A 57,671-nucleotide genomic window follows, 5' to 3' on the forward strand; every position below is an offset into this window, starting at 1 on the left:
CAGCTGCAGGACAAAGGCAAAGGCCAGGCCCCGGCACAGAAGAAGAGTAACTAATTCGTTATGGCAACATTAACTGCAAAAAATCTCGCGAAGGCCTACAAGGGCCGCCGTGTCGTAGAAGATGTCAGTCTGACCGTCAACTCCGGCGAAATTGTAGGGCTGCTTGGCCCTAACGGTGCGGGTAAAACCACCACCTTCTACATGGTCGTTGGCATTGTGCCGCGCGATGCCGGCAATATTATCATTGACGATGAAGACATCAGCCTTCTGCCGCTACACGCGCGCGCGCGTCGCGGGATCGGCTACCTGCCGCAGGAAGCCTCCATTTTCCGTCGTCTTAGCGTTTACGATAACCTGATGGCGGTCCTGGAAATTCGTAACGATCTGACCAGCGAACAGCGTCAGGATCGTGCCAACGAGTTGATGGAAGAGTTCCACATTGAGCATCTGCGCGACAGCCTCGGTCAGGCACTCTCCGGGGGTGAACGCCGTCGTGTTGAGATTGCACGTGCGCTGGCCGCAAACCCGAAATTTATCCTTCTGGATGAACCGTTTGCCGGCGTTGACCCGATCTCGGTTATCGACATTAAACGCATCATTGAACACCTGCGTGACAGCGGGCTTGGCGTACTGATCACCGACCACAACGTCCGTGAAACGCTGGCCGTGTGTGAACGCGCGTATATTGTCAGCCAGGGCAATCTGATCGCCCACGGTACGCCGCAGCAGATCCTCGAAGACGATCATGTTAAGCGCGTCTATCTTGGGGAAGACTTCAGACTCTGATAGGGTAGAGGTAACGTAACGCCGAACCGGAGAAAAATGCTCTGAACATGAAGCAAGGTTTGCAATTAAGGCTCAGCCAACAACTGGCAATGACGCCGCAGCTACAGCAGGCAATTCGCCTGTTGCAACTGTCCACGTTAGAACTTCAGCAGGAGCTCCAGCAGGCGCTGGACAGCAACCCCCTGCTGGAACAAACCGATCTTCATGACGAGGTAGATACTCAGCAGTCACAGGATACAGAAGCGCTCGACACCGCGGATGCACTCGAACAAAAAGAGATGCCCGACGAGCTACCGCTGGATGCCAGCTGGGATGAAATCTACACCGCCGGAACCCCTTCCGGTACGCGTGCAGACTACCAGGATGATGAGCTACCAGTCTATCAGGGAGAAACCACCCAGTCGCTGCAGGATTACCTGATGTGGCAGGTGGAACTTACCCCCTTCTCCGATACCGACCGCGCGATTGCCACCTCAATTGTCGATGCCGTTGACGACACCGGCTATTTGACCGTCACGCTGGACGATATCCTGGAAAGCATGGGCGACGAAGAGATTGAACTTGAGGAGATCGAAGCCGTTCTGAAGCGCATCCAGCGTTTCGATCCGGTAGGCGTGGCCGCAAAAGATCTGCGCGACTGCCTGCTGATCCAGCTTTCTCAGTTCAGCAAAGAGACGCCATGGCTCGACGAGGCGCGTTTAATCATCAGCGATCATCTGGATCTGTTGGCCAACCACGATTTCCGCAGCCTGATGCGCGTCACGCGCCTGAAGGAAGAGGTGCTGAAAGAAGCGGTAAATCTGATCCAGTCGCTCGATCCGCGCCCGGGACAGTCGATCCAGACCAGCGAGCCCGAGTACGTCATCCCGGACGTGCTGGTGAGAAAACACAATGACCGCTGGGTCGTTGAACTGAATTCAGACAGCATCCCTCGCCTGCAAATCAACCAGCAGTATGCCTCCATGTGCACCAGCGCGCGTAACGACTCCGACAATCAATATATTCGTAGCAATCTTCAGGAAGCGCGATGGTTGATCAAAAGTCTGGAGAGCCGAAATGATACGCTGCTGCGCGTCAGCCGCTGTATTGTCGAACAGCAGCAGGCGTTCTTTGAGCAGGGCGAAGAGTATATGAAACCGATGGTACTGGCGGATATCGCCCAGGCCGTCGAAATGCATGAATCAACCATTTCCCGTGTCACCACGCAGAAGTATCTGCACAGTCCACGCGGTATATTTGAGCTTAAGTATTTCTTCTCCAGCCATGTGAATACCGAGGGCGGCGGCGAAGCGTCGTCAACGGCCATTCGTGCCCTGGTGAAGAAGTTGATCGCCGCGGAGAACCCCGCGAAGCCACTAAGCGACAGTAAGTTAACCACCATGCTGTCCGATCAGGGTATTATGGTGGCACGTCGTACTGTTGCGAAGTATCGAGAGTCTTTATCCATTCCGCCGTCCAACCAGCGTAAACAGCTGGTCTGACACAACCGATAAGGAAGACACTATGCAGCTCAACATCACTGGACAAAACGTCGAAATTACTGAGGCTTTACGCGACTTTGTGAACGCGAAGTTTGCAAAACTCGAGCAGTATTTCGAAAGGATCAATCAGGTCTATATTGTGTTGAAAGTGGAGAAAGTGACTCATATCTCGGATGCCACCCTGCATGTTAACGGGGGTGAACTGCATGCCAGTGCGGAAGGGCAAGACATGTACGCTGCTATCGACGGCTTGATTGATAAGCTTGCACGACAGCTCAATAAACATAAAGATAAACTGAAACAACACTAATTGTCCGGGCAGTTAACGGGTGCAGGACGGCCTGTTGTGAAACACAACAGGCCATTTGTACAGTTAGCGCTTAGGTGAAATTATGATGAACAACGATTCCGCTCTTCAACTGAGCAATGTCCTTAACCAGGAATGTACCCGCAGTGCGGTTCACTGCCAGAGCAAAAAACGTGCGCTGGAGATCATCAGTGAACTGGCTGCCAAACAGCTGGGCCTGCCGCCGCAGGTGGTGTTCGAAGCGATTCTGACCCGTGAAAAAATGGGCAGTACCGGTATCGGCAACGGCATCGCGATCCCGCACGGCAAACTGGAAGAGGATACCCTGCGTGCCGTTGGTGTGTTTGTGCAGCTTGAAACACCCATCGCCTTCGATGCCATTGATAACCAGCCCGTCGATCTCCTCTTCGCGCTGCTGGTACCTGCCGACCAGACGAAAACCCATCTGCATACGCTGTCGCTGGTCGCAAAACGTCTGGCCGATAAAACCATTTGCCGTCGACTGCGCTCGGCCCAAAGTGATGAAGAGCTCTATCAAATTATCACTGAAGCAGAAGGCAATCAGGATGATGCATAACCAGGAGATGGCCTTCACATCTGTTGTCCTGAGGAGAAACGGAACATGGTGCTGATGATTGTCAGTGGCCGTTCAGGGTCGGGGAAATCCGTTGCTCTGCGCGCCCTGGAAGACATGGGTTTTTACTGCGTCGATAACCTGCCGGTCGTGTTGTTACCCGATCTGGCCCGCACGCTGGCGGAGAGACAAACCTCTGCCGCCGTCAGTATCGACGTTCGTAACATGCCTGAATCGCCAGAGATCTTCGAACAGGCCATGAGCAACCTGCCTGACGCGTTCTCGCCTCAGCTGCTGTTCCTCGATGCAGACCGCAATACGCTGATCCGCCGCTACAGCGATACCCGTCGTTTGCACCCGCTATCCAGCAAGAACCTCTCTCTGGAGAGCGCTATCGATGAAGAGAGCGACCTGCTGGAGCCGCTGCGTTCTCGTGCCGACCTGATTGTCGACACCTCTGAGATGTCCGTTCACGAGCTGGCGGAAATGCTGCGTACCCGGCTGTTGGGTAAACGCGAGCGCGAACTGACGATGGTGTTCGAATCCTTCGGCTTTAAGCACGGTATTCCGATTGATGCGGATTATGTTTTCGACGTGCGCTTCCTGCCGAACCCGCACTGGGATCCAAAACTGCGTCCAATGACCGGTCTGGATAAGCCGGTGGCGGCGTTCCTCGACCGGCACACAGAAGTACACAATTTTATCTACCAGACGCGAAGCTACCTTGAGCTATGGTTACCTATGCTGGAGACAAACAATCGTAGCTACCTGACGGTGGCGATTGGCTGTACCGGCGGTAAACATCGTTCGGTTTACATCGCCGAACAGCTGGCCGACTATTTCCGCTCGCGCGGGAAGAACGTTCAGTCCCGTCATCGCACGCTGGAAAAACGTAAAACATGACCGTAAAACAAACCGTTGAGATCACCAACAAGCTGGGTATGCATGCACGCCCGGCGATGAAGTTGTTTGAGCTGATGCAGGGTTTCGATGCAGAGGTTCTGCTGCGGAATGACGAAGGCACCGAAGCGGAGGCGAACAGCGTGATTGCGCTGCTGATGCTGGATTCCGCCAAAGGGCGCCAGATTGAAGTAGAAGCCACCGGCCCTCAGGAAGAGGAAGCGCTGGCGGCGGTGATTGCCCTGTTTAACGCAGGATTCGACGAAGATTAAGGTCTGCTATTCAGGCGGGTAGCGCTGCGCTTACCCGCCCTACATAAGATTATTACGCTGCATAAACCCCTCTCCACCCAGCTGATTCATCTGGCGCATAATCCACGCCTGACGGCTTCGCACATAACCTGATGGGGCACTGGCCTTAAAGCGGATAGGGTTCGGTAACACAGCGGCCAATAGCGCTGCTTCTGACATGCTCAGACGGCTGGCTGGCTTATTGAAATACCGCTGTGCGGCAGCTTCCACGCCAAAAATACCATCGCCAAACTCAGCGACGTTGAGATAGACGGTCAGAATTCGTTTTTTGCTCCAGACCGTTTCCATCCCCAGGGTCAACCCCGCTTCCAGCCCTTTTCGCACCCAGCTTCGACCATCCCACAGAAACAGGTTTTTGGCCGTCTGCTGCGACAAGGTTGATGCCCCGCGCACGCGGTTTTCATGGCGTTCGTTATGGGCTAGCGCCTTCTCAATGGCCGCCACGTCGAACCCCCAGTGCTCCGGGAATTTCTGGTCCTCCGCCGCGATGACCGCCAGCCCCATGAACGGGGAGATCTCGTCCATGCTCACCCAGTCAGAGTGGGCAACATAGCTGAAATCGCCGCTGAACCACGCGCCGAGCTGGCGCTCAACCATAACGGCAGAGAACGGAACCGGCATAATGCTGAATAAAGCCAGCCCGCCTCCCCAGAATACCGCCAGCACAAGTACGATGCGCAAGAGAAAACGTTTCACCCCTGCGCCTGCGGCAAATTTACGCCTCATTCAGTCAGCACCAGCACGCGAGCCACCAGCTTTTCAATACCTGAGGCCGCCTCAGCGATATTATTCGCCAGCATATAAGCCGGCGTGGTGACAATTTTGTTATCTTCATCAACCACAATGTCATCAACCGGGCACGGAACGTGTTCGCCCCCCATTTCCTCGACGATCTCTGCGGTATCAATATCCGTCCCGATAGTCAGGCGCAGCGGGAAATCAAAAATCCTGGGCAGCATTGCCGGCGCGATGCAGATAAAGCCCTGCGGTTTTCCTGCCGCGTGCATGGCCTGCGACAGCGCCTTTAAATGAGGATCGACCTGACACTCCGCTCCCTGCGCAGCAAAGGTACTGAGATTTTTGGCCGCGCCAAACCCACCCGGCACAATAAGCGCATCAAGCTCTGTAGGGTCTGCCTGAATAAGAGGATGGATATCACCTCGCACAATACGCGCGGCTTCAATCAGTACATTACGGGTTTCCGCCATCGGCTCGCCGGTCAGATGATTAATCACATCCGCCTGATTTTTGTCCGGCGCAAAACAAATAACCTCTGCTCCCTGCTTAGCCAGGGCCAGCAGCGTGATTACGGCTTCATGTATTTCAGAACCATCGTAAACACCGCATCCGCTCAGCACGACACCAATCTTTTTCATCATGACAATCCTTTTCTGCAACTTGCTGAAGCACATTAATAATTTTGATTAAAACGCTATGCTTCACACATTTCACTGATTCATGTAACAAACCATTTAAGATTTGCTATCTTATCTGCGTGCGGCCTAAATTTTTCAGGCAGCGCCCTTTCGAAAATAACTTTATAAAACAGGCGCAGCCACGATTTCCCTGGTGTTGGCGCAGTATTCGCGCACCCCGGTTAATCCGGGGTCATTTTTTTCTGGCGTCGACCCAGGCTTTAAGCACCGCCACATCGTTTTGCCACTCTTGTTTCATCTCTTCAACCCAATCACCCACGTTATCTTCCCATGCAGGTAAATCAGGCGACTGAATCTGTTGACCCAGCTGCTGCAGATGGCGTAAACCGACCGAACCGGCGGCGCCTTTGATTTTATGTCCTTCTTCGACGATGCCCTTCTGGTCCCGGGCGGTCAGGTTTGATTCCAGCACGCTCAGATAGCCCGGCATCATTTTTTCGAACACCGCCAGACCATCGGTAATCAGTTTCGGACCCACCAGTTCGATGTACTGCTCCAGCATCGCGGTATCGAGTATCGTTTGGGCTTTTGCGCTATCAACAGACGTCATGGTGCTCTCCTCTTCATCACGGGTATCCCAGAACTTTTTAATCATGGCGGTCAGAGCAGGCACCGCTAGCGGCTTGCTGAGTACATCGTCCATACCGGCATCGAGATACTCTTTTTTGTCTTTCAGCACGTTCGCCGTCAGCGCCACCAGCGGCGGCAGCTCGTCGTCCGCGTACTGACGCGTCAGCTCACGAGAGATATCCAGCCCGGTCATATCCGGCAGCTGAATATCGAGCAGAACAAGATCGTATTCGCCCGGTTTAAACATATCCAGCGCGGCCTTACCGGTCATCGCGACATCCACGCTATTGCCCAGTTTTTCCAGCACCGAGCGCGCCACAATCACGTTCAACTCAATGTCTTCTACCAGCAGGACGTGCAGCGCGGGCAGCGGCATGTCGTCGTTTTCAAAGGTATCCTCAACTTCCTCCGCCACCGCCGGCGCATGGACCGTCAGCGTGAAGGTTGATCCTTTGCCCGGCTGGCTGACAACGGTGATATCGCCCCCCATGCTCTTCGCCAGCCGCTTAGAGACCGCCAGGCCAATGCCCGTTCCTGTCGCCGGTTTCCCGCCGTTGCTGTCCTTCACCTGGTAGTACATCGCGAAAATTTTGTCCTGCTCCTCCTGCGGAATACCCATCCCGGAGTCTTCCACCTCGAAGTGCAGCATATCGCCTTCGTCAAAGCGGATGCGCACCGCCACCTGCCCCTTCTGGGTAAATTTCACCGCGTTGCTGATGAGATTCCACAGGATCTGACGCAGACGCGTGCCGTCGGTCACCACTTTATGCGGCAGCGGCAGGGTGGGATCCATGACAAAGCTCAGTCCCTTCTGCTGCGCCTGCAGGCCGGAGAGATTTTCGAGGTCGGCAAGGAAGCTGGTGAAATCAACCGGCTGATTATCAAGCTGAACTTTACGGCGCTCCATCTTATCCATATCAATAATATCGTTGAAGATATTACCCAGCGTGACCGCGGATACATGGATAGTCTTGAGGTATTTTTCCTGCTCTGCGGTCAGGTCGGTATCCAGCAGAATACGGCTCAGCCCGACAATGCCATTAAGCGGCGTACGCAGCTCGTGGCTGATGGTGGAGATAAAGGTAGTCTTATCGCGGCTGGCGCGCTCCAGGGCATCCTGGTAGCGCTTACGCTCGGTGATATCGCGGCCAAAGCCCATCAGGCCGTGGCGTTTCCCCACGCGGTCATAGTAGGGCACCTTACGGATCTCAAAGCAGGCCTTGCGTCCGTCCGGGTAATCCAGCCACTGTTCATAGGTCAGCGAGACGTTATGGCGGAATACTTTTTCGTCCGTCTCCATAACCTTGGCCGCCGCCTCTTCAGAGTAAACGTCCTGCGGCTTCAGGTTAATCAGCTGCTTCTCGCTTTTCCCGGTGAGCAGCTCCATCGCCCGGTTACAGCCGGAAAATTCTTTATCTTCATTACGGTAAAACACCAGATCCGGCGAAGCATCGAGGAACGACCGCAGGAAAGAGGATTGCTGCTCAAGCTGGATCTGCGTGACCTCGCGCTCTTTCATTTCGATTTTCAGCTGCTCCAGCGTGGCCTGACGCTCGGCTTCCGCCTTCTCACGATCGGAGATCTCCTGATTCAGCTGCGCAATGTTGTCTTTAAGCTGGACGTTGAGCTTCAGGTCGCGCTCGCGCATCTCTTCCAGTTTATCGACCAGTTTTGACAGACGCTGACGGGACTCTTCCAGCTGTTCAACCACCACGGAAAGGAAATAGACCGCCCAGGGCGTAATGAGCAAGCCAAAGAAGATGGAGCGGATGACGTCGATACTCTCGACCTGACCATGCAGAACCATGGTGACGGCCATTTGTACGACAATGGCCAGAACGACCAGCGCCAGCGCAAGCAGCATGGAGAAACGCACCAGCCCAAGCTTCATCATCAGGTCGACGTAATACTGGGCAAGCATTCGAATTTGCTTCATAGAGGATCCCTTCACGACTTTATCGCTCAATAATACTCAAATTCAGGGCGAGGCGTTGAAGGTTGTGAGAAAAAGTGCGGGGTGAAACAGGAGATTAGCCTCGCTCCCGGTTAACCGGAAGCGAGGAGAGGTCAATCAGGAGCGTTTCAACAGCAGCCAGAGGCTGATCAGGAGGAAACTGGCGCTTGGCAGCAGCGCACCAATTATCGGCGGAATGCCATAAACCAGCGTTAGCGGACCGAAGATCTGATCGAGCACGTAGAACACAAAGCCGAAACTGATACCGGTCACGACGCGCACGCCCATCGGCACGCTGCGTAACGGGCCGAAGATAAACGACAGCGCCATCAGCATCATCACCGCCACGGACATCGGCTGGAAGATCTTGCTCCACATGTTGAGCTGGTAACGTCCGGCGTCCTGCCCGCTCGACTTCAGGTATTTCACATAGTTGTGCAAACCGCTGATGGAGAGCGCGTCAGGATCCAGCGCCACAACACCGAGCTTATCGGGCGTCAGGTTGGTTTTCCACGTACCGGTTACCGTCTGAGAACCCGTAATCTGTTTCGGATCGGTCAGGTTAGACTCATCAACCTGGGACAAACGCCACTGTTTATGTTCGGCGTCAAATTTCGCCGAAGAGGCGTGGCGGACTGACTCCAGACGGCGCTGGTCATCGAAAGCATAGATGCTCACCCCACCCAGCTCATCATTCCCCTTCACCCGTTCGATGTAGACGAAGTTTTTACCGTCTTTCGCCCATAAACCTTGTTGGGTCGAGAGCAGCGAGCCGCCGTACATGGCCTGCGCACGGTAGTTACGCGCCATCTGTTCACCCTGCGGCGCGACCCACTCGCCAATCGCCATGGTCAACAGCACCAGTGGGATCGCGGTTTTCATTACCGACAGCGCAACCTGCATGCGGGTAAAGCCCGAGGCCTGCATAACGACCAGCTCACTGCGCTGCGCCAGCATCCCCAGCCCCAGCAGCGCGCCCAGCAGGGCCGCCATCGGGAAGAAGATCTGTACATCTTTCGGCACGCTGAGCAGGGTATACATCCCCGCGCCCATCGCGTCATAGCTCCCCTGGCCGGCTTTTTTCAGCTGATCGACAAATTTGATAATGCCGGAGAGCGACACCAGCATGAACAACGTCATCATGATGGTGGTAAAAATGGTTTTACCGATATAGCGATCAAGAACGCCAAACGCCTGCATTAGATGGCTCCTTTACGCGAGAATCGGGCACGTATGCGGCGCACAGGCACCGTATCCCACAGGTTTAATCCCAGCGCCAGTAAGATGTACAGGCTGTTGACGAACCATGTCCAGACCATAGGGTCCAGCTTACCCTTCGCGCCGTTAGAACGAATCGAGGTTTGCAGCAGGAAATAGATCAGGTAAAGCAGCATCGCCGGCAGCATAGAGAGCACGCGGCCCTGGCGCGGGTTCACCACGCTCAGCGGAACGACAATCAGCGCCATCATAAACACGGTGAATACAAGCGTAATACGCCAGTGGAACTCAGCACGCGCTCTGTCGGTATTGGTATTCCACAGGGTACGCATGTCCATTTGCTCGGTATCCGTTGGATCGAGCGCCACCGCCTGATGGCCGATAATGGCCTGATAGTTCTGGAAATCCGTAATACGGAAGTCGCGCAGCATGGCTGTGCCTTCGAAACGGGTGCCTTTGTTCAGCGTCACGATCTGAGAACCATCTTTGCGCTGAGCAAGCTGACCGGAGTCTGCAACCACCACGGAAGGACGCGCGTTACCTTTGGGACGTAACTGCGCCAGGAATACGTCGTTGAATTTACTGCCGTCAACGCTCTCAATGAACAGCACGGAGTTGCCGTCGGTCGCCTGCTGGAATTGACCCTGGGCTAAGGCTGCCATGCCGGGGTTGGCTTTCGCTTCGGCCAGCACTTCGTCCTGATGACGGGAAGACATGGGACCCGCCCACATCACATTCACCGCCGCGACAATACCCGTGAACAGCGCCAGTATCATGGCCGCTTTCACCAGTACTGCTTTGCTCAGGCCACAGGCATGCATCACCGTGATTTCACTCTCGGTGTAGAGTTTCCCAAGCGTCATGAGCAGGCCAAGGAAAAGACTTAGCGGCAGGATGAGCTGCGCCATTTCCGGGATCCCTAAGCCAAGCAGGGAAAGCACCAGATTTGTTGGAATTTCGCCGTCAACGGCCGCACCGAGGATCTTAACCAGCTTCTGACAGAAAAAAATCAGCAGCAGGATGAAGAGGATCGCCAGTTGGCTTTTGAGCGTCTCCCGCACCAGATATCTTATGATTATCACTTTAAATACGCCCGTAAAAACCCGTCTCTTTGCTGGAAAATCGCTTGTTTCATGGCTTAAACGTCATTTATTCTCTTGAGTCGTCGAAATCATCGCTAAGATTAAAACATCCGGCGGATTCACGCTTCAGGACTTTTTCTGACGTGTCGAAACCGTAGTAACGTAAGATTAACACGAAGTCACCACAACAGCGGACATGAGTTACGAAAGGTTTCAATTCTATCCGTAGCTGCCGCCGTTGTCTTTAAGATTCAGGAGCGTAGTGCATGGAGTTCAGTGTAAAAAGCGGTAGCCCGGAGAAACAGCGGAGTGCCTGCATCGTTGTGGGCGTCTTTGAACCACGCCGGCTCTCCCCGATCGCCGAGCAACTCGATAAAATCAGTGACGGCTATATTAGCGCCCTGCTGCGCCGTGGCGAACTGGAAGGCAAACCTGGGCAGACGCTGTTACTGCACCATGTTCCGAACGTACTGTCAGAACGTATTCTGCTGATTGGCTGCGGCAAAGAACGCGAGCTGGATGAACGTCAGTATAAGCAGGTAATTCAGAAAACAATCAATACGCTGAATGATACTGGCTCAATGGAAGCCGTCTGCTTCCTGACGGAGCTGCACGTTAAAGGGCGTAACACCTACTGGAAAGTGCGTCAGGCGGTTGAAACGGCAAAAGAGAGCCTGTACAGCTTCGATCAGCTGAAGACCAATAAAAGCGAGCCGCGTCGTCCGCTGCGTAAAATGGTCTTTAACGTGCCAACCCGTCGCGAGCTGACCAGCGGCGAACGCGCGATCCAGCACGGTCTGGCGATCGCGGCCGGCATTAAAGCGGCCAAAGATCTCGGCAACATGCCGCCTAATATCTGTAACGCGGCGTACCTGGCCTCTCAGGCACGTCAGCTGGCCGACGCCTACAGCAAAAACGTCATTACCCGCGTCATCGGCGAACAGCAGATGAAAGAGCTGGGGATGCACTCTTACCTTGCGGTCGGTAACGGCTCGCAGAACGAATCCCTGATGTCCGTCATCGAGTACAAAGGCAATCCGTCCGAAGACGCGCGCCCGATTGTGCTCGTCGGTAAAGGCCTGACCTTCGATTCCGGCGGTATCTCCATCAAGCCTGCCGAAGGCATGGATGAGATGAAATACGACATGTGCGGTGCGGCGGCGGTTTACGGCGTGATGCGCATGGTCGCGGAACTGCAGTTGCCTATCAACGTGATCGGCGTACTGGCGGGCTGCGAAAACATGCCTGGCGGGCGCGCCTATCGTCCGGGTGACGTTCTGACCACCATGTCCGGCCAGACCGTTGAAGTGCTGAACACCGACGCCGAAGGCCGTCTGGTGCTGTGTGACGTGCTGACCTATGTTGAGCGCTTCGAGCCGGAAGCGGTGATTGACGTCGCTACCCTCACCGGAGCCTGTGTGATTGCGCTGGGTCACCATATCACCGGCCTGATGTCGAACCACAATCCTCTGGCGCACGAGCTTATTGGTGCCTCAGAGCAGGCCGGGGACCGCGCATGGCGTCTGCCGCTGGGTGACGAGTATCAGGATCAGCTTGAGTCTAACTTTGCGGATATGGCGAACATTGGCGGACGTCCTGGCGGGGCGATCACCGCGGGCTGCTTCCTGGCACGCTTCACCCGCAAGTACAACTGGGCACACCTGGATATCGCGGGCACCGCATGGCGCTCCGGTAAAGCCAAAGGCGCAACCGGCCGTCCAGTGGCGCTGCTGTCGCAGTTCCTGCTGAACCGCGCAGGTTTTAACGGCGACGAGTAAGTCAAAACGGCAGTAAACCGTAGGCCGGGTAAGGCGAAGCCGCCACCCGGCTTAAGCATTTAAAGTGAGCACAAGAAGCCCCATATATGAAGAATGCAACGTTCTACCTTCTGGACAACGACACCCATCAGGATGGCCTCAGCGCCGTAGAACAGCTGGTGTGTGAAATTGCCGCAGAACGTTGGCGCGCAGGTAAACGCGTTCTGATTGCCTGTGAAGATGAACAGCAGGCGATTCGCCTGGATGAAGCGCTGTGGGCGCGCCCCCCGGAGAGTTTTGTGCCGCATAACCTGTCGGGCGAAGGCCCGCGCGGCGGTGCACCGGTTGAAATTGCCTGGCCGCAAAAGCGCAACAGCAGCGCGCGCGATATTCTGATTAGCCTGCGGATAGATTTTGCAGATTTTGCCACCGCTTTCACAGAAGTGGTAGACTTTGTCCCTTACGAAGAATCTTTGAAACAACTGGCGCGCGAACGCTATAAAGCGTACCGCCTGGCTGGTTTTAACCTGAATACGGCAACCTGGAAATAATGGAAAAGACATATAACCCACGCGATATCGAACAGCCGCTTTACGAGCACTGGGAACAGCAGGGCTATTTCAAGCCTAACGGCGACGAAAGCAAAGAGTCCTTCTGCATCATGATCCCGCCGCCGAACGTCACCGGCAGTTTGCATATGGGTCATGCTTTCCAGCAGACCATCATGGACACCATGATCCGCTATCAGCGTATGCAGGGTAAAAACACCCTGTGGCAGGCGGGGACTGACCACGCGGGTATCGCGACCCAGATGGTGGTTGAGCGTAAAATTGCCGCTGAAGAAGGAAAAACCCGCCACGACTACGGTCGCGACGCGTTCATCGACAAAATCTGGCAGTGGAAGGCGGAATCCGGCGGCACCATTACCCGTCAGATGCGCCGTCTCGGCAACTCCGTGGACTGGGAGCGCGAGCGCTTCACCATGGACGAAGGCCTGTCCAACGCCGTTAAAGAAGTCTTCGTCCGCCTGTACAAAGAAGACCTGATTTACCGCGGCAAACGCCTGGTAAACTGGGATCCAAAACTGCGCACCGCCATCTCTGACCTGGAAGTGGAAAACCGCGAGTCTAAAGGCTCCATGTGGCACATCCGCTATCCGCTGGCCGATGGCGCAAAAACCGCCGACGGCAAAGATTACCTGGTGGTCGCAACGACCCGTCCGGAAACCCTGCTGGGCGATACCGGCGTGGCCGTTAACCCGGAAGATCCGCGTTATAAAGATCTGATCGGCAAATTCGTGGTGCTGCCGCTGGTAAACCGCCGTATTCCGATTGTGGGCGACGAACACGCCGACATGGAAAAAGGCACCGGCTGCGTAAAAATCACCCCGGCGCACGACTTCAACGACTATGAAGTCGGCCGTCGTCACGCCCTGCCGATGATCAACATTCTGACCTTCGACGGTGATATCCGCGAAAGCGCAGAAGTGTACGACACCAAAGGCAACGAATCCGACGTTTACTCCAGCGACATCCCGGCTGAGTTCCAGAAGCTGGAGCGTTTTGCCGCGCGTAAAGCCATCGTGGCAGCCGTTGACGCGCTCGGCCTGCTGGAAGAGATCAAACCTCACGATCTGACCGTGCCGTACGGCGACCGTGGCGGCGTGGTTATCGAGCCAATGCTGACCGACCAGTGGTACGTGCGTGCCGACGTGCTGGCGAAACCGGCTGTGGAAGCGGTTGAAAACGGCAGCATTCAGTTCGTGCCGAAGCAGTACGAAAACATGTACTTCTCCTGGATGCGCGACATTCAGGACTGGTGTATCTCTCGTCAGCTGTGGTGGGGTCACCGTATTCCGGCGTGGTACGACAACGAAGGCAACGTTTACGTTGGCCGTAGCGAAGACGAAGTGCGTCAGGAAAACAACCTGAGCGCGGACGTTGCGCTGCGTCAGGACGAAGACGTGCTGGACACCTGGTTCTCCTCCGCGCTGTGGACCTTCTCCACCCTCGGCTGGCCAGAAAACACCGACGCGCTGCGTCAGTTCCACCCAACCAGCGTGATGGTGTCCGGCTTCGACATTATCTTCTTCTGGATTGCCCGCATGATCATGATGACCATGCACTTCATCAAAGACGAAGACGGCAAGCCGCAGGTTCCGTTCCATACCGTCTACATGACCGGTCTGATCCGCGACGATGAAGGCCAGAAGATGTCCAAGTCCAAGGGTAACGTTATTGACCCGCTGGACATGGTTGACGGTATCTCTCTGGAAGATCTGCTGGAAAAACGTACCGGCAACATGATGCAGCCGCAGCTGGCTGAGAAAATCCGCAAGCGTACCGAGAAGCAGTTCCCGAACGGGATCGAGTCTCACGGTACCGACGCCCTGCGCTTCACCCTGGCGGCACTGGCCTCAACCGGTCGTGACATCAACTGGGACATGAAGCGTCTGGAAGGTTACCGTAACTTCTGTAACAAACTGTGGAACGCCAGCCGCTTCGTGCTGATGAATACCGAAGATCAGGATTGCGGCTTCAACGGCGGCGAGAAGACGCTGTCTCTGGCAGACCGCTGGATCCTGGCGGAATTCAACCAGACGGTGAAAGCGTTCCGCGAGGCGCTGGACAGCTACCGCTTCGATATCGCGGCGGGCATCCTGTATGAATTCACCTGGAACCAGTTCTGCGACTGGTATCTGGAGCTGGCGAAGCCGGTGATGAACGGCGGCACTGAGGCGGAACTGCGCGGCACGCGCAACACGCTGATTACCGTTCTGGAAGGTCTGCTGCGCCTGGCGCATCCGGTCATTCCATTCATCACCGAAACCATCTGGCAGCGCGTGAAGGTGATTGCAGGCATCAACGCCGATACCATCATGCTGCAGCCGTTCCCGGAATTCGATGCGGCCAAGGTTGATGAAGCGGCGTCCGCGGATACCGAGTGGCTGAAACAGGCGATCGTTGCGGTACGTAACATCCGTGCTGAAATGAACATCGCCCCAGGCAAACCGCTGGAGCTGCTGCTGCGTGGCTGCAGCGAGGCTGCCGTTCGTCGCGTCACCGAGAATAACACCTTCCTGAAAACCATGGCGCGTCTGGAAAGCATCACCGTGCTGCCTGCGGATGACAAAGGTCCGGTTTCCGTGACCAAAATCATCGACGGCGCCGAGCTGCTGATCCCGATGGCGGGCCTGATCGACAAAGACGCCGAGCTGGCTCGTCTGGCGAAAGAAGTGGCGAAAGTCGACGTGGAAATTGGCAAAATCGAAAGCAAGCTGGCGAACGAAGGCTTTGTCGCCCGCGCGCCGGAAGCGGTCATCGCGAAAGAGCGCGAGCGTCTGGTTGCCTTCGCCGATGCGAAGACCAAGCTGATCGAGCAGCAGGCGGTTATCGCAGGCCTGTAATGCTTTTACCCCTTACGCTTCAGGGCGTAAGGGGTATCCTTCCTGAAAACTCCTCGCTTGCACTCCCCTTTCTGCGGTGCTATTAACAGCAGTTATGTGTCAATTTTTGTAATGAGTAATGCTATGAGCGTGATTACCCCCGTCGCGACGACGATGCGCCGGATCGCTGAGCAGGATAACCCGGCAATCGCCGCCGTTATCCGCACCGTTTCTGCCGAATATGGCCTGACGGCTGACAAAGGCTACACGGTTGCCGACCCGAACCTGGACGAGCTTTACCAGCTCTACAGCCAGCCAGGGCATGCCTACTGGGTAATCGAGCTGAACGGTCAGGTTGTGGGCGGCGGCGGCGTGGCGCCCCTCAGCTGCAGCGAGCCGGATATCTGTGAGCTGCAGAAAATGTATTTTCTGCCAACGGCGCGCGGGCAAGGGCTGGCGAAAAAGCTGGCGCTGATGGCGCTGGACCACGCGCGCAAGCAGGGTTTTACCCGCTGCTACCTGGAAACCACCGCTTTCCTCAAAGAGGCCATCGGCCTGTATGAACATCTGGGCTTTGAGCATATCGATGCGCCGCTGGGCTGTACCGGCCACGTTGATTGCGAAGTCAGAATGCTGAAAAGTCTGTAAGTTTCGTTCCTGCCCTGTTCTGTTAAGCGGCTGTAAACTGAATGCTCTACACTCTCAGTTCACACCACAACGGGGGAAACACGATGTCGAAGATAAAAAGCTACGCCGCACCGCAGGCGGGTGCAGAACTTGAGCTGTACGAGTACGATGCGGGCGAACTAAAAGCAGAAGACGTCGAAGTACAGGTTGATTACTGCGGGATCTGCCACTCGGATCTCTCGATGATCGATAACGAATGGGGCTTCTCGAGCTATCCGCTGGTTGCCGGGCACGAAGTCATTGGCCGCGTCGTGGCGCTCGGTAGCGCCGCACAGGACAAAGGGCTGAAGGTAGGCCAACGCGTGGGTATTGGCTGGACGGCACGCAGCTGTGGTCACTGTGACGCCTGTATCAGCGGGAATCAGATCAACTGCCTCGAAGGCGCCGTTCCCACCATTCTGAACAAAGGCGGTTTTGCCGACAAACTGCGCGCCGACTGGCAATGGGTGATCCCGCTGCCGGACAGCATTGATATCGAATCCGCAGGTCCGCTGCTGTGCGGCGGTATCACCGTCTTCAAACCCCTGCTGATGCACCATATCACCGCCACCAGCCGCGTGGGCGTCATCGGTATTGGCGGTCTGGGCCATATCGCCATCAAGCTGCTGCACGCGATGGGCTGTGAAGTCACGGCGTTTAGCTCGAACCCGGCGAAAGAGAAAGAAGTGCTGGCGATGGGTGCGGATAAAGTCGTTAACAGCCGCGATCCTGACGCGCTGAACGCGCTGGCTGGGCAGTTTGACCTGATCATCAACACCGTTAACGTCGATCTCAACTGGCAGCCGTACTTTGAGGCGCTGGCCTACGGCGGTAACTTCCACACCGTAGGTGCCGTGATGAAGCCGCTGCCGGTTCCGGCGTTTACCCTGATCGGCGGGGATCGCAGCGTGTCAGGCTCCGCGACCGGTACGCCGTTTGAGTTGCGCAAGCTGATGAAGTTTGCCGGACGCACCAAAGTGGCGCCGACCACCGAACTGTATCCGATGTCGAAAATCAACGAAGCGATCCAGCACGTGCGTGACGGCAAAGCCCGCTACCGCGTGGTGTTGAAAGCGGATTTTTGATGTGACATATGCGGGGAATGTGCGGCCTGATGCCCTCACCCCAACCCTCTCCCACAGGGAGAGGGCGCACACACTAAAAGCGGTAACGGCCGTTACCGTTTTGCATCTTCCATGGCCTTAAACACCTCCGCCACCGCGACCGCACCGGGATCCATTACCCCATCCAGATTCTCTTTATTCACATACGATGAGCGCCCCGCACCGGCTTTCGCCATTTTCGCCGTTGCTTCGGCACCGTGCTGTGCTGCCTTCGCCGCCGCCTCGATATCGCCTTTCAGCAACGCCTCCAGCGCCGGCTGCAGCGCGTCGATCAGGGTACGATCGCCGAGATCTGCCCCACCGTACTGCTTCATCTGCGCCAGCCCGCTGAGCAATGCCTCGGGCAGCGGCTGACCATCGTGAAGCTTTTGCCCGGCCGCGGTGAAGAAGATCGACATCAGCACCCCGCTCGATCCGCCCATCACCGTCGCCAGCCGCTCGCCCACCAGCAACAGCAGCGTCGATACGTTATCAAGCGGGAGCTTGCGATCCTCCAGACGCTGCGCAATATCCCGCGCCCCTTGCGCAAAAGTGGAGCCGGTATCGCCGTCGCCCACTTTGGCATCCAGCGCGTTCAGTCGGTTTTCCAGCTGGAGCAGCGTTTTCGTCACCGAGGAGACATACTCGCCCACCCGCAGATTGTCCGACGGAGTGTATTCCACGCGATCGTGAATGGCGGTATGCGCCACGGTGCGCAGTGGCGCAAACGCCACGGGCTTCTGCCAGCCCAGCGTTTCGACCTCGGCGTGAATCGCCTTTTCAAAGAAGTCATTGAGCTTCAGCAGCGTGAGCGAAAAGCCCTTCATGTCCAGCGCGCTCACCAGCGGCGCGGGGCCTATCAGGTACGCGATCTCCTCTTTCAGCGCCGAATGCGCCAGCTCTTTGGTCAGCAGCGCCATCTCCAGCGCCGATACGCCGCCGAGATTGTTAATCAATACCGCAAACCGCCCTTCTCCCGCCTGCGCGCGTAACGGCGTCACCAGCGTGTCGATAATGGCTTTACTGTTCTGCGTATCCACGACGGAAGCACCGGGCTCGCCGTGAATGCCCAGCCCCAGCTCGACATGGCCCTGCTTAATGCGCCCCTCTTCCTCGTCGCTGCCCGGCAGGTTGCACGTTTGCATCGCAACGCCCAGGCTCCAGAGGTTATCGCAGGCCTGTTGCGCAATATCCCGCACCTCGCTTAGCGATTTACCGTGCTCCGCCGCATAGCCCGCAATCTTGTGCACCAGTGCCGTACCGGCAATACCGCGCGGCTGTTTGTTATCCGGCAGCGCGATATCGTCCGCCACGATCGCCATCTCCACCTTCAGGCCGTAGCGTTTGGCCTTTTCTGCCGCCAGACCAAAGTTCAGGCGATCGCCGGTGTAGTTTTTGACGATCAGCAGACAGCCGCGATCGCCCGTGACCGCCACAATGGCGTTCAGCACCGCATCCACGCTCGGCGAGGCAAACAGATCGCCACACACTGCCGCCGTCAGCATCCCTTTGCCAACAAACCCGGCGTGCGCGGGTTCGTGGCCTGAGCCGCCGCCGGAGATCACCGCCACGCGGCTTTTGTCCCAGTCGCCGCGGGCGACGATCCTGATGGCCGGATCGATATCAAGTTTGACGAGATTTGCGTGTGGCGCAGAAAGCAGTATGCCTTCAATGGCATCGTTGACCAGCTGTTTGCGATCGTTAAAGAAGAATCTGGACATCGTTTCCCACTATTTTTGTGAACCGTATGCAAAAGCATAGTCCGCGCTGGATAATGCGCCGCAAAGTCAGGAATTTACTCAACCAAATTGCGGCCAGATTGCCTATACTCCCCCCAGGACAAAGAGAGGAAGCGCATCATGAGTACACCATTGTTAATTGCCAGGACGCTGGAAAAAGAGCTGTATTTACTGCCCTCGATGGCGAACCGCCACGGTCTCATCACCGGAGCGACCGGGACGGGGAAAACCGTCACCCTGCAAAAGCTGGCGGAGTCGCTTTCGGAGATTGGCGTACCGGTCTTTATGGCTGACGTGAAAGGCGATTTAACCGGTGTGGCTCAGGAAGGTACGGCCTCTGAGAAACTGCTCGAACGGCTGAAGAATATTGGCATCACGGACTGGACGCCGCATAACAATCCGGTGGTAGTGTGGGATATCTTTGGTGAGAAAGGCCACCCGGTGCGCGCTACCGTCTCCGATCTCGGCCCGCTGCTGCTGGCCCGTCTGCTTAACCTCAACGACGTGCAGTCCGGCGTGCTGAATATTATCTTCCGCATTGCCGACGATCAGGGGCTGCTGCTGCTTGATTTCAAAGATCTGCGCGCCATTACCCAGTACATCGGCGATAACGCCAAATCCTTCCAGAACCAGTACGGCAATATCAGCAGCGCCTCGGTGGGTGCCATTCAGCGCGGGTTACTGACGCTGGAGCAACAGGGCGCCGAGCACTTCTTCGGCGAGCCGATGCTGGATATCAAAGACTGGATGCGCACCGACAGCAGCGGCAAAGGCATCATCAACATTCTGAGCTCCGAGAAGCTCTACCAGATGCCAAAGCTCTACGCCGCCAGCCTGCTGTGGATGCTCTCCGAACTGTACGAACAGTTACCCGAAGCGGGCGATCTGGAAAAACCGAAGCTGGTCTTCTTCTTCGACGAAGCGCACCTTCTGTTTAACGACGCGCCGCAGGTCTTGCTGGATAAGATTGAACAGGTCATTCGCCTGATCCGCTCCAAAGGCGTTGGCGTCTGGTTTGTCTCGCAAAACCCGTCGGACATTCCGGATAACGTTCTCGGCCAGCTCGGTAACCGCGTGCAGCACGCCCTGCGCGCCTTTACGCCGAAGGATCAGAAAGCGGTGAAAGCCGCCGCGCAAACCATGCGCGCCAATCCTGCCTTTGATACCGAAGCGGCGATTCAAGCGTTAGGCACCGGTGAAGCGCTGATCTCCTTCCTTGATGCGAAGGGCAGCCCGTCCGTGGTGGAACGCGCCATGGTGATCGCGCCCTGCTCGCGCATGGGGCCCGTTACCGACGATGAACGTAACGGCCTGATTAACCACTCTCCGGTTTACGGGAAATACGAAGACGAGGTGGATCGCGAGTCCGCGTTCGAGATGCTGCAAAAAGGGGTGCAGGCGACAACGGAGTCGCAGGATGCACCTGCCGCTAAAGGACAGTCCGTCGCCGTGGATGACGGTATTCTCGGGGGGCTCAAAGACATCCTGTTCGGCAGCACCGGGCCGCGCGGCGGCAAGCGCGACGGCGTGGTACAGACCATGGCGAAAAGCGCGGCGCGGCAGGTCACCAATCAGATAGTGCGCGGCATGCTGGGAAGTCTGTTAGGCGGCCGTCGCCGGTAGACGGGGAACCCACGGACGACCAAGCGCTGAGCCCTGAACACCGTTCTCCTGCAGATAGCGGTCGATTTCCACCATCCCCGTCCAGCGGTTCTCACACCATAGCGGTGCCAGAAGCGTTGGACGGCGGGCGCTGGCCGAAATACGGTGGTAGACGATTTCCGGCGGCGTGTGGCGAATCATCTCCCCTGCCGTTACCGTATAGTCCTCAAGCTCAATTCCGCTTAACCGCCCGGCTTCCCAGGCTTTCGCCATAATGCTGCCCGTAACGATATGCAGCGGGTGCAGCTTAATGCCGTCCACGCCGGTCTCAACCACCTTTTCCAGCGTCGCCAGGCCGTGCTGCTGCCCTTCACCCGGCAAGCCGACAATCAGATGCGAGCAGACCTTCAGCCCGCGCTCGCGGGCCAGGCGCGTGGTGCGCTGGTAGCAGGCGAAATCATGGCCACGGTTAATACGGTGCAGGGTTTTGTCATGCGCGGTCTGCAAGCCCAGCTCCAGCCAGATCTCGTAGCCTTGTTCTTTGTACTCGCTGAGCAGGTCCAGCACCGCGTCCGGTACGCAGTCCGGGCGCGTGCCCACGCACAGCCCAACGATGTTAGCCTGGCTGACGGCCTGCTGATACATAGAGCGCAGCACCTGCACCTCCGCCCACGTGCTGGTGTAGGCCTGAAAATAGGCCAGATACTGCTTCGCGCGGTTCACCAGGCTCGCCTGATGGGCAAGCTGTTCAGCGATAGATTTATGCTGCTGGGCTTCGTCAGCAAAGGACGCAACGTTACAGAAGGTGCAGCCGCCGCGCCCGATGGTGCCATCGCGATTCGGGCAGCTAAACCCGCCGTGCAGCGTCAGCTTATGAACCTTTTGCCCGTACCGCTGCAAAAGATCCCCACCAAACATATTGACTAATTTCTGTAACTGCATAATCTGATAGACCGTCCCGGAGAAAGGGGACAAGCCTGCCACTTTTAGCCTCTGTCGGCGATGACCTGGATCAATCGTCCCGGACGGCCTTTATCTATATGAATAAATACTCAGGATTACTGCAATTTCATTCACGCCATTCGTGATTACTTTTCCTTATGTTCTGATTGTTTTTTTCATTTATAGCGCCACCACTGAAAAACAGTGGGTTTATGCGGGTTTGCAGCCGATACCAGATTATTATTCTGCTATAAAACTGCTATTCAGCACGCTACATTGATAATACCGCTTTCATATAGTGAGTCAGATCACACTCCGCTGCGTCCTGCCAGGGCATACATTCAATGTAAAAATAGTTAAATAATATTTACTTTCAAAGACATAAACGCTCTTTAGCACATTTTTGTATAAATAAGATTGCCATTTGACCTGTGTACCAATTCCCGATAAGTTGGAAATCCGCTGGAAGCTTTCTGGATGAGCGGCCTGCTCATCATATTTATGCAGTAATTGAGATTCCCTCTGAAGCAAGTCCTCAAACTTGTTTACCTGCGCGAAAGGATGAAAAAGAGGGCGAATGCGAGGTCCGCGTATGAAACGCAAACCCCGTCGCCATGCTCTTTCTGTGCCTGTGCGCCACGGTAAAGTTCAATGGGAAGCCCGACGAGCCTGGGGAGGTTCACTGATATGTTGTACGATAAATCCCTTGAGAAGGATAACTGTGGTTTCGGCCTGATCGCCCACATAGAAGGCGAACCTAGCCACAAGGTAGTGCGTACTGCTATTCACGCACTGGCCCGAATGCAGCACCGTGGCGCTATTCTTGCCGATGGTAAAACCGGCGACGGTTGCGGCCTGCTGCTGCAAAAACCGGATCGTTTCTTCCGCATCGTGGCGGAAGAGTGCGGCTGGCGTTTAGCCAAAAACTACGCTGTCGGCATGCTGTTCCTGAATCAGGATCCTGAAAAGGCTGCCGCCTCACGCCGCATCGTCGAAGAAGAACTTCAGCGTGAAACCCTGTCGATTGTCGGCTGGCGCAATGTGCCAACCAACGAAGGGGTGCTCGGTGAAATCGCCCTCTCCTCGCTGCCTCGTATTGAACAAATTTTCGTCAACGCGCCTGCGGGCTGGCGTCCGCGTGATATGGAACGCCGTCTGTTTATCGCCCGCCGCCGCATTGAAAAACGTCTCCAGGACGATAAAGAGTTCTACGTTTGTAGCCTCTCTAACCTGGTGAACATCTATAAGGGTCTGTGTATGCCGGCTGACCTGCCGCGCTTCTACCTGGACCTGGCGGACCTGCGTCTGGAATCGGCCATTTGCCTGTTCCACCAGCGCTTCTCCACCAACACCGTTCCACGCTGGCCGCTGGCTCAGCCGTTCCGCTACCTGGCGCACAACGGCGAGATCAACACTATCACCGGTAACCGCCAGTGGGCCCGCGCCCGTACCTATAAGTTCCAGACGCCGCTGATCCCCGATCTGCACGATGCCGCGCCGTTCGTGAACGAAACCGGCTCTGACTCCAGCTCCATGGATAACATGCTGGAACTGTTGCTGGCGGGCGGGATGGACATCGTGCGCGCCATGCGTCTGCTCGTGCCACCGGCCTGGCAGAACAACCCGGATATGGACCCTGAGCTGCGCGCGTTCTTCGACTTTAACTCCATGCACATGGAGCCGTGGGACGGCCCGGCGGGCATCGTCATGTCCGACGGCCGCTTCGCCGCCTGTAACCTGGACCGTAACGGTCTGCGTCCGGCGCGCTACGTTATCACCAAAGACAAGCTCATCACCTGCGCCTCTGAAGTCGGTATCTGGGATTACCAGCCTGACGAAGTGGTCGAGAAAGGCCGCGTCGGCCCGGGCGAGCTGATGGTGATCGACACCCGCGGCGGGCGCATTCTGCACTCTGCCGAAACCGATCACGACCTGAAAAGCCGCCATCCGTACAAAGAGTGGATGGAGAAAAACGTCCGTCGCCTCGTGCCGTTCGAAGATTTATCGGATGAAGAAGTGGGTCGCCGCGAACTGGACGACGATACGCTTGCAAGCTTCCAGAAACAGTTTAACTACAGCGCGGAAGAGCTGGACTCTGTTATTCGTGTACTGGGTGAAAACGGCCAGGAAGCGGTCGGCTCTATGGGGGACGATACCCCGTTTGCCGTGCTCTCCAGCCAGCCGCGCATCATTTACGATTACTTCCGTCAGCAGTTCGCGCAGGTGACCAACCCGCCGATCGACCCGCTGCGCGAAGCGCATGTGATGTCGCTGGCCACCAGCATCGGTCGCGAGATGAATGTCTTCTGCGAGGCCGAAGGCCAGGCGCACCGTCTGACCTTTAAATCACCGATCCTGCTGTACTCCGATTTCAAACAGCTCACCACCATGAAAGAGGAGCACTACCGCGCCGACACGCTCGATATTACCTTCGACGTGACCGAAGCGAGCCTCGAAGAGACGGTGAATGCGCTGTGTGACAAAGCCGAACAGATGGTGCGTAACGGTACCGTTCTGCTGGTGCTGTCCGACCGCAATATTGCGAAAAACCGTCTGCCGGTGCCTGCCCCGATGGCGGTTGGCGCTATCCAGACGCGTCTGGTCGACAAGAGCCTGCGCTGCGACGCCAACATCATTGTTGAAACCGCCAGCGCCCGCGACCCGCACCACTTTGCCGTGCTGTTAGGCTTCGGCGCGACGGCGATCTACCCGTATCTGGCCTACGAAACGCTGGCACGCCTGGTGGATACCCGCGCGATCGACAAAGATTACCGCGCGGTGATGCTGAACTACCGTAACGGCATCAACAAAGGCCTGTACAAGATCATGTCCAAAATGGGCATCTCGACCATTGCCTCCTACCGCTGTTCGAAGCTGTTTGAAGCGGTCGGCCTGCATGACGAGGTCGCCAACCTCTGCTTCCAGGGCGTGGTCAGCCGCATCGGCGGTGCCGGTTTTGCTGACTTCCAGCAGGATCTGGTGAACCTGTCCAAACGCGCCTGGCTGGCACGTAAGCCGCTGGATCAGGGCGGTCTGCTGAAATACGTTCATGGCGGCGAGTATCATGCCTATAACCCGGACGTGGTGCGCACGCTGCAGCAGGCGGTTCAGAGCGGTGAATACAGCGATTACCAGCAGTACGCTGAGCTGGTAAACAACCGTCCGGCGGCAACGCTGCGCGACCTCATTGCCCTCAATCCGGGCGATGAAGCGGTCAGCATTGACGACGTTGAGCCTGCATCGGAACTGTTCAAACGCTTCGATACCGCAGCGATGTCCATCGGCGCGCTGAGCCCGGAAGCCCACGAAGCGCTGGCGGAAGCCATGAACAGCATCGGCGGTAACTCCAACTCCGGCGAAGGCGGTGAAGATCCGGCGCGTTACGGCACCAACAAAGTGTCCCGTATCAAGCAGGTGGCATCCGGTCGCTTTGGCGTGACGCCTGCGTACCTGGTCAACGCCGACGTGATCCAGATTAAAGTCGCTCAGGGTGCTAAACCGGGCGAAGGCGGCCAGCTGCCGGGTGATAAAGTTACTCCGTACATCGCCAAACTGCGCTATTCCGTGCCGGGCGTGACGCTGATCTCCCCGCCGCCGCACCACGATATCTACTCTATCGAGGACCTGGCGCAGCTGATTTTCGACCTGAAGCAGGTCAACCCGAAGGCGATGATCTCCGTGAAGCTGGTTTCCGAACCGGGCGTCGGCACCATCGCTACCGGCGTGGCGAAAGCCTATGCGGATCTCATCACCATCGCCGGCTACGACGGCGGCACCGGCGCAAGCCCGCTCTCCTCCGTGAAATATGCGGGCTGCCCGTGGGAGCTTGGCCTGGTGGAAACCCAGCAGGCGCTGGTGGCTAACGGTCTGCGTCACAAGATCCGTCTGCAGGTGGACGGTGGCCTGAAAACCGGCCTCGACATCATCAAAGCGGCGATCCTCGGCGCGGAAAGCTTCGGCTTCGGTACCGGCCCAATGGTTGCGCTCGGCTGTAAATACCTGCGTATTTGCCACCTGAACAACTGCGCAACCGGCGTGGCTACCCAGGACGAGAAGCTGCGTAAGAACCACTATCACGGTCTGCCGTTCAAAGTGACCAACTACTTTGAGTTCATCGCCCGCGAAACCCGCGAACTGATGGCGCAGCTGGGCGTGAAGCGCCTGGTGGACCTGATTGGCCGCACTGACCTGCTGAAAGAGCTGGAAGGATTCACGGCGAAGCAGCAGAAGCTTGAGCTGTCTAAGCTGCTGGAAACCGCGCAGCCTCACCCTGGCAAAGCGGTCTACTGCACCGAGAACAACCCGCCGTTCGATAACGGCGTGCTGAACGCGCAGCTGCTGCAGCAGGCGAAACCGTACGTGGACGACAAGCAGAGCAAAACGTTCTGGTTTGATATCCGCAACACCGACCGCTCCGTGGGCGCCTCCCTTTCCGGCTACATCGCGCAAACGCACGGTGACCAGGGGCTTGCAGCGGATCCGATTACCGCACACTTCAGCGGTACCGCGGGTCAGAGCTTCGGCGTATGGAACGCAGGCGGCGTTGAGCTGTACCTGACCGGCGATGCCAACGACTACGTCGGTAAAGGCATGGCGGGCGGTCTGCTGGCGGTGCGTCCTCCGGTTGGCTCAGCCTTCCGTAGCCATGAAGCCAGCATCATCGGTAACACCTGCCTGTACGGCGCGACCGGCGGTCGTCTGTTTGCAGCAGGCCGTGCGGGCGAGCGTTTTGCGGTGCGTAACTCCGGTGCTATCACCGTGGTGGAAGGTATTGGCGATAACGGTTGTGAATACATGACGGGCGGGATTGTTTGCGTTCTGGGTAAAACCGGCGTGAACTTCGGCGCGGGCATGACGGGCGGTTTTGCGTATGTCCTGGATGAAGACGGTGAGTTCCGCAAACGCGTGAACCCGGAGCTGGTGGAAGTGCTGGACGTTGATACGCTGGCTATCCATGAAGAACACCTGCGCGGTTTGATTACCGAACACGTGCAGCATACCGGTTCTTCGCGCGGCGAAGAGATCCTGGCGAACTGGCCGGCGTTCTCTGCGAAATTCGCGCTGGTTAAGCCGAAGTCCAGCGATGTTAAAGCCCTGTTGGGTCACCGTAGTCGTAGCGCAGCAGAGCTGCGCGTGCAGGCGCAGTAAGGAATTCAGATGAGCCAGAACGTATACCAGTTTATCGACCTGCAGCGTGTTGATCCGCCAAAGAAACCGCTGAAGATCCGCAAAATTGAATTTGTTGAAATCTACGAGCCGTTTTCAGAAGGCCAGGCCAAAGCACAGGCAGACCGCTGCCTGTCCTGCGGTAATCCTTACTGCGAATGGAAATGCCCGGTACATAACTACATCCCGAACTGGCTGAAGCTGGCCAACGAAGGGCGTATATTTGAAGCCGCCGAGCTGTCTCACCAGACCAACACCCTGCCGGAAGTGTGCGGCCGCGTGTGCCCTCAGGACCGTCTGTGCGAAGGTTCCTGTACGCTGAACGACGAGTTCGGCGCGGTGACCATCGGCAACATCGAGCGCTATATCAACGATAAAGCGTTCGAGATGGGCTGGCGTCCGGATATGACCGGCGTGAAGCAAACCGACAAGCGCGTGGCAATCATCGGCGCGGGCCCGGCGGGCCTGGCCTGTGCGGACGTGCTGACCCGCAACGGCGTGAAGGCGGTGGTCTTTGACCGCCATCCGGAAATCGGCGGTCTGCTGACCTTCGGTATCCCTGCCTTCAAGCTGGAAAAAGAGGTCATGACCCGTCGCCGTGAAATCTTCACCGGCATGGGCATTGAGTTCAAACTGAACGTGGAAGTGGGCCGCGACGTGCAGCTCGACGACCTGCTGAAGGATTACGACGCCGTGTTCCTTGGCGTGGGCACCTATCAGTCCATGCGCGGCGGTCTGGAGAACGAAGACGCGCCGGGCGTGTACGACGCGCTGCCGTTCCTGATTGCCAACACCAAGCAGATCATGGGCTACGGTGAAACCGCCGATGAGCCGTTCGTCAGCATGGAAGGCAAACGCGTGGTTGTGCTGGGCGGCGGTGATACCGCGATGGACTGCGTGCGTACCTCCATTCGTCAGAATGCGGCACACGTGATCTGCGCCTACCGTCGTGACGAAGAGAACATGCCGGGCTCTAAACGCGAAGTGAAAAACGCGCGTGAAGAGGGCGTGGAGTTCCAGTTCAACATCCAGCCTCTGGGTATTGAAGTGAATGCCAACGGTAAAGTGAGCGGTGTGAAGATGGCGCGCACTGAGATGGGCGCACCGGATGCGAAAGGCCGTCGTCGCGCCGAGATCGTCGCCGGTTCTGAGCACGTGATCCCGGCCGATGCCGTGGTGATGGCGTTCGGCTTCCGTCCTCACAGCATGGAATGGCTGGCGAAGCACAGTGTTGAGCTGGATTCGCAGGGCCGCGTGATTGCGCCAGAAGGCAGCGACAACGCATTCCAGACCAGCAACCCGAAAATCTTCGCCGGTGGCGATATCGTTCGCGGTTCTGACCTGGTGGTAACGGCGATTGCCGAAGGCCGTAAAGCGGCTGACGGGATCCTGAACTACCTGGAAGTGTAAAAAAAACAGGCCCGATTGGGCCTGTTTTTATTTCACGACGCGAAGAGCCGGACGACCACCGCGCGGAGGCGGATCGTCATCAGGATCATTGTCGTCATGATGATCGGGTTTATCGCCATCGATAAGTGACATCACCGTGTCGCTTTCGCGCTCGTCGGATGCGTTGTCATCATTCAGGCTGGCAACATCTTCATCATACGCCGCTTCCGGCTCGAACATGGTACCCGCACCGTTTTCACGCGCGTAGATAGCCAGCACGGCTGCCAGCGGCACAGAAACCTGACGCGGCACGCCGCCGAAACGCGCGTTGAAGCGCACTTCATCGTTTGCCAACTCCAGGTTACCCACCGCACGCGGCGCAATGTTCAGTACGATTTGTCCGTCACGCGCGTATTCCATTGGAACCAGCACGCCCGGCAACGTCACATCCACAACCAGGTGCGGCGTGAGCTGGTTATCCAGCAGCCATTCATAGAAGGCGCGCAGCAGATACGGACGGCGTGGGGTAAGTTGTGACATTTCCACAGTCATTAGCCTCGGCCGAGACGCATTTCACGTTCCGGTTCAGTTAAAGATGCCAGGAAAGAGTCGCGTTCAAATACGCGAGTCATATAGCCCTTCAGCTCTTTCGCGCCAGGACCGCTGAACTCTACGCCCAGGGTTGGCAGACGCCACAGCAGCGGTGCCAGGTAGCAATCCACCAGGCTGAACTCATCGCTCAGGAAGAACGGTTTCTGACCAAACACCGGCGCGATTGCCAGCAGCTCTTCACGCAGCTGCTTACGCGCAGCGTCAGCTTCAGAAGCGGAACCGCTGGTAATCACGTTCATCAGCGAGTACCAGTCTTTTTCGATACGCTGCATGTACAGGCGGCTTTCACCACGCGCGACAGGGTAAACAGGCATCAGCGGCGGATGCGGGAAACGCTCATCCAGATATTCCATAATGATACGGGATTCCCACAGGGTCAGCTCGCGATCCACCAGCGTCGGTACGCTTTGGCTCGGGTTGAGATCGATCAGATCCTGAGGCGGGTTATCCTTTTCCACATGCTCGATCTCAAAACTGACACCCTTCTCGGCCAGCACGATACGAACCTGATGGCTATAAATGTCAGTAGGACCAGAAAACAGCGTCATTACCGAACGTTTGTTGGCAGCGACAGCCATGAAAACCTCCAGGTATATTCAGAATTTTTACTGCTACCAGCCCAACAGGGGCCAGCCAGATGTTGTATCGCCCATCCCAGAGAAAACACATTGTTCAAGAAACGAACAAAAATCGAGTATTCACCGATATTTGGGCAGAAAATTGGATGATAGTTTACCAGATTTTGATGGCTTTGTGGTGAGGGGATTCTGGAAATGTGGAAAAAGAGAAGATATATGCATGGAGATTGTGGATAACCTGCGCATTATCCATAAAAAAACCCGCCGAAGCGGGTTTTTCGCCAATCGTTCTGCGTAAGCAGAATGGATTAACGTTTGGAGAACTGTGGACGACGACGTGCTTTACGCAGACCCACTTTCTTACGTTCAACCTGACGCGCGTCACGAGTAACGAAGCCAGCTTTACGCAGTTCAGAACGCAGGGATTCGTCGTACTCCATCAGAGCGCGGGTGATACCGTGACGGATCGCACCTGCCTGACCGGAGATACCACCACCTTTAACGGTGATGTACAGATCCAGTTTTTCTACCATATCAACCAGTTCCAGCGGCTGGCGAACTACCATGCGGGCAGTTTCGCGACCGAAGTATTGTTCCAGAGAACGCTGGTTGATTACGATTTTACCACTGCCCGGTTTGATGAAAACGCGAGCTGCGGAACTTTTGCGGCGACCAGTGCCGTAGTATTGATTTTCAGCCATTGCCTATAATCCCGATTAGATGTCAAGAACTTGCGGTTGCTGTGCCGCGTGGTTGTGCTCGTTGCCTGCGTAAACTTTCAGTTTACGGAACATAGCACGACCCAGCGGGCCTTTTGGCAGCATGCCTTTAACCGCGATTTCAATCACACGCTCAGGACGGCGGGCAATCATCTCTTCAAAGGTCGCTTCTTTGATACCACCGATGTGGCCGGTGTGGTGATAGTACACTTTGTCAGTACGCTTGTTGCCGGTTACAGCAACTTTATCAGCGTTCAGAACGATGATGTAATCACCGGTATCAACGTGCGGAGTGTATTCCGCTTTATGCTTACCGCGCAGGCGACGAGCCAGTTCAGTAGCCAGACGGCCCAGAGTTTTACCGGTCGCGTCAACAACATACCAGTCGCGCTGTACGGTTTCTGGTTTAGCTGTAAAAGTTTTCATTAAAAGCTTACCCAAATAAATAAGTTACACGTTGGTGAACACCCAAACGTTTAGTCAGTTGAGGCTCACACGACAAAGTCCGGCAAACCTACCCCTTCGAATAGCACATGCCGACACATAGAAAGTTTTGGGAAAAAAACCTTCTCGTAACGTGGGGTCGCAAGATTATAGAGAAGTTGAGGTCAAAGATCGACCCTTAAATGCGTTTTGGAATGGGTTTTTCGGGGGTGGGTATTGTGCGGTCTGGTGCCCTCACCCCCAGCCCCTCTCCCACGGGAGAGGGGGGCATTTGTTACGGCATATGCTCCAGCTTCAGGTATTCCTCGCTCTGCATCTCCTGCAGGCGCGACAGGCAGCGCTGGAACTCGAACTTCAGCCGCTCGCCCTGGTAAATCTCATATAAAGGTACCTCGGCGCTGACCACCAGCTTGACGTGGCGCTCATAAAACTCGTCCACCAGCGCAATGAAGCGCCGTGCTTCGCTCTCCATCAGCCGCGTCATCACCGGCACGCCCAGCACCATCACGGTGTGGAACAGACGCGAAAGCGCAATGTAGTCGTGCTGGCTGCGGGCATCCACGCAGAGCGTCGTAAAGGAGACCGCCAGCGTTTGGTTTTCGACGCCGAGTGTGGGCAGCGGGCGATGGTTAATCTCGAGTTCTGGGGCGTGCTCGCGTTTTGCTCCCGCCAGCGCCAGCCAGAGTGTATCCATCTCGCGGGTGGTATCGGCATTTAACGGCGAAAGCCACAGATGCGCCTGGGTCAGCGTGCGCAGACGATAATCGACACCGGCATCGACGTTCATGATATCGCAGTGCTGCTTGATGGCATCGATGGCGGGCAGGAAGCGTGCGCGCTGCAGGCCGTTACGATAGAGTTCATCCGGCGGGATATTCGACGTAGCCACCAGCGTGATCCCGCGGGCAAATAGCGCCTTCATCAGGCCGCCTAGCAGCATGGCATCGGTGATGTCAGACACAAAAAATTCATCGAAGCAGAGCACGTCCGTTTCCGCCTTGAACCTGTCGGCCACAATCTCCAGCGGATCGCTTTTGCCCTGCAGTACGGTCAGCTCTTCATGCACCCGCAGCATAAAACGATGGAAGTGCAGACGCTGTTTACGTGCGCCAGGCAGGCTCAGATAGAACATGTCCATCAGCCAGGTTTTTCCGCGACCGACCCCGCCCCACATATATAGACCGCGCACCGGCGCGTGAGCCTGTGGCGCTTTTTTACCGAGCAACCGCCCAAACGCCGCCTTTAGCCCACCGTTCTGTTCGACTTCAGCGGGTTTTGCCGTGAGATCCTGGTAAATCATCTCCAGACGGTTTACCGCCTCACGTTGAACGTCATCAGGCTGATGAGTGCCCTCGTTAAGGGCCAGTTGATATCGCGATGCAGGGGACAGGTTTTGCATAATCTTATTGTTATTCCTTCAATTAACGCTCACCAGCAGACGTGACTGATGAAAAAAAGGCCGTTCTACACTACGCGATGATACGTCAGGATTCCACTTCTGCAGAAATAGCGGTTATAGTGGCATTATCAGGCACAGGCAGGAGCCGAGCCAACACCCTACGGAACAACAAGACAACGGGAGAAGTTCATGACCTGGGAATATGCGCTAATCGGTTTAGTCGTCGGCATCGTCATCGGTGCTGTGGCCATGCGTTTCGGTAATCGCAAATTGCGTCAGCAGCAGTCACTGCAGTACGAACTGGAAAAGAACAAAGCCGAGCTGGAAGAGTATCGTGAAGAGCTGGTCAGCCACTTTGCCCGTAGCGCCGAGCTGCTGGACAACATGGCAACCGACTATCGTCAGCTTTATCAACATATGGCAAAAAGCTCCAGCAGCCTGCTGCCGGAAATGACCGCGGAAACCAACCCGTTCCGCAACCGTCTGGCTGACTCTGAAGCCGGTAACGATCAGGCGCCCGTTCAGATGCCTCGCGACTATTCCGATGGCGCGTCCGGCCTGCTGCGCGGCGGTGTAAAACGCGATTAATCGCACAACCTGAATATATTTTACGGGCGCAGCGATTGCGCCCGTCCTTTCCTGATGACCCCAGCTATCATTTAGTTAAACACCTCATTGTTCAGCGGTTTAAAATTCAATAACATCAACGTGTTTTTAGGGCCGTTTTTCCTTTATTCCAGGTTACGAGAGTCAACATCGATGAAGAAAAAAAACCAGCTGTTGAGCGCTATCGCGTTAAGTGTCGGGTTATCTCTCTCGGCGTCCGTCCCTGTATTTGCCGCCATTCCCTCCCAGGTGCCTGGCCAGGCGGCCATTCCAAGCCTCGCGCCTATGCTGGAAAAAGTGTTGCCGGCGGTCGTCAGCGTTCAGGTTGAGGGCACCGCAGTACAAAGCCAACGCGTCCCTGAAGAACTGAAAAAATATTTTGGCGATGAGTCTCCCGACCAGCAGGCTCAGCCTTTTGAAGGCCTGGGTTCTGGCGTCATTATTGATGCGGCAAAAGGCTATATCCTGACCAACAACCACGTCATCAGCCAGGCCGATAAGATCAGCGTCCAGCTGAACGATGGCCGTGAATTTGATGCCAAACTGATCGGCGGCGATGACCAGAGCGACATCGCGCTGCTGCAGGTGCAAAATCCGAGCAACCTGACCCAGATTGCCATCGCGGATTCCGACAAACTGCGCGTCGGCGATTTTGCCGTCGCCGTAGGCAACCCCTTTGGCTTAGGGCAGACCGCCACCTCCGGGATCGTCTCGGCGCTCGGGCGCAGCGGCCTCAATCTGGAAGGGCTGGAAAACTTTATCCAGACCGATGCCTCAATCAACCGGGGTAACTCCGGCGGAGCGTTGCTCAACCTTAACGGCGAGCTGATTGGGATTAACACGGCGATTCTGGCCCCGGGCGGCGGCAGCATCGGGATCGGTTTTGCTATCCCCAGCAATATGGCCAAAACCCTGGCGCAGCAATTGATCCAGTTCGGTGAAATCAAACGCGGGCTGCTGGGTATTAAAGGTATGGAGATGAGCGCGGATATCGCAAAAGCGTTCAATATCAACGTACAGCGCGGGGCGTTTGTCAGTGAAGTGCTGCCAAACTCCGGCTCGGCAAAAGCGGGCGTGAAATCGGGGGATGTGATCGTCAGCCTGAACGACAAACCGCTGAACAGCTTTGCAGAACTGCGCTCACGGATTGCCACGACGGAACCTGGCGCCAAAGTGAAGCTGGGCCTGATACGTGACGGTAAGCCGCTTGACGTTGAAGTGACGCTGGATAAGAGCACTTCATCCTCGGCCAGTGCGGAGCTTATCGCCCCGGCGCTACAGGGGGCTACGTTGAGCGACGGGCAGCTGAAGGACGGTACGAAAGGCATTAGCATCGACACCGTCGAGAAGAGCAGCCCTGCCGCACAGGCAGGATTGCATCAGGATGACGTGATTATCGGTGTAAACCGCAACCGCGTGCAGTCTATTGCCGAACTGCGCAAGGTGCTGGAAAGCAAACCAGCGGTTATTGCCCTGCAGGTCATGCGTGGCAATGAGTCTATCTATATTCTGTTGCGCTAAGCATTTGCGACCCGGACATCACCGCTGCGTGTGATGTCCGGATAACTCATGTTATGCTGCAAATCGTTCCTTTTTTAACGACACGCGCATCATGCTTTTAAAGCTCTTACGTTCTACTGTCATCGGTTTGATTGTCGCTGGCCTGCTGCTGCTGGCGCTGCCGTCTTTACGTCAGTTCAATAAACTGTCGGCTCCCCAGTTCGATAGCACGGATGAAACGCCGGCCACCTATAACCAGGCCGTCCGCCGTGCCGCACCTGCCGTGGTTAACGTCTATAACCGTGGTCTGAATACCTCAGCCCATAACCAGCTGGAGATCCGTACCCTCGGCTCCGGCGTAATCATGGACGAGCGCGGCTACATTATTACCAACAAGCACGTGATTAACGATGCCGACCAGATCATCGTCGCCCTGCAGGATGGCCGCGTGTTTGAGGCGTTACTCGTTGGGTCTGACAGCCTGACCGACCTGGCTGTTCTGAAAATTAACGCCACGGGCGGTTTGCCGGTCATCCCGATCAACCGTAAACGTACCCCGCATATTGGTGACGTCGTACTGGCTATCGGTAACCCTTACAACCTGGGCCAGACCATCACCCAGGGGATTATCAGCGCGACCGGTCGTATCGGTTTGAACCCCTCCGGGCGGCAGAACTTCCTGCAAACCGATGCCTCCATCAACCACGGTAACTCCGGCGGGGCGCTGGTCAACTCGCTGGGCGAGCTGATGGGCATCAACACCCTCTCGTTCGATAAGAGTAACGACGGTGAGACGCCGGAAGGGATCGGCTTCGCCATTCCGTTCCAGCTGGCGACCAAAATCATGGATAAACTGATCCGCGACGGACGCGTGATCCGCGGCTATATCGGTATCGGCGGGCGCGAAATTGCACCGATGCATACCCAGGGCGGCGGTATCGATCAGATTCAGGGTATTGTGGTTAACGAGGTGGCACCGGGTGGTCCGGCGGCTAACGCAGGGATTCAGGTAAACGATGTCATTGTGTCGGTCAACGGCACGCCAGCGGTCTCTGCGCTGGAGACGATGGATCAGGTGGCAGAAATTCGCCCGGGTTCTATCATCCCTGTTGAGGTCATGCGCAACGATAAGAAACTGACGCTGCACGTGACGATTCAGGAATACCCGGCCACTAACTGACAGGCATAAAAAAACGGAGCGATAAGCTCCGTTTTTTTTACCGGGAGACGGTTCGTATTACTTGTTAACGAACTCTTCGCCCAGGGTGATATCTTTCTTCAGCGTATCCAGCATGCCTTCCATCGCGTGTTGTTCAAACGCGCTCAGCGTACCAATGGATTTACGCTCTTCGATACCGTTTTTACCCAGCAGCAGCGGCTGAGAGAAGAAGCGAGCGTGTTCGCCATCGCCTTCAACGTAAGCGCATTCAACAACGCCTTTCTCGCCCTGCAGAGCGCGAACCAGTGACAGACCAAAACGCGCAGCCGCCTGGCCCATAGACAGGGTTGCAGAACCGCCACCCGCCTTCGCTTCCACCACTTCGGTGCCCGCGTTCTGGATGCGTTTAGTCAGGTCAGCCACTTCCTGCTCGGTGAAGCTCACGCCTGGGATCTGCGACAGCAGAGGCAGGATAGTGACGCCAGAGTGACCGCCGATTACCGGTACTTCCACTTCTGTTGGCTGCTTGCCTTTCAGCTCAGCAACAAAGGTGTTGGAACGGATAATATCCAGCGTGGTTACGCCGAACAGTTTGTTTTTGTCGTAAACACCCGCTTTCTTCAGCACTTCTGCCGCGATAGCCACGGTGGTGTTCACCGGGTTAGTGATGATCCCGATGCATGCTTTCGGGCAGATTTCTGCAATCTGCTGCACCAGGTTTTTCACGATGCCCGCGTTGACGTTGAACAGGTCTGAACGATCCATGCCTGGCTTACGCGCCACGCCTGCAGAAATCAGCACCACGTCGGCACCCTGCAGCGCAGGACGTGCATCTTCACCGGAGAAGCCTTTGATTTTTACAGCAGTCGGGATGTGGCTCAGGTCAACCGCCACACCTGGGGTTACCGGAGCAATATCGTACAGGGAGAGTTCTGAGCCTGAAGGCAGTTGGGTTTTCAGTAGTAGGGCAAGCGCCTGGCCGATACCACCAGCAGCGCCGAGGACTGCGACTTTCATCCTAAACTCCTTATTATGGTTAACTTAAGTATCTGTAAATCCGTTGCGGCGACCATAATTCAGCAAGTAAATAATTACAATTTTCGTAGCTAAAGAATTTGAGGTCACGCGACTTTATCTCTCACCAGAAGACTATCTGACGACAGAGGGCAACGCATTAAGAGGTGGTTACAATACACCCTGCCCCGCCACCAAAACAACATCATTTTGATAACATTTAATTTACTTTTAAGCTTATTTGCGCGGCGTGACCCAGGCATGTTTTCTGATAACGAAATCTGATAAAATCACTCCCTTTCATAACATTATTTCAGCCTGGCGCTGAGTAGATAATTTGCATAAAAATTCATCCACATGCATAATAATGTTGTTTCTATCGTCATATTCCGGGTGACTTATGCGAAGCTCGTCTAAGCAAGAAGAATTAGTAAAGGCGTTTAAGGCGCTACTCAAAGAAGAGAAATTCAGTTCTCAGGGAGAAATTGTTCAGGCGCTGCAGGAACAAGGCTTCGATAACATCAACCAGTCGAAAGTCTCCCGCATGTTAACGAAATTTGGCGCGGTGCGTACGCGTAACGCCAAGATGGAGATGGTCTATTGCCTGCCGGCAGAACTTGGCGTGCCGACCACCTCCAGCCCGCTCAAAAACCTGGTTCTGGATATCGATCATAACGACGCCGTCGTGGTGATCCACACAAGCCCGGGTGCCGCGCAGCTGATTGCCCGCATGCTGGACTCGCTGGGTAAAACGGAAGGTATCCTCGGGACTATCGCCGGTGATGACACCATCTTTACCACACCGGCTAGCGGTTTCTCCGTGAAAGATCTCCACGAAGCCATTCTGGTACTGTTCGAACAGGAACTCTAATCCCCTCTCCCCGTAGCGCCGCTGCGGGGATCGTTCTGCTTCCGCTGCGTTCTCCCCTCTTTTCTACTGCCCTTCACTTTGACAAATAGTGCTTTTTACCACCTATTAACATTCATCTGGTGAATGCTAAATCAAAAAATCGCACAAAAAATCAAAAGCTGATATCCATATGATTTTATTAGATATAAACAACCAAAATGAACAAAAAACGCCCAATATTATGCGATTTGGTTATAAAAAACAGACTGGTTAACACGTAATAACAATAGAAACCATTAGCCTGGTATTAATTTTTACCGTTATTAGTGTATACTTGATTTTGTGATGAGGGTCACGAAACAAGACCCCACTAAAAAATTCGACGAGGTAAAAATCATGAAAATCAAATCAACTGTAGCGGCGCTCAGCGTCCTGTCCGTCCTGTCATTCGGTGCTTTCGCAGCTGACTCTATCAATGCTGACCAGGCGCAATCCCGTCAGGCCATCGGTACGGTTTCTGTCGGCGCGGTCGGCACATCGCCAATGGACATGCATGAGATGCTGAACAAAAAAGCGGAAGAACAGGGTGCGTCATCCTATCGCATCATCGAAGCGCGTTCCGGTGACCACTGGCACGCCACCGCTGAGCTGTACAAATAAGTTTTAGTAATAACTGAAGACGTAAATCTCCACTCAACGGCACCAGGCATAAAAATAGCGGTTCAACCCTTCTCGCCGTTGAGTAAAAACCCTATTCAGGAGTAAAGACTATGAAAACCAAATTGATCATCGCAACCCTCGGTCTGGCATCCGTTCTCTCTTTCGGCGCGAGCGCAGCCGTACAGCAGGTGAATGCCGACCAGGCACAAAATCTACAGCGTATGGGCAGCGTCTCCGTAACGTCTGTCACCGGTTCACCGATGGATATTCGTCACGAACTTGCCGCCAAAGCTGAAAAAGCAGGCGCCAGCAGCTATCGCGTCACCGAACTGAATCAGGGTGACCACTGGCATGCAACGGCAGAGCTGTATAAATAAACCCTCGTCGTATCTCATCATACGACTTGCCCCTGGCCTTATGGTCAGGGGCTTTTTTCATTCAATGCCGCGCGTTAAAGCGCAGCTGACCTTCAAGCTCTTCTTCCGCTTCATCGAACAGCAATATCAGCGCGCCAAAACGTCTTCGCAGCTTATCGGGCAAATGGATGAACTCAATTTCCAGCGGTAGCGGCAACTGACTGCCGGTGACCACGTCCCACAGCGTATCCAGATTCGTCACGCTTTCCCGTTCAAGATCAAACGCCCGGATAAATTCACGGTAGAAGTCTTCCTGACTGTCGATCTCGTCAAAATCAAACGTATAGGTTTTCATTGCCAGCCACCCAGTCCAGGCGAGCGGCAGATGCCGCCCTGTCTATTATAATCCCCCAATATGCAGGGTTTTAACTTCCAGATACTCTTCCAGCCCCAGCACGGAGCCCTCTCGTCCAAGGCCTGACTCTTTTACGCCGCCAAAGGGCCCAAGCTCCGTGGAGACGGCGCACTCGTTGATGCCGATCATCCCGCTCTCGATGGCCTGTGAAACGCGGAAGACCCGGGAAAGATTCTGGGTATAGAAGTAAGCCGCCAGCCCACAGGGCGTGTTGTTGGCGCGCTGGATGACTTCATCTTCCGAGGTGAAACGGAAGCACGCCGCCACCGGGCCAAACGTCTCTTCTTCTGCCAGCTTCATGCCTTCATGGCAGTCGCCCAGCACGGTTGGCATCCAGAAATTTCCGCCAAGCGGATGAAGCTTACCTCCTGCCAGTACGGTTGCGCCCCGGGCAACGGCGTCGTCGACATGCTCACGCACCTTGTTGACCGCCGAAGGTTCAATCAGCGGCCCGACGACCACCCCCTCTTCGAGACCATTACCCACCTTCAGCGCCTTCACCGCATCGGCGAGTTTATTCACAAATTTGTCGTAGACGGTTTCCTGAATATAAAAACGGTTCACGCTTACGCAGACCTGCCCGGCATTGCGGAACTTGTTGGCGATCGCGCCCTTAACCGCTGCGTCGATATCCGCATCCTCAAAAACGATATACGGGGCATTTCCCCCCAGCTCCATCGAGACTTTTTTCATGGTTTCTGCGGCGTTACGCACCAGCGTTTTGCCGACGGAGGTTGAGCCGGTAAAGGAGATTTTACGCACGTCGCGGCTTGCCATGATCGCATCGCTGATTTCATGCGTATTCCCGGCGACGGCGTTGAGAACACCGTCGGGCACACCGGCCTGTTTCGCCAGCGTAAGCAGCGCAAATGCGCTGAGCGGCGTGTTATTGGCCGGTTTAATGACCCCGGTGCATCCTGCTGCCAGCGCCGGGCCTAACTTGCGGGTGAGCATGGCCATCGGGAAGTTCCACGGCGTAATCGCCGCGACCACACCAATAGGTTCACGGGTCGCCAGAATGCGTGAGCCGGGTTTTATCGGCGGAATAATTTCACCGTTCGCGCGTTTGGCCTCTTCGGCAAACCACTGGATAAAGCTGGCGGCGTACTCGACTTCTCCCTCCGCTTCTTTCAGGGGTTTGCCCTGTTCGGTGGTCATCAACCGCCCGAGCCAGCTTTTATTCTCAATAATCAGTTCGTACCAGCGGTAGAGAATCGCCGAGCGTTCTTTCGCGGTTTTGGCACGCCATGCCGGGAAGGCCTGGGTAGCCGCTGCAATAGCGTCTTCGGTTTGCGCTTTACCCGCTTTTGCGACTTTAGCAATGACCTCGCCGGTCGCGGGATTCAGCACATCAAAGGTTGTATCCAGCGTTTTCCAGATTCCGTTGACCAGATAACCGGTCTGAAAAAGGATGTGGTCCTGAAGCGCCTGGGTCGTCATGTGTTCTCCCTTTCTGAAATGTAAGAACGTGCTGGAATAAGTATAGCCACAAAAAAACCGACGCTTTTGGCGTCGGTTTTTTTACTTCAGTCAGTTATCCGTGAGGGCATTCTGGTAGCGATGCAGCATAAACACCAGCCGTCCTACCGGCTCGGTCACCTGAGGCGGCGCCTCCCAGTGCTTGAGCTTTTCCTGATAGGTATCGAGCTCTTCAAGCAGCTGCGTAAAGTAGCGACGCCGTTTGTCATCGCTGCTGGCAGAAAGCACGTGATCGGCGGTACGACGCAGCTGGCGGTGGTATGCCGACAAATCGTCGTTGATCGGCACGGGCGCGTTACGCAAACGCTGGTGCGCAATGATCATGGTTAACGCCAGGCGGAACTTCGCGATATCGCCCGGGAACTTGTTCAGCAGCAAAAACAGCTGCTGGTAGAGCGCGGGCAGGTGGTTCTCTTTACGGCGCGCGGTATTGGTTGTCAAAGATGACACGGCAGCCGACACGAACTGGTTCAGCAGCACGCGGCCCGTTCTTGCCTGCGAGTTATCCCGCACCAGCAGTATCACCATCATGGCCAGGAAGCAGCCCACCAGCTGGCCTAACGCGCTGTCGAGGAACTGGCTGAAATGGAAGGTCATCGGGTTATCGAGAACGATGATGTTAATCGTACTCGCCAGCGCCCCCAGCGATCCAAGACGCCGCTTTTGCACTTCAATGCCGATAAAGAACGCCATTACCGCCAGGCTAATGCAGAGCAGCAGCATGCTCTGTTGCGTCGACGGGATGATGACCAGGAAATAGAGCGCGCCTATCGGCAACGCGGCAATCGTGCCGTAAAGGAAATCAATGGCGACCATACGCGGATTAGGCAGACGCATCGCCAGTGCGGTCACAACGGCAATCATCACCATCGCGCCGCTGCCGGACGTCCAGCCCGTCCACAGCCAGAACAGCGTGCCGAGCATGCAGGCAAGCGTCGTACGCCAGAAATTGACCATGGCGTGATGACGCTCGGCGGATTCCGCCTTGATCACCACTTCCCCCTGCAGCACCTCTTCTTCCGCCGCGCTGATTTTGGTGTTACCGATCACGCCGCGCTTCAGAAGCAGATAGCGCGTCGCGGCGCCGACCCAGGTGTAGATGGTTACCGGCGTGTCGCGCTCCCCGGTCCAGGCAATCACCCGGCGCATGCGCTTAAGCTGCTTATGCACGTCCTGTACGGTTTCCACCGGCTCGGCAAACAGTTCGCGGAACGTATCGGTGACCGCTTCCGGCCGGGTGTTCTGAATCAGATAGGTTTCACAGGCCTGGGTAATCAGCGTCAGAGAGACGGTGTTGAGGGCTTTCAGGCGTCGATTCGCGCGGGCCCAGCGCGACGACTCCATATTAAGGTTGCTGCGCATTCCTTCCAGCGCCTGCGTACGACGTACCAGCCCGCTCCAGGCTTTATCCACCTCTTCGCTGTCGCCATGCTTAATGCACAGCTGCATCAGCTGATACTGGGCAACAATCAGCGCGTCGAGCTCACGGTCGACTTCCTGCTTGATGGAGCGCGGAGAGAAAAGCAGGTCAGCGACGATCGCGCTGACAATGCCAATCACAATCTCGCTGCAGCGCTCAACCGCAAACTGCGGGGCGAGCAGCGGTTCGCTTTGGATAGTGATGACAATAATCAGCGCGGTATAGCCCGCCAGTCCCCAGGCGTAGGAGTTCTCCACTTTCACCAGAGACGAGATCCAGGTGCAGAAACCCGCCCAGATACAGCACACCATCAGCATCAGCAGCGGGGTGCGGATCATCAAAATAATAATGGTCAGCGCCGCGAAACAGCCGATAAACGTCCCGATGATACGCAGCATCCCGCGATAGCGGATCGCGCCAGAATAGGGCTCCCCGCCCGCGGCAAAGGCAGGGCCCGCCGCGACAATCGCAGCCGTCAGCACTGCCCAGCGAGGGGTTTCAAGCTGGAAGTGAAAGCCAACAAACAGCGCCAGCACGATGGCGCACGCCAGCTTCACGGCGAAGCGAATGTGCTGGCTGGCGATGGAAAAGATACCCATGGCGATTAACCAAACTCGCGCAGGCGGTGGGCAATTTTACGGAAGAACGAGTCCTGGCTGGCATCCCGGTCCTTTTCACCGGTGATCACCACCGTCGCCGTGGTACCCGCAGGCCACAGATTTCCCTGCTGTTCATCCAGATGAATACGTACCGGCACGCGCTGTGCCAAACGCACCCACTCCAGGTTGGAATCGACCGTCGCCATCCCTTTGGCATCGTTAGAACTGCTGGAGTTAGTCACCCCTGCGGCAACGCTGTCGACGGTGCCTTTAAAGACGCGGTTGCTGCCGAGCGGCGTGATTTCCGCCCGATAACCCGGACGCACGCCTTCCAGCTTGGTCTCTTCCATATAGGCGAGCACGTAGAAGGAGTTCTGTTTAACCAGCGCCACGGCGGTTGAGCCACGGGTAATGAATTCCCCGGCATAGACGTTAAGGTTGGTGACCCAGCCATCGGATGGCGCGCGGATCACGGTGCGCTCGAGATCGAGCTTCGCCAGATCGCGCGTTGCCTGCGCTTTCGCCAGCTGGTGCAGCACGGTTTGCAGCACGTTGTTGGACTGGTCAATCTCTTCACGGGACATTGCCTGAACGCCCAGCTGGTTACGCCGCCCTGCCTCGCGGCGTTTCTCCGCAGCGAGCGCCTGATAATAGGCCACGTCCGCTTCCGCCTCTTCCAGCGCTTTCTGGTAACGAGGCTGGTCGATGGTGAACAGGACCTGATCTTTCTTCACCAGCTGATTATCGTGGACGTTGACCGCAGTGATAAGGCCGGCCACGTCAGGGGCTATTGCCACCACATCGGCGCTGAAGCGTGCATCACGCGTCCACGGTGATTCGGTGTAATAAACCCAGGCGCGGAAAATAGCGATGAAGGCGAGGATAACCAGCGCCATTGTGATGGCAGTGCGGGAGATTTTTCTTGTTAGCGTTTTCACATCAACCTCAGACAAACATGCGCGATATCAGATAAAACAGGCAGCAATACAGCGCGGTATTGAACAATGCAGGGTGCCAGACGAAATCGTAGATCCCGGTAGGGACCAGCACCTTGCGCACCAGCCAGAAGATCGCCAGTGATAAAAGAAGCTCGAAAAATATCGGTGGGAACGACAGACCGAACACCACGATAACGGGAAACAGACTCATGTTGACCTTGATAAGAGAGAGTGCAGGCTTCAGAATTTTTTAGCGCACGCCACCGCAGGAGAGCAAGAAACGCCGGGCGAGAATGGCGCAGCCGTTATGTAATTAATAATATATTAACGTAACTGTTATGCTGTTATCTATAATATGTGATCTAAATCACTTTTAAGCCAGAGTGAACAATGGAACGTTTAAAACGCATGTCGGTCTTCGCCAAAGTGGTTGAGCTGGGCTCTTTTACCGCCGCTGCACGCCAGCTTCAGATGAGCGTCTCATCCATCAGCCAGACGGTGTCCAAACTGGAAGATGAGCTTCAGGTCAAGCTGCTCAACCGCAGTACCCGCAGCATTGGGCTGACCGAAGCGGGTAAAATTTACTATCAGGGCTGTCGCCGTATGCTGCTTGAAGTGCAGGATGTTCACGAACAGCTCTATGCCTTCAACAACACCCCCATCGGCACGCTGCGCATCGGGTGTTCTTCAACTATGGCACAAAATGTTCTCGCTGCCATGACGGCGGATATGCTGAAAGAGTACCCCGGTCTTACGGTCAATCTGGTGACGGGTATCCCGGCGCCGGATCTGATTGCCGACGGGCTGGACGTGGTGATCCGCGTCGGCGCGTTGCAGGATTCCAGCCTGTTCTCGCGACGGCTGGGCAGCATGCCGATGGTGGTCTGCGCCTCGAAAAGCTATCTGGCGCAGTACGGCGTTCCGGAGAAGCCCGCCGATCTCACCAACCACTCGTGGCTGGAGTACAGCGTGCGGCCCGATAATGAATTTGAGCTGATCGCTCCGGAAGGGATCTCCACCAGGCTGCTGCCGGAAGGACGGTTTGTCACCAACGATCCGATGACGATTTCACGCTGGCTGGTGGCCGGCGCCGGGATCGCCTACGTGCCGTTAATGTGGGTGATCAACGAGATCAATAGCGGCGTGCTGGAGATCCTCTTCCCGCGCTACCAGTCCGATCCGCGTCCGGTGTACGCCCTGTATACCGAAAAAGACAAACTCCCGCTCAAGGTCCAGGTGTGTATTAACTATCTGACCGAGTATTTTGTGGACGTGGCGGAGCTGTTTCAGGGGATGCGGGGGAGAAGGAAAGAGTAGGCCTTTTTCCATAAGGACGCGGGAGAAAAGACAGCGTGGAGCAGTCCCCTCTCCCCTTTGGGGAGAGGGTCAGGAAATTACGCCGTGCCGCCCACCGTTAGGTTGTCCACCTTCAGCGTTGGCTGGCCCACGCCAACCGGCAGGCTCTGGCCCTCTTTACCGCAGACGCCCACGCCGTTATCCAGCTTCAGATCGTTACCGACCATGGAAATCTGCTGCATGGCTTCAATACCGGAGCCAATCAGCGTCGCCCCCTTCACCGCTTTGGTCACTTTACCTTTCTCGATCAGATACGCTTCTGACGTGGAGAAAACAAACTTACCGGAGGTGATGTCCACCTGGCCGCCGCCAAAGTTTGGCGCAAAGATACCGTAATCGACGGATTCGATAATCTCCTGCGGCGTCGATTTGCCCGGCAGCATGTACGTGTTGGTCATGCGCGGCATCGGCAGATGCGCGTAAGATTCACGGCGTCCGTTGCCCGTCGGCGCGACGCCCATCAGGCGCGCGTTGAGTTTGTCCTGCATGTAGCCTTTCAGCACGCCGTTTTCGATCAGCACATTGTACTGCCCTGGCGTACCTTCATCGTCGATAGCCACCGAGCCGCGACGATCGCGCATGGTGCCGTCATCCACCACGGTGCACAGCTCAGAGGAGACAAGCTGCCCGATTTGACCGCTGAACACGGACGTCCCGCGACGGTTAAAGTCGCCTTCCAGGCCGTGGCCTACGGCTTCGTGTAACAGCACGCCCGGCCAGCCGGCGCCCAGCACCACCGGGAATGAGCCCGCCGGCGCCGCGACGGCATTCAGATTCACCAGCGCCATGCGCACGGCTTCTTTCGCCCAGGCGTCAGCGCGTGCTTCACCGTCAACGTCGCCCAGGAACCAGTCATAGCCGAAACGACCGCCGCCGCCGCTTGAGCCGCGCTCGCGTTTACCGTCGTCATCGACCTGCACGCTGATAGAGAGGCGCACCAGCGGGCGAACGTCTGCCGCAAGGGTACCATCCGTTGCCGCAACCAGAATCAACTCATACACGCCGCTCAGGCTGGCTGAAACTTCCTGCACGCGTTTGTCCGCCGCGCGGGCGACTTTGTCCACGCGACGCAGGATATCCAGCTTCTCTTCACGGCTCATGCTCTGCAGCGGATCGATGCTGGTATAGAGCGCAGAGTGCTGCACTTCTCCCAGGGTTTTCACGCGACCATCACCGGTATCACGCACAATGGTACGTGCGGCCTGCGCGCTCTGCTCGAGTGCGGTGAGGCTAATCTGATCGGCATAGGCAAAACCGGTTTTCTCGCCGCTGACGGCACGGACGCCGACGCCCTGGTCAATGTTGTAGGAGCCATCTTTGATGATGCTGTCTTCTAAAACCCAGGATTCGTGATAGCTCGACTGGAAATAAAGGTCGCCGTAGTCGAGACGGCGTTCGGTCAGTTGACCAAGAATGGAGAACAGGTCCTGATGGTTCAGGCCGTTCGCTGCGAGCAAATGTTCACTTACCAGGTTCAGACTCATCGTATTGCTACTCGTTCGTTGCCGCCCGTGGCGGTATAAAGATCGTATTTATTGAGAGTGAGGCAATTACCTGCCCACGTCAAATCATTGCTGTGCATCTTTGCGCGGCTGGCGCAGCACCTCGTTAATCTGCGGTTTATCGACCGGACCGGTAATGCGGTAGCGCAGAATGGAGACCTTGCTCCACAGCGGACCCAGCACTTTGCTGGCGGCAAACACCGCCGCACCGACAATCGGGTTCACCACAAAGGCCGCCGCCACGCCCACGCTGGCGGAAATTTCCGGCGCCACCACGGCTTCCATATCCAGCTCGCGACGCACGAGGTTAACGGAGCCTTTCATGGCGATATCCGCTTCCAGGCCATCCACCAGCGTGTCGTCCGTATGCAGAACGCCGTCCTTGATCCACGCCGTGCTGCGGATCGAATCGTAGTAGAAACCTTCGCTGAAGGTATCGCTGAAATCGAAGCGCAGCTTGCGCAGTAGCGCATCAAAACTCAGCAGGCGCAGGATCTGCCCGGCGCGCCCCGTGCTCACGTCGGCAATTTCACCTTTGCCGAAGCGGGTTTTCAGAATGCCGTTCAGCGAGGCTTCATCCGGCTTCCACGGGGCGTCACGCCAGTGAAGATCGTAATCGACGTCAAAAGAGGAGCCGCGCAGCGGCGTGCTGATACCAAAGAAATTGGCTGCCGCATCCAGCTTGTTGCCTTTAATGTCGCCCTTGAGGGACGTTCGCTGCTCGCCCGGGTTATTCACCCATTCCCCTGCGGCCGTCATGCGGCCAAAACCGGTATCAACCAGGCCGCCGGAGAGCGTAAGCGTGTTGGCCTGAATAGTGAAATCACCGTCAATACGGCCATATTTCTGCCCCCACAGCCAGCACTCCGCGCAGCGCAGCTGGAGATCGGGCCAGCCGCTAAAATCGACGCTGGAGACATTACTCAGCGGCGACGCTTCTGCCGGTTTATCTTTCCCGCTCGCGGCGCTTGCCGGGTTGTAGTAGAGGTAGCGGATCGCCGCCTGCCACGGCGCGTGATTGCGCATGGTCAGCGTGCCGTTGATCTCCCTTCCCTGGGCCTCCACCTTCGTGCCGTTAGCGCCAGGCTGTGAAACCAGGCTCAGATTGTTCCACTGCTGTCCGCCCAGCATCAGCGACGGCGTACGTACGGTAATGGTTTGCGGGAACTGGGCGGTTTCATCAACGTTCTGCCCTACGCCTTTCTGGAACAGCGCCAGCCACTCTGCACCGTCCATCGGCGGGAGATTCAGCTCAATGCCCGACTGCTCCGGCAGAGGCGGCGTGGAGCGGCTATCCGTTGTCCAGATGGCTTTGTCGAGGGTGAGCTTGCGGTTAAGCAGCCAGCGGCTGTTGAAGTGGTTTGTCCCGCCCGCGCTTCCGGTCAACGCGAAGCTGTTCAGGTTGCCATCGACGTTCAGCTTTACCGGCAGCGGCTGTCCGGCCTGTTTATCCAGCGGCGCAGGCAGCTGGCTCTGAAGGTTTTTCAGATCGCCCGTGATGTCGACCTTATACTGAGCACCCGCGTGATAAGGCAGGTCGATTGCCACTTTACCCTGCCAGGCGACTGCGCCCTGCACTGACGCCTCAATGGGTTTCGGCAGGACCTCCATGCGCGCTGGCTGCCAGTTACCGTCCAGATTGACGGCTACCTGATAAGCCTTTTCACCCTCGGTGGTCGTGAAGTCGATATTAACGGGCTGATTAAACCAGCTGGCCGTAAGCGGCTCGCTCTTCAGGTTTCCGTTGTCAAAGCTGAACTGCCCGCTGAGATTTTTCAGCGTGCTCTCAAGGGGTTTGATGAACAGGCTGTTGTTCTTAAGGCGGACGTCGCCTTTGGCGGTGGTCATCTCGCCGTCCAGCGGGATATCAAGATGTAAGCGAGCATTCACATCGCCATCGAGCTGTAGCTGCTGGAGCGTCGCCGCCAGCGACTCTTTCAGCGGCGTCTCCTCAAAGTACGGCCCCACCGCTTTGCCCGGGCCATTGATGTCGGCATCAATCAGCAACTTCTCTTTGGAGTAATCCGGGATGTTGGCCGTCAGGTTGCTGGCCGTCACGCCGCCCAGCGCCACGCTGTCGGACTTCATCCATAGTCCGTCATTGAGGAAGTTGAGCTCGATATCCAGATCTTTCAGCGCGGGCCAGCCGGGCTGGAACGCAAAGGTCGCGTTATGCAGCGGCACCAGCACCTGGAACTGGCCTTCATTGTGTTTGTACGGGAAAAGATGCGGATTACCGCCGTACACCAGCGTGGCATTGTCCGCCTGACCGCCCTGAATCGCGCCGCTGAGATAGTCCACCAGGGCTTTACCCATCAGGTTTTCCGGGAAGTAGCGCCAGGCCTGAGAGCCGTCATCGGTGCTGATCCCGGCCAGAATACCCAGCCACGGCTCGTCACCTACAGGCTGCAGATAGCGGAAATCGCCGCGCGCGTGCACCGCTTTGGCTTTCACGTCGATATGGCGGCCATCAAGCTGGAAGCCCTTGTCGTTACGGAGCCAGTTAAGCACCGCGCTGCCCTGTTCGATTTCCAGCGGCGCGCGGAAGACCGTCTCGTAAGGCATTTTGGCATCGTGCATATCAACCGTTAGCCTGCCGTTTTCCACGCTGCCTTCCAGCTTGCCGCTAAAGTGCTCCGCCCCCGGCAGCAGCTTCCACTGCTTCCAGGCAAGATCTTTCCACGTTGCCTGGAAGCGGGTTTTTTCCGTCGCCTGGAGCGGGATGTCCAGCCCCAGCGCATCGATCGTCCCGCTCGGCTGGGTTGCCAGCCAGATCTCGCCCAGGTCCGGAGAGAGCTTTGCCGCCATCGAGCGCAGGCCCTCAATGGCCGCCAAATCGAGGTTGCTGGCGCGGATGCGCAGCTCGTCGCTGCGTTTACTGGCCGTGCCGCCGACGTCCTGCTCCGGCATCCAGGCCAGCGTCAGCGCACCGCGCGGCCACGGCTTGCCGTCCATGGTGATGCGCGTATCCGGAATGGCAAACTGCCAGCCCTCTTTCTCCTGCGTCACGTGCGCGGTGAGGTTATCGACGGAAAGCTGATGCTGCTGTTTTTCGCCTTTCCAGCTGGCGCCCCCCTGCTTGAGCCAGATATCGCCGCTGGCAAATTCGCCTTTGGTCAGGGTCAGCCAGCCTTCAAGGCTGAAGCGGGCAGTCTCCAGCTGCATATTTTGCTGGAGCCAGTCGCCCAGCCACGGCTTCACGTCAACATCGTCGGCCTGCAGCCAGACTTTGCCGTTGTTTAACAGGCCGTCATCGTCCCGCAGATCCATGCGCACCTGCATCACGCCGTGCTGGCCGTTCAAGCTTGAGAGATTGACCTGCCCCTCGGCGCGGTGACGTTCTTTACCGTTGAGCCAGGTCAGCTGGGGGATCGCCAGTTCGGCGCGCTGGCCGGAAAGGGTAATGAAGCTCACTTCGCTGTCGCGCAGATCGAAGTGATCGAACTGACGAAGGAAAAGATCGCTGAAGCGGTTGGCTTCCAGACCCTGACCGCTATCGCCGCCGGACAGAGGCGTATTGGTCAGGAACTGGAGTTGATAAAAGGTGAGATCGCGAAACTGCCAGCGCAGATGCAGCAGGCTTTGCCAGACGTCCAGCGCCAGGGTCACGCGTTTGATTTTCAGGTGGCCGCCATCTTTGAGGCTGGCGTTGATATCCCGGACATCGAGCGTCGGGCCAAAATTCTGCCAGTTAGCGCTAATCTGGCTTACGTTCACCGGCACGCCGGTGGTGGATTCGATTTTAGCCAGCAGCTGCGGACGCCAGCTGTCCAGATGCGGTAATACGAGGCGTAGCCCGCTCACGAGCAACGCGACAATCACGACCAGCGTTGCCCCTGTAAGCAATAAAATCCCCGGCAATCGCCTCACGCATCTCTCCTTGTCAGCTTTCGTCACGCAGCGTACTGCGTCTTACATCATCACGACGTCAAACTGCTCCTGGTTATAGAGCGGTTCAATTTGTACTTTTACCTGTTTGCCGACAAAGATTTCCACTTCCGCCAGCGCGTGCGACTCTTCACCTTTCAGCGCTTCAGCCACCGCAGGGGAAGCATAGACCAGAAAACGATCGGAGTCGTAGGCATGATGGACACGAACGATTTCACGCATAATTTCGTAGCAGACGGTCTCAACCGTCTTTACCGTTCCGCGCCCATGGCAGGTTGGGCATTCATTACACAGCACATGCTCAACGCTCTCGCGGGTACGCTTACGCGTCATTTCCACCAGCCCCAGCTGCGAGAAGCCGTTGATGCTGGTTTTCACGCGGTCTTTGCTCAGCGCCTGCTCAAGCGAGTGCAGCACGCGGCGACGATGGTCTTCATTACTCATATCGATAAAGTCGATGATGATAATGCCGCCCAGATTGCGCAGACGAAGCTGGCGCGCAATCGCCTGCGTGGCTTCGATGTTGGTGTTGAAGATGGTGTCATCGAGGTTGCGATGGCCGACAAACGCGCCGGTGTTGATATCGACGGTGGTCATCGCTTCGGTCTGATCGATGATCAGATAGCCGCCGGACTTCAGCTCGACCTTACGCTCCAGCGCGCGCTGGATCTCGTTTTCGACATCATAGAGATCGAAAATCGGCTGACGCCCTGAATAATGTTCCAGCAGGCCAGGCATCTCCGGGATGTACTCAGCGGTAAATTCCAGCAGGGCTTCATAGGTCAGGCGTGAGTCCACGCGAATGCGGTCGAGCTGGGCATCGGCAAAGTCGCGCAGAACGCGCTGAGCAAGGGCCAGCTCACCGTAGAGCTGGTAGCGGGTCTGGTTGCGTTTTTTACGCTCCATCACCTTGGTCCAGACGCGCTTCAGGTAAGCCGCATCCGACGCCAGGTCTTCTTCGCTGATCCCTTCCGCAGCGGTACGGATGATAAACCCGCCCTGTTCATCGCAGTAGGCGCTGACCACTTTCTTCAGACGCTCGCGCTCGGTTTCGCTCTCAATACGCTGCGAAACGCCCACGTGCGACGCGCCGGGCATAAAGACCAGATAGCGGGAAGGTAAGGTGATGTCGGTGGTCAGACGGGCGCCTTTGGTACCGAGGGGGTCTTTCACCACCTGCACCATCAGATCCTGTCCCTGACGTACCAGTTCAGAAATATCGCGCACAGCAAACTGCTTTTGCTCTTCACCCGCGACGCACTCGGTGTGCGGCATGATATCGGAGGCATGTAAAAACGCCGCCTTATCCAGTCCAATATCTACAAAAGCCGCCTGCATACCCGGTAGTACACGACTGACACGACCTTTGTAGATATTGCCTACTATTCCGCGCCGCGCTTCACGCTCAATATGAATTTCCTGAAGAATGCCACCATCAATATAGGCCACACGGGTTTCCGATGGCGTTACGTTTACCAACAATTCAGCCGTCATAATTATCCCTTCCCTCACGCAGTGAGTTAAAATTGCTCAGCAACTCATACGTTTCCACCAGCGGTAAGCCGACTACGGCGTGATAGCTGCCATTAATCTTCCTGACAAAACAGCCACCCTGCCCCTGAATACCGTATGCACCTGCTTTATCCATTGGTTCACCGCTGGCAATATAAGCGGCGATGTCGTCGTCGGTAAGTACTCTGAACGTCACTTCGGTCACCACCAGGCAATCCAGCACGTGCTGGCGGTCAGCCAGGGCGACGGCCGTCATCACCTGATGCGTTTGTCCGGACATTTTGTGCAGCATGCGCGCCGCATGATCGGCGTCGCGCGGTTTCTCAAGCACTTCACCGTTCAGAATAACGATGGTATCTGCTCCCAGCACGGGAAGATCGCGTGGCACACTGGCCACGCCCGCCTGCGCTTTCTCGCGCGCCAGGCGAGACACGTACTGTTGAGCGCTTTCGCCCTCAGCACGTTTTTCTTCAATGCCGGTAACGATGCGTTCAAAAGAGACGCCTAGCTGCGTCAGGAGTTCCTGACGGCGCGGGGAGCCGGAAGCGAGATACAAAGACGTCATAGAAACCTTTTATTGCACAGCAAACTGCTGGCGAACCTTACGCATCAGCAGGAATAACCAAGGCCAGAGCACACCGTTTACTACACTACTCCAGAACACTTCCGGTCGGAAAGAGACGTTGATCACTAAAAACTCTGCCCAGAAAACAACGATATCCGCAGCGAGCGACAATAGCATCACTACCAGGGCCTGTTGCCAGAGCGCAAGGTTACGAAAGAGCTGGAATTTGAGTGCGACGAGGTACGCAATAATGCTCATGGACAAGGCGCGCACGCCAAGCGTAGAGCCGCTAATGAGATCCAGTATGGCACCCATCACAAAACCTGTGCCGACATTTACGCGATGCGGCAGGGCAAGGATCCAGTAGAGTAAAATGAGCAATACCCAGTTTGGCCGGAAAACGAGAATGTCATCCGGCCAGGGCATCACTTGCAGTAACAGTGCAATGAGAAACGAGAGCCAGATGACCCAGCGTCCCTGGCTACGATAGCTTGCCACTACTGCCCTCCCGAAGAGAGTTTAGGCGGTGGCGGCGCATCCGGCAGCGGCTGCGTTAACCCGGTTGCCGGCGCCGGTACTGGCGCAGGCGGCCCCATGGAATCCGCAGGCGGGAGAACCTGCGGCATCATCTGCATCAGGCGCTCGTTCGCCACGCGATGCACCTCTTCAGGCGTCATCGGATTAGAACCGTTACGATCGGCGCCCCACAGCAGCAGCAGATAGCGCAGACGCTGCAAACCGGCGGTTGGACGGGCCTGAATCACGGTATAGGCACGTTGAGTATCCAGCTTGACCGAAGAGACCACCGCAACCGGATAACCTTCAGGGAAGCGTCCACCCAGACCGGACGTCACCAGCACGTCGCCCACGCGGATATCCGTGTTAGCCGGCAGGTGTTCCAGCTGCAGGTCGTCCGTACAGCCGTTACCGGCCGCAATCACGCGGATGTCGTTGCGCAGGACCTGGATCGGCAGCGCATGCGTGGCATCGCAAATCAGCAGCACGCGGCTGGTCAGTTTAGCCACGGCAACAACCTGGCCCACAACGCCTTTATCGCTGATAACAGGCTGACCTTCATACACCCCGTTCACGCTCCCTTTGTCGATCACAACCTGATCGCTGTAGGGGTCGTTCACGGTGGAGATCACCTGCGTGACCATTTTCTGCTCATCCTGACGCAGCGGCGAGCCGAGCAGTTCACGCAGACGCGCGTTTTCCTGCTTGTATTGCCCCAGCATCAGCAGTTCGCTGTTTTTCAGCAGCAGTTCCTGACGTAATGCCCGGTTTTCGAGTTCGAGTTGGTCACGCGAAGACAGCGTTTGAGAAACGGAGTCGAGCAGTTCACGGGGACCATTTGAAACAAAGTAGAAAGGACTGACGGCGGTATCCATGTACGTTCTGATCTGGCTGAACGTACCGAGGCGGCTATCGGCAATAATGACCCCAAGCGCAACCAGAACCGCCAGAATAAGGCGAAACTGTAGCGATGGGCCACGGCTAAAAATTGGCTTCATAGGCTATGCGTATTCTCGCGTCAGAGAGAAAGGGTAGCAAATTGCTACCCTATCAAACTCGACTACTCTTCGCTGAACAAATCGCCGCCGTGCATGTCGATCATTTCCAGCGCCTTGCCACCACCACGGGCGACGCAAGTCAGTGGATCTTCTGCAACTACGACAGGAATACCTGTCTCTTCCATTAACAGGCGGTCGAGGTTACGCAGCAGCGCACCACCACCGGTCAGAACCATACCGCGCTCGGAGATATCGGACGCCAGCTCTGGTGGGCACTGTTCCAGCGCAACCATTACCGCGCTCACGATGCCCGTCAGTGGTTCCTGCAGAGCTTCCAGAATTTCGTTGGAGTTCAGGGTGAAACCGCGTGGAACACCTTCAGCCAGGTTACGGCCACGTACTTCGATCTCACGCACTTCATCGCCCGGATACGCAGAGCCGATTTCGTGTTTGATACGCTCTGCGGTGGCTTCACCGATCAGAGAGCCGTAGTTACGGCGCACATAATTAATGATGGCTTCATCGAAGCGGTCACCACCGATACGTACGGAAGAGGAGTACACCACGCCGTTCAGAGAGATAACTGCCACTTCAGTGGTACCACCACCGATATCCACAACCATAGAACCGGTAGCTTCGGAAACAGGCAGGCCAGCACCGATGGCCGCAGCCATCGGCTCTTCAATCAGGAACACTTCACGTGCACCTGCACCCTGGGCAGATTCACGGATTGCGCGACGCTCTACCTGGGTTGCACCAACCGGCACACACACCAGAACACGCGGGCTTGGACGCATGAAGCTGTTGCTATGAACCTGCTTGATGAAGTGCTGAAGCATTTTTTCAGTCACGAAGAAGTCGGCGATAACGCCGTCTTTCATTGGGCGAATGGCGGCGATGTTGCCAGGGGTACGACCCAGCATCTGCTTCGCGTCATGACCCACTGCAGCCACGCTTTTCGGCGAGCCTGCACGATCCTGACGAATGGCCACAACGGAAGGCTCATTCAATACGATGCCTTGTCCTTTTACATAAATAAGGGTATTCGCGGTACCCAGGTCAATGGACAGGTCATTGGAAAACATGCCACGAAATTTTTTCAACATACTAAGGGATAATCCTGAAAGCTGGGGCGGAAAACAAAATCCGCTTACTTTACCAACCACACGCAGCAGCGACAAGGCGCAAAAATCATCTGCAACGGTGAAAATTTGTGCAGTACGTTTCCTGATGTTACAAAATCATCCCCTGATTCCCTCAGGGCTGAGTAAACAGTAGCGTTCCCCACTGACGTTTGTAACCCGTTACAGGTCGTTCACTGGCTTTTTGCTCGACATACTCAAAGCTACAGGCGCGATATTCTACGTGAAAACAGCGTAAACGGCAGGTCAAACAGAGTATCTTTGCAAATATTTTTTCACGTTGGTGTCAAGCGGTTGAGAGGCAGCAAAAAAATCCCCCTGACCGCCCATCACGCCGCGCGCTGTTAACATCTGCCATTCGCTTCTGGAGCGCACGCCCGTGGCGAATACTTGTGTTCGCGTACCCTTGCACGCTTCTACCAGACTCTGTACCAGCAGCTGGTTTTCCGTACGCTTCTCAATATTCCTTACCAGCCCCGGATGTAGCTTTAATAACTCCACATCCAGTTCCTTGATCCAGTTGGTGCTGACCAGCGTTAAACCTGCCTGCGTCACAGCGATACGTGCACCGAGCGCATTGATCAAACGTACCACCGGACGTAACCGGCTGATGTGTTGACCTACATCGGCCTCAGCAAGTTCAAAAATAATGTGTTTACGTTGCGATTTTTCGCATTGCATTAGCGTATCACGTAGCCAGCGCTGAAAACGTGGGCGTATTAACGACTCCACGGTGACCTGTAACGCCAGGTTTTCTTCAGGCCAGAAGGATAAAAACGGAATCAGCCGGGTAATTTGCTGGCGGTCATACTCTTCGGACAGGCCAAATTGCAGCACCATCGGCAGATATTCCGCAGAGATGACCTCTTCGGTACCGTCAAAAATACGACACATCAGTTCACGGTGATGAACGTTGCCGTTTTTCATGACCGCGGGTTTTTGATAAATACGTGGCCCGCCGCGGCTGAGCATTTGCTCAATCAGCGTGCGCCAGCGCACGTTGCCGCGCCCTTTTTCCGGCAGCGAGTCATCATAAACCGCCCATCCGTTGGCCCCCTGCAACACGGCGTTGCGGGTAGCGGCTTCCGCGTGCTCCATCACCTGTTCAGTCGATTGTCCGCCACGCCAGGCGCAGATCCCCATGTGGACCATATCGTCCCTGTCGAGCATTTTGCTCTGCGGCAGCGCATCTACCGCCTTCAGCAGCTGGCTGGCGATGCTTTCGGATTCCTTCAGCGTACGGTGAGGCAACAGCACGGCAAAGTCGCTGCGGTGATAGCGGGCCAGCAGCGCGCCCGGGTAGCGCATAATAAAGGTGGAGAGCAGGTTGATCAGCGTAAAGAGGTTTTCTTCCGCGGCACGCTGTCCCCAGGTGTCGCGCAGGAGATCGAAATCGGGCAGACGAATCATCATCACCACCCCGTGAGTCCCCACTTTTTCTGAATCGTCGAGCAGCGTGGCGAGCTGATTATCAAAGAAAAGACGGTTGTTAAGGCCAGTTTTATTATCCTGCGCCGCATAAGAGCGGATCAGCGTATCCATACGGCTGCGCTGGTCGCTGGCAAACTGGATTTCGGAGAGCAGGGTATCGAGCGCGCTGCTGGCCCGTGACGGCCACTCGTGGACAGAGCCACGCACCTGCGGGCCGCGTTCACCGTTCAGGATACGTACGGATCGCATCTCCAGCAGCTCCTGACCAGAGAGCTGGCGGCGCAGCCAGCGGACCGCGAGAAAGATCAGCAGGACGATAAACGCAACGGCGACGGTGAGCGGCGCGGTGGTCATCATGGAACGGAAATAGCTGGCCATCGGATCGAGGTAGACCATGTGTATGGTCATCCCCGGATTTTTAAGGGAATGCACCGTCACTTCCCGATACTGGCTTACCACGCCCGCGGGGCGATAGCTTCCCGGTCGTTCATGGCTTAAAACACGATGCTTTCCCTGCAGAATGTCGATCTGAACGATATCAACAGGTACCATCAACTCATCAAGCTCACGGGAGAGCGCCGGTAGGGGCGTCGTCAGCAGACGCGTATCAATCACCGAGGCAACAGACTGTACCCGGTTGACCAGCTTGTCCTGAATGGCGGTGTAAAAACTCAGGGAACAGCCCAGAAGCGTGACAAAAATGGTAAGCCCCGTCAGCAAGGTGATAAAAGCTGAGAACTTCGTCGTTAATCGCATCCTTGAGATTACTCCGTGGGTTTATGGGGTAGCGAGTAAGCGCTAACTTGCATTTCAAATGCGGCATACTACCAAATCGGGCGTATCTGGCAATTTATTGCGTTAAATCGGCACTGCGTTTCCCTGAGCGAGTATAGTCTTCAGAAATTATTTTCCAATCATCTGAGTCGTGAGGACCCCGTATGCAGGCTTTGATCTTAGAACAGCAGGACGGCAAAACGCTTGCCTCAGTGCAGGCGGTTGAAGAGAGTCGCCTGCCGGAAGGCGACGTAACCGTCGACATCGACTGGTCCAGTTTAAATTATAAAGATGCGCTGGCTATTACCGGTAAGGGTAAAATCATCCGAAATTTCCCTATGGTGCCGGGGATCGATTTCGCTGGGCGGGTTCATACCAGCGAGGATCCGCGCTTCCATCCGGGCCAGCATGTGCTGCTCACCGGCTGGGGCGTGGGTGAAAATCACTGGGGCGGGCTGGCAACGCAGGCGCGCGTGAAGGGCGACTGGCTGGTGCCTGTGCCGAAAGGCATGGATGGCCGCAAGGCGATGATCGTCGGCACGGCAGGCTTTACCGCGATGCTGTGCGTGATGGCGCTGGAAGATGCAGGTATCCGCCCTGAGTCAGGGGAAATTGTCGTCACCGGCGCCAGCGGAGGCGTGGGCAGCACGGCAGTCACGCTGCTCCACAAGCTGGGCTATCAGGTCGCTGCGGTTTCCGGCCGAGAAAGCACCCATGACTATCTGCGCCAGCTCGGCGCCAGCCGCATTCTCAGCCGCGACGAATTTGCCGAAACCCGTCCGCTGGAAAAACAGGTTTGGGCTGGGGCGGTGGATACCGTCGGTGATAAGGTGCTGGCAAAAGTCCTGGCGCAGATGAACTACGGCGGCTG

At 56.3% G+C, this 57,671-nt stretch carries 49 protein-coding genes (2 of these 49 cut by a window edge); 23 read left to right on the plus strand and 26 right to left on the minus strand.

Annotation, left to right across the window (positions count from 1 at the left end; all coding sequences use genetic code 11):
• The 7 genes from lptA to npr form a co-directional block, all read left to right on the plus strand.
• Positions 1 to 54: the 3' end of a lipopolysaccharide ABC transporter substrate-binding protein LptA gene (lptA, locus tag USF70_RS13155; RefSeq protein ID WP_167818725.1), read on the plus strand. 501 nt of this gene lie to the left of the window's left edge; the window shows 54 of its 555 coding nt (coding positions 502-555); its start codon lies beyond the left edge, outside the window; the stop codon is at positions 52 to 54.
• 6 nt (positions 55 to 60) lie between these two features.
• A complete protein-coding gene (lptB, locus tag USF70_RS13160) occupies positions 61 to 786 on the plus strand; it encodes an LPS export ABC transporter ATP-binding protein (RefSeq protein ID WP_033146751.1) in 726 nt (241 codons plus the stop codon).
• A 47-nt stretch (positions 787 to 833) separates the two neighbouring features.
• Positions 834 to 2,267, plus strand: coding sequence for an RNA polymerase factor sigma-54 (gene rpoN / locus USF70_RS13165; RefSeq protein WP_047060252.1), 1,434 nt, complete (start codon positions 834 to 836; stop codon positions 2,265 to 2,267).
• A 22-nt stretch (positions 2,268 to 2,289) separates the two neighbouring features.
• Positions 2,290 to 2,577, plus strand: coding sequence for a ribosome hibernation promoting factor (gene hpf / locus USF70_RS13170; protein WP_008501444.1), 288 nt, complete (start codon positions 2,290 to 2,292; stop codon positions 2,575 to 2,577).
• Positions 2,578 to 2,659: 82 nt separating this feature from the next.
• Positions 2,660 to 3,151, plus strand: coding sequence for a PTS IIA-like nitrogen regulatory protein PtsN (ptsN, locus tag USF70_RS13175; protein WP_008501443.1), 492 nt, complete (start codon positions 2,660 to 2,662; stop codon positions 3,149 to 3,151).
• A 45-nt stretch (positions 3,152 to 3,196) separates the two neighbouring features.
• Entirely contained in the window at positions 3,197 to 4,051 is an 855-nt protein-coding gene (gene rapZ / locus USF70_RS13180) for an RNase adapter RapZ (protein WP_014885397.1), read from the plus strand.
• Positions 4,048 to 4,320, plus strand: coding sequence for a PTS phosphocarrier protein NPr (gene npr, locus USF70_RS13185; protein ID WP_003861872.1), 273 nt, complete (start codon positions 4,048 to 4,050; stop codon positions 4,318 to 4,320). The genes rapZ and npr overlap by 4 nt, the downstream gene beginning before the upstream one ends.
• Before the next feature lie 39 nt (positions 4,321 to 4,359).
• Here the strand turns inward: npr and mtgA are convergent, their stop codons facing one another.
• The 5 genes from mtgA to lptF all read right to left on the minus strand — a co-directional run bounded on the left by mtgA (position 4,360) and on the right by lptF (position 10,619).
• The gene (gene mtgA / locus USF70_RS13190) at positions 4,360 to 5,085 is read right to left on the minus strand and encodes a monofunctional biosynthetic peptidoglycan transglycosylase (RefSeq protein ID WP_094934468.1); all 726 of its coding nucleotides are present in this window, start codon (positions 5,083 to 5,085) and stop codon (positions 4,360 to 4,362) included.
• Positions 5,082 to 5,735 (minus strand): isoprenoid biosynthesis glyoxalase ElbB, encoded by a 654-nt coding sequence (gene elbB / locus USF70_RS13195; RefSeq protein WP_094934469.1) that lies wholly within the window; start codon positions 5,733 to 5,735, stop codon positions 5,082 to 5,084. The genes mtgA and elbB overlap by 4 nt, the downstream gene beginning before the upstream one ends.
• A 232-nt stretch (positions 5,736 to 5,967) precedes the next feature.
• Positions 5,968 to 8,301, minus strand: coding sequence for an aerobic respiration two-component sensor histidine kinase ArcB (arcB, locus tag USF70_RS13200; protein WP_320735689.1), 2,334 nt, complete (start codon positions 8,299 to 8,301; stop codon positions 5,968 to 5,970).
• Between the two features lie 135 nt (positions 8,302 to 8,436).
• Positions 8,437 to 9,519: an LPS export ABC transporter permease LptG gene (gene lptG / locus USF70_RS13205; RefSeq protein ID WP_024906346.1), complete on the minus strand. Its 1,083-nt coding sequence runs from the start codon at positions 9,517 to 9,519 to the stop codon at positions 8,437 to 8,439.
• Positions 9,519 to 10,619 (minus strand): LPS export ABC transporter permease LptF, encoded by a 1,101-nt coding sequence (gene lptF, locus USF70_RS13210; RefSeq protein WP_320735690.1) that lies wholly within the window; start codon positions 10,617 to 10,619, stop codon positions 9,519 to 9,521. Before lptF ends, lptG begins: the two co-directional genes overlap by 1 nt.
• Positions 10,620 to 10,885: 266 nt before the next feature.
• Here lptF and pepA point away from each other — a divergent pair, with 266 nt between their 5' ends.
• From pepA to ahr, 5 genes are all read left to right on the plus strand, one after another.
• The gene (pepA, locus tag USF70_RS13215) at positions 10,886 to 12,397 is read left to right on the plus strand and encodes a leucyl aminopeptidase (RefSeq protein ID WP_023309366.1); all 1,512 of its coding nucleotides are present in this window, start codon (positions 10,886 to 10,888) and stop codon (positions 12,395 to 12,397) included.
• 86 nt (positions 12,398 to 12,483) lie between these two features.
• A complete protein-coding gene (gene holC, locus USF70_RS13220) occupies positions 12,484 to 12,927 on the plus strand; it encodes a DNA polymerase III subunit chi (RefSeq protein WP_008502815.1) in 444 nt (147 codons plus the stop codon).
• Positions 12,927 to 15,782: a valine--tRNA ligase gene (locus tag USF70_RS13225; protein WP_320735691.1), complete on the plus strand. Its 2,856-nt coding sequence runs from the start codon at positions 12,927 to 12,929 to the stop codon at positions 15,780 to 15,782. The genes holC and USF70_RS13225 overlap by 1 nt, the downstream gene beginning before the upstream one ends.
• Before the next feature lie 123 nt (positions 15,783 to 15,905).
• Positions 15,906 to 16,409 (plus strand): GNAT family N-acetyltransferase, encoded by a 504-nt coding sequence (locus USF70_RS13230; RefSeq protein ID WP_033146756.1) that lies wholly within the window; start codon positions 15,906 to 15,908, stop codon positions 16,407 to 16,409.
• An 83-nt stretch (positions 16,410 to 16,492) separates the two neighbouring features.
• On the plus strand, positions 16,493 to 17,512 hold the full coding sequence (gene ahr / locus USF70_RS13235) for an NADPH-dependent aldehyde reductase Ahr (RefSeq protein ID WP_033146757.1): 1,020 nt from the start codon (positions 16,493 to 16,495) through the stop codon (positions 17,510 to 17,512).
• A 92-nt stretch (positions 17,513 to 17,604) separates the two neighbouring features.
• Here ahr and USF70_RS13240 read toward each other — a convergent pair whose 3' ends face one another.
• Positions 17,605 to 19,251 carry a dihydroxyacetone kinase subunit DhaK gene (locus tag USF70_RS13240; RefSeq protein WP_182382756.1) on the minus strand — a complete coding sequence of 549 codons (1,647 nt, stop codon included), beginning with the start codon at positions 19,249 to 19,251 and terminating at the stop codon, positions 17,605 to 17,607.
• Positions 19,252 to 19,389: 138 nt separating this feature from the next.
• Here USF70_RS13240 and USF70_RS13245 point away from each other — a divergent pair, with 138 nt between their 5' ends.
• A complete protein-coding gene (locus tag USF70_RS13245) occupies positions 19,390 to 20,892 on the plus strand; it encodes a helicase HerA-like C-terminal domain-containing protein (RefSeq protein ID WP_033146759.1) in 1,503 nt (500 codons plus the stop codon).
• Here the strand turns inward: USF70_RS13245 and USF70_RS13250 are convergent.
• Positions 20,872 to 21,813, minus strand: coding sequence for a TIGR01212 family radical SAM protein (locus USF70_RS13250; protein WP_320735692.1), 942 nt, complete (start codon positions 21,811 to 21,813; stop codon positions 20,872 to 20,874). The two genes, USF70_RS13245 and USF70_RS13250, sit on opposite strands and share 21 nt — an antisense overlap.
• Before the next feature lie 687 nt (positions 21,814 to 22,500).
• On the opposite strand from USF70_RS13250, the gene gltB reads away from it, so the two are divergent.
• On the plus strand, positions 22,501 to 26,961 hold the full coding sequence (gltB, locus tag USF70_RS13255) for a glutamate synthase large subunit (RefSeq protein ID WP_320735693.1): 4,461 nt from the start codon (positions 22,501 to 22,503) through the stop codon (positions 26,959 to 26,961).
• A gap of 9 nt (positions 26,962 to 26,970) precedes the next feature.
• The gene (gene gltD, locus USF70_RS13260) at positions 26,971 to 28,389 is read left to right on the plus strand and encodes a glutamate synthase subunit GltD (RefSeq protein WP_023309377.1); all 1,419 of its coding nucleotides are present in this window, start codon (positions 26,971 to 26,973) and stop codon (positions 28,387 to 28,389) included.
• Positions 28,390 to 28,416: 27 nt separating this feature from the next.
• Here gltD and sspB read toward each other — a convergent pair whose 3' ends face one another.
• The 5 genes from sspB to zapE form a co-directional block, all read right to left on the minus strand.
• Positions 28,417 to 28,914: a ClpXP protease specificity-enhancing factor gene (gene sspB / locus USF70_RS13265; RefSeq protein ID WP_024906337.1), complete on the minus strand. Its 498-nt coding sequence runs from the start codon at positions 28,912 to 28,914 to the stop codon at positions 28,417 to 28,419.
• Between the two features lie 5 nt (positions 28,915 to 28,919).
• Positions 28,920 to 29,558, minus strand: a complete 639-nt coding sequence (gene sspA, locus USF70_RS13270) for a stringent starvation protein SspA (protein ID WP_014885418.1) — start codon at positions 29,556 to 29,558, stop codon at positions 28,920 to 28,922.
• A gap of 308 nt (positions 29,559 to 29,866) precedes the next feature.
• Positions 29,867 to 30,259, minus strand: a complete 393-nt coding sequence (gene rpsI, locus USF70_RS13275) for a 30S ribosomal protein S9 (protein ID WP_003860436.1) — start codon at positions 30,257 to 30,259, stop codon at positions 29,867 to 29,869.
• A 15-nt stretch (positions 30,260 to 30,274) separates the two neighbouring features.
• A complete protein-coding gene (rplM, locus tag USF70_RS13280) occupies positions 30,275 to 30,703 on the minus strand; it encodes a 50S ribosomal protein L13 (RefSeq protein ID WP_006178824.1) in 429 nt (142 codons plus the stop codon).
• 292 nt (positions 30,704 to 30,995) lie between these two features.
• Positions 30,996 to 32,120 (minus strand): cell division protein ZapE, encoded by a 1,125-nt coding sequence (gene zapE, locus USF70_RS13285; protein ID WP_232938753.1) that lies wholly within the window; start codon positions 32,118 to 32,120, stop codon positions 30,996 to 30,998.
• Between the two features lie 189 nt (positions 32,121 to 32,309).
• On the opposite strand from zapE, the gene zapG reads away from it, so the two are divergent.
• From zapG to degS, 3 genes are all read left to right on the plus strand, one after another.
• Positions 32,310 to 32,708, plus strand: coding sequence for a Z-ring associated protein ZapG (zapG, locus tag USF70_RS13290; RefSeq protein ID WP_008502832.1), 399 nt, complete (start codon positions 32,310 to 32,312; stop codon positions 32,706 to 32,708).
• A 171-nt stretch (positions 32,709 to 32,879) separates the two neighbouring features.
• Positions 32,880 to 34,247: a serine endoprotease DegQ gene (gene degQ / locus USF70_RS13295; protein ID WP_023309385.1), complete on the plus strand. Its 1,368-nt coding sequence runs from the start codon at positions 32,880 to 32,882 to the stop codon at positions 34,245 to 34,247.
• A gap of 91 nt (positions 34,248 to 34,338) precedes the next feature.
• Positions 34,339 to 35,406, plus strand: a complete 1,068-nt coding sequence (gene degS / locus USF70_RS13300) for an outer membrane-stress sensor serine endopeptidase DegS (protein ID WP_023309386.1) — start codon at positions 34,339 to 34,341, stop codon at positions 35,404 to 35,406.
• Between the two features lie 57 nt (positions 35,407 to 35,463).
• Here degS and mdh read toward each other — a convergent pair whose 3' ends face one another.
• On the minus strand, positions 35,464 to 36,402 hold the full coding sequence (gene mdh, locus USF70_RS13305; RefSeq protein ID WP_023309387.1) for a malate dehydrogenase: 939 nt from the start codon (positions 36,400 to 36,402) through the stop codon (positions 35,464 to 35,466).
• Between the two features lie 397 nt (positions 36,403 to 36,799).
• Between mdh and argR the strand changes: the two genes are divergently transcribed.
• The 3 genes from argR (at position 36,800) to yhcN (USF70_RS13320) (ending at position 38,286) form a co-directional block, all read left to right on the plus strand.
• The gene (gene argR / locus USF70_RS13310) at positions 36,800 to 37,270 is read left to right on the plus strand and encodes a transcriptional regulator ArgR (RefSeq protein ID WP_023309388.1); all 471 of its coding nucleotides are present in this window, start codon (positions 36,800 to 36,802) and stop codon (positions 37,268 to 37,270) included.
• Positions 37,271 to 37,645: 375 nt separating this feature from the next.
• A complete protein-coding gene (gene yhcN / locus USF70_RS13315) occupies positions 37,646 to 37,909 on the plus strand; it encodes a peroxide/acid stress response protein YhcN (RefSeq protein WP_023309389.1) in 264 nt (87 codons plus the stop codon).
• 110 nt (positions 37,910 to 38,019) lie between these two features.
• The gene (gene yhcN / locus USF70_RS13320; RefSeq protein WP_032659672.1) at positions 38,020 to 38,286 is read left to right on the plus strand and encodes a peroxide/acid stress response protein YhcN; all 267 of its coding nucleotides are present in this window, start codon (positions 38,020 to 38,022) and stop codon (positions 38,284 to 38,286) included.
• A 61-nt stretch (positions 38,287 to 38,347) separates the two neighbouring features.
• Here yhcN (USF70_RS13320) and USF70_RS13325 read toward each other — a convergent pair whose 3' ends face one another.
• From USF70_RS13325 to aaeX, 5 genes are all read right to left on the minus strand, one after another.
• On the minus strand, positions 38,348 to 38,620 hold the full coding sequence (locus tag USF70_RS13325; protein WP_023309391.1) for a barstar family protein: 273 nt from the start codon (positions 38,618 to 38,620) through the stop codon (positions 38,348 to 38,350).
• A 45-nt stretch (positions 38,621 to 38,665) separates the two neighbouring features.
• Entirely contained in the window at positions 38,666 to 40,120 is a 1,455-nt protein-coding gene (locus USF70_RS13330) for an NAD-dependent succinate-semialdehyde dehydrogenase (RefSeq protein ID WP_320735694.1), read from the minus strand.
• Between the two features lie 90 nt (positions 40,121 to 40,210).
• Positions 40,211 to 42,178, minus strand: a complete 1,968-nt coding sequence (gene aaeB, locus USF70_RS13335) for a p-hydroxybenzoic acid efflux pump subunit AaeB (RefSeq protein ID WP_033146764.1) — start codon at positions 42,176 to 42,178, stop codon at positions 40,211 to 40,213.
• Between the two features lie 5 nt (positions 42,179 to 42,183).
• The gene (gene aaeA / locus USF70_RS13340; RefSeq protein WP_023309394.1) at positions 42,184 to 43,116 is read right to left on the minus strand and encodes a p-hydroxybenzoic acid efflux pump subunit AaeA; all 933 of its coding nucleotides are present in this window, start codon (positions 43,114 to 43,116) and stop codon (positions 42,184 to 42,186) included.
• 7 nt (positions 43,117 to 43,123) lie between these two features.
• The gene (gene aaeX, locus USF70_RS13345) at positions 43,124 to 43,327 is read right to left on the minus strand and encodes a p-hydroxybenzoic acid efflux pump operon protein AaeX (RefSeq protein WP_003860416.1); all 204 of its coding nucleotides are present in this window, start codon (positions 43,325 to 43,327) and stop codon (positions 43,124 to 43,126) included.
• A 179-nt stretch (positions 43,328 to 43,506) separates the two neighbouring features.
• On the opposite strand from aaeX, the gene aaeR reads away from it, so the two are divergent.
• A complete protein-coding gene (gene aaeR / locus USF70_RS13350) occupies positions 43,507 to 44,433 on the plus strand; it encodes an HTH-type transcriptional activator AaeR (protein WP_023309395.1) in 927 nt (308 codons plus the stop codon).
• A 77-nt stretch (positions 44,434 to 44,510) separates the two neighbouring features.
• On the opposite strand, the gene tldD is transcribed toward aaeR, so the two are convergent.
• The 8 genes from tldD to csrD all read right to left on the minus strand — a co-directional run bounded on the left by tldD (position 44,511) and on the right by csrD (position 56,782).
• Complete coding sequence (gene tldD / locus USF70_RS13355) at positions 44,511 to 45,956, minus strand: metalloprotease TldD (RefSeq protein WP_234650696.1); 1,446 nt, start codon at positions 45,954 to 45,956, stop codon at positions 44,511 to 44,513.
• 84 nt (positions 45,957 to 46,040) lie between these two features.
• Positions 46,041 to 49,844 carry an AsmA2 domain-containing protein YhdP gene (gene yhdP, locus USF70_RS13360; RefSeq protein WP_320735695.1) on the minus strand — a complete coding sequence of 1,268 codons (3,804 nt, stop codon included), beginning with the start codon at positions 49,842 to 49,844 and terminating at the stop codon, positions 46,041 to 46,043.
• A gap of 42 nt (positions 49,845 to 49,886) precedes the next feature.
• Complete coding sequence (gene rng / locus USF70_RS13365; protein WP_010436156.1) at positions 49,887 to 51,356, minus strand: ribonuclease G; 1,470 nt, start codon at positions 51,354 to 51,356, stop codon at positions 49,887 to 49,889.
• Entirely contained in the window at positions 51,346 to 51,939 is a 594-nt protein-coding gene (locus USF70_RS13370) for a Maf family protein (RefSeq protein ID WP_224979584.1), read from the minus strand. Before USF70_RS13370 ends, rng begins: the two co-directional genes overlap by 11 nt.
• 9 nt (positions 51,940 to 51,948) lie before the next feature.
• Positions 51,949 to 52,437 carry a rod shape-determining protein MreD gene (gene mreD, locus USF70_RS13375; RefSeq protein ID WP_023309399.1) on the minus strand — a complete coding sequence of 163 codons (489 nt, stop codon included), beginning with the start codon at positions 52,435 to 52,437 and terminating at the stop codon, positions 51,949 to 51,951.
• Entirely contained in the window at positions 52,437 to 53,453 is a 1,017-nt protein-coding gene (gene mreC / locus USF70_RS13380) for a rod shape-determining protein MreC (protein WP_033146767.1), read from the minus strand. Before mreC ends, mreD begins: the two co-directional genes overlap by 1 nt.
• Before the next feature lie 62 nt (positions 53,454 to 53,515).
• A complete protein-coding gene (gene mreB / locus USF70_RS13385; RefSeq protein ID WP_000913396.1) occupies positions 53,516 to 54,559 on the minus strand; it encodes a rod shape-determining protein MreB in 1,044 nt (347 codons plus the stop codon).
• A gap of 282 nt (positions 54,560 to 54,841) precedes the next feature.
• Positions 54,842 to 56,782, minus strand: a complete 1,941-nt coding sequence (csrD, locus tag USF70_RS13390) for an RNase E specificity factor CsrD (RefSeq protein WP_048981162.1) — start codon at positions 56,780 to 56,782, stop codon at positions 54,842 to 54,844.
• A gap of 182 nt (positions 56,783 to 56,964) precedes the next feature.
• Here csrD and USF70_RS13395 point away from each other — a divergent pair, with 182 nt between their 5' ends.
• Positions 56,965 to 57,671, plus strand: the 5' portion of a protein-coding gene (locus USF70_RS13395; RefSeq protein WP_032659658.1) for an MDR family oxidoreductase. The gene runs 268 nt beyond the window's last position; 707 of the gene's 975 nt are visible here — the first part of the coding sequence; its start codon is at positions 56,965 to 56,967; the stop codon falls past the right edge of the window.

Source organism: Enterobacter sp. 237C8 (genome assembly GCF_034106865.1).
Classification (GTDB): Bacteria; Pseudomonadota; Gammaproteobacteria; order Enterobacterales; family Enterobacteriaceae; genus Enterobacter; species Enterobacter asburiae_B.

Bases quoted from the DNA above. Each gene is read 5' to 3' on its own strand.
- lptB (WP_033146751.1), top strand. From the start codon at position 61: ATGGCAACATTAACTGCAAAAAATCTCGCGAAGGCCTACAAGGGCCGC.
- rpoN (WP_047060252.1), top strand. From the start codon at position 834: ATGAAGCAAGGTTTGCAATTAAGGCTCAGCCAACAACTGGCAATGACG.
- hpf (WP_008501444.1), top strand. From the start codon at position 2,290: ATGCAGCTCAACATCACTGGACAAAACGTCGAAATTACTGAGGCTTTA.
- ptsN (WP_008501443.1), top strand. From the start codon at position 2,660: ATGATGAACAACGATTCCGCTCTTCAACTGAGCAATGTCCTTAACCAG.
- rapZ (WP_014885397.1), top strand. From the start codon at position 3,197: ATGGTGCTGATGATTGTCAGTGGCCGTTCAGGGTCGGGGAAATCCGTT.
- npr (WP_003861872.1), top strand. From the start codon at position 4,048: ATGACCGTAAAACAAACCGTTGAGATCACCAACAAGCTGGGTATGCAT.
- mtgA (WP_094934468.1), bottom strand. From the start codon at position 5,085: ATGAGGCGTAAATTTGCCGCAGGCGCAGGGGTGAAACGTTTTCTCTTG.
- elbB (WP_094934469.1), bottom strand. From the start codon at position 5,735: ATGAAAAAGATTGGTGTCGTGCTGAGCGGATGCGGTGTTTACGATGGT.
- arcB (WP_320735689.1), bottom strand. From the start codon at position 8,301: ATGAAGCAAATTCGAATGCTTGCCCAGTATTACGTCGACCTGATGATG.
- lptG (WP_024906346.1), bottom strand. From the start codon at position 9,519: ATGCAGGCGTTTGGCGTTCTTGATCGCTATATCGGTAAAACCATTTTT.
- pepA (WP_023309366.1), top strand. From the start codon at position 10,886: ATGGAGTTCAGTGTAAAAAGCGGTAGCCCGGAGAAACAGCGGAGTGCC.
- holC (WP_008502815.1), top strand. From the start codon at position 12,484: ATGAAGAATGCAACGTTCTACCTTCTGGACAACGACACCCATCAGGAT.
- USF70_RS13225 (WP_320735691.1), top strand. From the start codon at position 12,927: ATGGAAAAGACATATAACCCACGCGATATCGAACAGCCGCTTTACGAG.
- USF70_RS13230 (WP_033146756.1), top strand. From the start codon at position 15,906: ATGAGCGTGATTACCCCCGTCGCGACGACGATGCGCCGGATCGCTGAG.
- ahr (WP_033146757.1), top strand. From the start codon at position 16,493: ATGTCGAAGATAAAAAGCTACGCCGCACCGCAGGCGGGTGCAGAACTT.
- USF70_RS13240 (WP_182382756.1), bottom strand. From the start codon at position 19,251: ATGTCCAGATTCTTCTTTAACGATCGCAAACAGCTGGTCAACGATGCC.
- USF70_RS13245 (WP_033146759.1), top strand. From the start codon at position 19,390: ATGAGTACACCATTGTTAATTGCCAGGACGCTGGAAAAAGAGCTGTAT.
- USF70_RS13250 (WP_320735692.1), bottom strand. From the start codon at position 21,813: ATGCAGTTACAGAAATTAGTCAATATGTTTGGTGGGGATCTTTTGCAG.
- gltB (WP_320735693.1), top strand. From the start codon at position 22,501: ATGTTGTACGATAAATCCCTTGAGAAGGATAACTGTGGTTTCGGCCTG.
- gltD (WP_023309377.1), top strand. From the start codon at position 26,971: ATGAGCCAGAACGTATACCAGTTTATCGACCTGCAGCGTGTTGATCCG.
- sspA (WP_014885418.1), bottom strand. From the start codon at position 29,558: ATGGCTGTCGCTGCCAACAAACGTTCGGTAATGACGCTGTTTTCTGGT.
- rpsI (WP_003860436.1), bottom strand. From the start codon at position 30,259: ATGGCTGAAAATCAATACTACGGCACTGGTCGCCGCAAAAGTTCCGCA.
- rplM (WP_006178824.1), bottom strand. From the start codon at position 30,703: ATGAAAACTTTTACAGCTAAACCAGAAACCGTACAGCGCGACTGGTAT.
- zapE (WP_232938753.1), bottom strand. From the start codon at position 32,120: ATGCAAAACCTGTCCCCTGCATCGCGATATCAACTGGCCCTTAACGAG.
- zapG (WP_008502832.1), top strand. From the start codon at position 32,310: ATGACCTGGGAATATGCGCTAATCGGTTTAGTCGTCGGCATCGTCATC.
- degQ (WP_023309385.1), top strand. From the start codon at position 32,880: ATGAAGAAAAAAAACCAGCTGTTGAGCGCTATCGCGTTAAGTGTCGGG.
- degS (WP_023309386.1), top strand. From the start codon at position 34,339: ATGCTTTTAAAGCTCTTACGTTCTACTGTCATCGGTTTGATTGTCGCT.
- mdh (WP_023309387.1), bottom strand. From the start codon at position 36,402: ATGAAAGTCGCAGTCCTCGGCGCTGCTGGTGGTATCGGCCAGGCGCTT.
- argR (WP_023309388.1), top strand. From the start codon at position 36,800: ATGCGAAGCTCGTCTAAGCAAGAAGAATTAGTAAAGGCGTTTAAGGCG.
- yhcN (WP_023309389.1), top strand. From the start codon at position 37,646: ATGAAAATCAAATCAACTGTAGCGGCGCTCAGCGTCCTGTCCGTCCTG.
- yhcN (WP_032659672.1), top strand. From the start codon at position 38,020: ATGAAAACCAAATTGATCATCGCAACCCTCGGTCTGGCATCCGTTCTC.
- USF70_RS13325 (WP_023309391.1), bottom strand. From the start codon at position 38,620: ATGAAAACCTATACGTTTGATTTTGACGAGATCGACAGTCAGGAAGAC.
- USF70_RS13330 (WP_320735694.1), bottom strand. From the start codon at position 40,120: ATGACGACCCAGGCGCTTCAGGACCACATCCTTTTTCAGACCGGTTAT.
- aaeB (WP_033146764.1), bottom strand. From the start codon at position 42,178: ATGGGTATCTTTTCCATCGCCAGCCAGCACATTCGCTTCGCCGTGAAG.
- aaeX (WP_003860416.1), bottom strand. From the start codon at position 43,327: ATGAGTCTGTTTCCCGTTATCGTGGTGTTCGGTCTGTCGTTCCCACCG.
- aaeR (WP_023309395.1), top strand. From the start codon at position 43,507: ATGGAACGTTTAAAACGCATGTCGGTCTTCGCCAAAGTGGTTGAGCTG.
- tldD (WP_234650696.1), bottom strand. From the start codon at position 45,956: ATGAGTCTGAACCTGGTAAGTGAACATTTGCTCGCAGCGAACGGCCTG.
- rng (WP_010436156.1), bottom strand. From the start codon at position 51,356: ATGACGGCTGAATTGTTGGTAAACGTAACGCCATCGGAAACCCGTGTG.
- USF70_RS13370 (WP_224979584.1), bottom strand. From the start codon at position 51,939: ATGACGTCTTTGTATCTCGCTTCCGGCTCCCCGCGCCGTCAGGAACTC.
- mreC (WP_033146767.1), bottom strand. From the start codon at position 53,453: ATGAAGCCAATTTTTAGCCGTGGCCCATCGCTACAGTTTCGCCTTATT.
- mreB (WP_000913396.1), bottom strand. From the start codon at position 54,559: ATGTTGAAAAAATTTCGTGGCATGTTTTCCAATGACCTGTCCATTGAC.
- csrD (WP_048981162.1), bottom strand. From the start codon at position 56,782: ATGCGATTAACGACGAAGTTCTCAGCTTTTATCACCTTGCTGACGGGG.